The following is a 57671-nucleotide window of genomic DNA, read 5'->3' as shown; positions in this document are numbered from 1 at the left end:
AGGAACTGACGTGTCTCGCCGCGACGGGGGCCGTCGAGCACCACGGCGAACAGGCCGTCGTTGGAGTCGAGGGCATTACCGTCGGTCGAGACCCACAGGTTGCCCTTCGAGTCGAAGGCGAGGTTGTCGGGGCACGAGATGGGGCTGACCTGACTCTTGTCGAATCCGCCGAAGTACGTGTCGGCCTCGTTCGGATCACCGCAGACCAACAACAGGTTCCACGTGAACGACGTCCCGGCGTGGTCGTCGTCGAGTTCGAGTACCTGCCCGTTCTTGTTCTTGTTGCGGGGATTGGCCTCGTCGGCCGCCGCTTTGCCCTCGGTGCCGCGGTTGGAGTTGTTGGTCAGTGCTACATACACCTTGCCGGTCACCGGGTTCGGCTCGAAGTCTTCGGGGCGGTCCATCTTGGTTGCGCCCACGGAGTCACCCGCCTGACGGGTGAACACGGCCACCTCCTCGGCCGACATACCGTCGACGAGAGACTTGCCGCGGCCGTCCTCGCCGGTTTCGAGCAAGGGAATCCACGTTCCGCTGCCACGGAATTCACCGTTGGAGGGCAGCGTGCCCGAGCCGTCGATTTCGTCGGGCGTATCGCCGGTGAGGCTGGCGACGTACAGCGTGCCGGCGTCGAGCAAGGTCAGGTTGTTGCGCATCGCGGCCTGGCCGGTGCCGGGCATCATCTTTCGGCTCGAGACGAACTTGTACATGTAGTCGAAGCGCTCGTCGTCGCCGCTGTACGCCACCACCGTGCCGTCGTCGGTGACGTGGATGGTCGCAGCCTCGTGCTTGAACCGGCCGAGAGCGGTGTGCTTGATCGGTGCCGACTGCGGATCCCACGGATTCACCTCGACGATGTACCCGAATCGATTGACCTCGTTGGGTTCTTGCGCCAGATCGAATCGCTTGTCGAAGCGCTCCCACTTACGTTCGCTGGCGGCGCCTTCGACGCCGTAGCGCGACAGGCGCTTGGCCACAGTCGCATCCGTGACGCTTTCGGCATTGGCGAAATACTGGTTGAAGTTCTCCTCGCCGGAGAGCACCGTTCCCCACGGGGTGAGGCCGCCCGAGCAGTTGTTGAACGTGCCGAACACCTTGGTGCCGGTGGGGTCCACGCTGGTCTTGAGGAAGTCGCTGCCTGCGGCGGGGCCGGTGATCAGGAACTCGGTGGTGCCGGTGATGCGCCGGTTGTACTGGCCCATAGCGGGGGTGAGCTTGCCGGTGCCCGATTCGCCCTGCACCTGAACCACGGAAAGGCCGTGTGCCGCAAGGGCTACGTCGAACTGCTCTCGGGTGGGGTTCTCTGCGTCGTACCCCTTGAACATTGCCGGTTCGGTGCTGTACTCGTGGTTGACCACCAGCAGATGGGCGTTGGGTGTGCCCTCGATCGGCAGCAGGCCGGCGAAGTCGTTGTTGAAACCGAACTGCATCTCCTGCGCGGCACCGGTCTGTTTGTCGAAGTCGAAGGCCGGTGCCCCCGCGACGACGGCGTCGCCCCAACGAATGACGATGCCCTGCTCGTAGCCGTCGGGAACGACGACGGCGTCCTCGGTGTTCGGTTCCACTGCAACGAAATCCACGCCGTCGACCGGCGGAGTATCGGTTCCCGACGTACCCGTGGTTGCGCTACCGGTCGCGGCCGGCTCGTCGGTCGAACATGCGGCCAGTGCGCTACCGGCACCGACGGCGAGCACTGCCATGGCCCCGCCCTTGATGACGCCGCGCCGCGACATCGCGGTCTTGACGATGTCGCCGAAGTACTGGCCCTTCGACGTATTGGGAATCTCGTGGAAACAGGCATCGCCGCACTTGTACTTGCAGGTCAACGATGATCGTTTGGAGCTTCCGTCGTGAACGGCGAACAGGGGCAGTGGCTTCATGTCACGGCACGCTGTCACCCAAAAGCGAAAGTAAAGGAACGTTCAGGTGAAGTTGGGGAGAACGAGGTTGCCCTAACGTCCGATCGTCTGCCACAGCGGATCCGACGGTCCGATGTCGTAGGTGCAGTCCGTAGGCCGCGGATCCGGTACGAAAGCCCACAACAGCGCCCCTGCTGTACCAGCGGCACGCTGGCCGTCGATCTTCGCGGCAATACCGGTTGCTCGAGAATCGACATCGCCGCACGAGCCGGCGAGTTGACCGATCTCCCCGACCAGCAGGGGTTTGCCCACCGCGGCGCTCTGAGTGATCCGCCGCTGTAACCCGTTCCACTGATCTCCGGGCAGCGGCACGCCGTCGGCACCGTAATCGTGGTACTGCAACACATCGACGAAGGGCGACTGGGCGAGGTACTCGTACTCGTCACCCTGGCTTCCGCACTGGCCGCCGCCGGTGAGGCCCGCTGTGATCACAGTGCGAGGATCGACGGAGCGGAGCTGTTGTCCTGCAGTGTCGAAGAACGAGCGAAGCACCTCTGCAGCACCGGCCGTACACGTTCGGCTGGACCAGGAGCACGAGGTATCCGTGCACGAACTCGTCTCCGGTTCACCGACGAGCTCCCACGCAGCCAACGCCGATGAGTCCTTCCATCGATTCGCAGCGGTGAGCATCCATTGCTCGAAGCTGATCTTCGCGGTCGAGGTGGGCGTGCCGGGGGCCGTCGTCCAGCCGTCGACGTACCACTGCCTGTCTTTGAAGACGTTTCCCTCGCACGCCCCGTCCTGGGGTGACAGCACCGGTACGAGGAGTTGATCGTGAGCCTCGGCGGCGGCGAAGACCGCATCCATCGGCCCGAAGTCGAGGGCACCGGTGAATCGGTTGATCGCCAATGCCTGAAAGGCGTCGAACCGGGTCAGCGAATGTGGAGGAAGCGCCTCGAAGTAACTGTCCAGGTCCACCATCGCCCCGCATCCGGCATTGACCGACCAATCGGTGGCGAGTTGGTAGGCGTTGAACCCGGTCGGCCACCACGGTCGACCGTCGAGTGCGAGACCATCAGTGCTCGCGGAGACACGAGCGCCGGCAACAGGTGCCGCCGTGGCGGTCTCGGCCATGCCCGGTACGACCGTCGACATCAGGACAGCACCGAGAACGCACTGAAGGACTTTCGACGCGATGCGCATCGCCGTAATGGTAGACGCGGATGCGGAGATTCCGAAGCCGTCGATGACGAACGGCTTCACCGAATTCGACTTCGTGCCAGAGGAAATTGTCGGCTGTTGATCGACGGAATCGACAAAGAGCGAACTGAATCGCCGTTACAGTCGGAGAAACCGAATTCATGGGCGGGTTCCGGCGCTGTTTACGTGCTGTGAGTATTGTGATCGGCACTCCGAAAGTCCTGCGCGTCAACGAGTCGCGCTATTCTCTTGACTCTCCGTTCATTTCGAAGACTGGACATTTCTCATGCGAATCGTTCGCGCTGCGTCTCTGACAGCTCTCGCCGTGGTCCCGATATTGCTTCCGGTGACCACAGCGTCGGCGCAACCCGGCGATCAGGACCAACCCACTGCTGCAAGCGCAGACGAGCTCTCTCGTTTCACTTTTCCCGAGTTGGGCTTGGGGCAGTCCACCACGGTCGACCTGACAGGACCGCGTACGAGGGTGACGGTGCCATCTCCTGCAGGGGCCGTTCCGTCGACCCTGAACGCGGTGCTGACCACGCCCGCTTGGCTCGATCGCGGGTGGGTCGACGTCGAATCGGACGGGCGTCCGATCACTCGTATCGCCCTCGACGGCGCTGCCCCGACCACTCCGGTGTCGATTCCGCTGGCCGCTACGCGAACGGTCGACGGAGTGATTCCACTCGATCTGATCCCTTCCGTCATTCCCGACGATCGTTACTGCCCCGATCCCGATTCGGACGCGGTCCGATTGATCGATGCGACCGTCGACTACTCGGGAGCGCCGGCCGTCCCGAGGACCATCGCGGATTTCCTACCGGTGCTGCTGCGCAAGTTGACGCTGTTCGTGCCCGCCGCGCCTGACCGCGAAACAATCACCGCAGCAACAACTGTGGCCACATCCGTGGTACACCACTACGGTGCGCAGCCGGTCCAGGTAGAAGTGCGCCCGGACAGCGAGCTTCAGGGGGCGGTACCCGACGGCTCGTTCGAGAGATCGATCGTGCTCACGAAGAACTCCGACGCCGGCGCCGAGTTGATCTACCCCGTCGAGCAGGCTCCCCCACGGTTGTACCTCGCAGGTACGGGATCGGATCTCACCGATCAAGCCCGGTTGATCACCAGTGATCTCTCCCAGATCGCAATCGGCACCTCGGCATTGGCCGGACCGGGGGCACCCCAGGCTCGACTCGCACCCGATTCGATCACCCTCGACGACCTCGGAATCGGAACCGTTTCCGGCACAGGAGGTTCCACGGCAACCGCATCTGTCGACATCGATCAGACGCGACTCGGACGATCGGCCGGGAGCGTGTCCGTGCACCTGATCGGCAGCTACACCCCGGGTGCCGGATCTGTGCGAGCCTCGGTCGACGGATCGCCACTCGAAGTCTGGGAGGCCGACGACACCGGCCGTCTCGATCGATGGATCGACATCCCGGATACCGCACTCTCTCGCGTGGGGACTCTCGATGTTTCCGTCGACCATCCGTCGGCCTCTTCCGGCAGCTCCTGCGCTGCCGCCGCCGAAACGACTGTCACCGTGGCCGGATCGACGCTCGTGCGATCCACCGATTCGTCGTCACCGGTGCCGCTGGGGTGGCGGTCGATGCCGCAGGCCTTGATGCCGCAGTTCGACATAGCTCTCGCCGACGAGTCCTACGCCGGAGTTGTCCGGGCTGTCACCCTCGCGACCGGCTTGCAGCGGTTGTCGAGCCTGCCGCTCGATCCCGAGGTCGTATCGATGGAACAGGCGCTCGACGGTAGCGCACCAGCCGTCGTGATTTCGCCCGTCGCAGAGCTTCCGGACTCGGTGACGCTGCCGCTGTCCTCGGTCGACGAGACGACCTTCCGAATCACGGACCCCGAGGCCGCGGGCGGTGCCACCGAGCTCACGGTGGATATCGCCGAGCCCTTGGCGACGATGCAGGTCACGTCGGTGCGCAGCAACGCCGTCCTCGTGGCGTCGTGGAATTCGGCACCGGACGAACTCGACGGCATGTTGTCCTGGCTCGGTGCCGATCCGGCGCGGTGGTTTGCGCTGGACGGCGATATCCTGTTCGCCGCGCAGAACACGGAGCCGATGTCGTTGTCCAGCAGTGCATTGTCCGGAGCAGACGGCGCGGCGGCGGCCACCGACGACGGGACCTCCGATCGGATGGTGGTGGTCGTCGTCGGAGTCGGCCTGGCGGTACTTGCACTCGGCGGCGTCGCGGCACTCGTGTTCACCGTCCGATCACGTCGTTCGGCGCGCGATCCGGGTCGAGACAGCGGCTTGCAATGAGCGTCGCCGGGCAGCTGCCGCGGTCTTTCACGCGGTTCAGGTTGTCTCGCGGCCCAATCGCCGTTCTGGTATTTCGGTGGTCCGTTCTGGTCAGCTGCGTGGTGGTGGCTTTCTTCTCCACCTGGGTGCGGCTTGCACAGGAGGCAGCCGACGGTGCCATCACCGCATATGTTTTCGTGCTGCCGCTGCTGGCAGTGGTTGCGGCTCAGGGGGTGGCGCGGCGACGAGCCGACGAATTGCCCATCCACGACCGCCAGACCGACAACATAGTCGGCGGCATCGCGTTGTTGGTTTCCATCGCGGTCAAAGCGCTGTGGCTACCCCGGTACGCAGACCAGTACGAACTCGCCCACTTGGATGTGTTGGCGGCGCTTGCCTTCTTCTTCGGCGGGGCGATTCTCATGTTCGGCCTGCGGCCCGTCGGACGATTCTGGTCTGTGTGGCTGTTGCTGTTGGCGTTGAGTCCGCTGGGCTATCGGTTGGTCGCCATCGGACTCAGTGGCAGCAGGTTTGCGTATGCGGCTGTGATGGTGCTGTTGGCCGGCATCGCAGGTGCCGTTGCCGTCGGCCGAACCGCACGTCGGGGTTGGCTGGGCTTCGGGTGCACGGTGTCGACCGGATTCGCCGTTGCCGCAGTCATGTTGGCCCTGTGGCCGCAGGTCGACATCGTCTGGTTGCAGCTCGTCCCGACCGTCGGCGCAGCCGCGGTCACGGGAGGTGCCTTCTATGTCGTGGCCCGTCGCGGTCGGTTCGACGCCCGGCAGCCGCGCCGGGTCGGGTCGCTCACGGCGAAGTGGTCGCCGAGCTCGAAGGCCGTTGCGATCGTTGCTGCGGTAGTTCTGTTCTTCGTTCCGCTGCCCGGTCGAATGGAGTTGTCGACGGTTGCGGGACCACCGGGACCGGTATCCGAGCCACTCATGCCACCCGTTGGCTTCACCCGAACGGACCTGCAGGAATTCGACTGGGTGAGGGCATTTTTCGGGCAATCGTCTTCGTTGGTTCGACAAACCATGCGAGCAGACGTCGGAAATCCCGCATGGGATGTTCGTGGGCGGCCACGGACGGTGGTGGTCGACGTGTTGTCCACTGCGAATCGGGCCAGTCTTGCTGTGTACCCGGAGAGCACGCTCTATCGGCTCTCCAACACCCGTACGAGCCATCCGCTGCGCATCGATCTCGGTCGTGGAGTGACGGGCTCCTTGTACACCTCCGTCAGTGACGCTCTGTTGCTCACTTGGACGAAGCTCGTATTCGATTGGGAACGAGGCGATGTGACGCAGCGTGTGACCATCATCAGCGTCGACAACCACGATGCCGATGCCGAGTTCCCACAACCGACGCCCTCGATGGCGTCGAATCTCGGAACTGCCATCGGGACGTTTCTGCGTGGGAATGCGGTGTCCATCGACGACGATCCGGAGTACAAGGATCTTGAACTGCTGACCACCTTCGGGACCGGGTTGCTTCGCCAGCAGTGGCGCTCCGGGGACGGTTCGGCGAGATGAACGATCCCCGGAGTACGCGGCCGTCGCCGCCCCGCGTCGGTACGGAAACGGCAGAGTTCAAAGCGGCGGCGCTCGACGATGCCATCAACAGGCTCGCCGTCCGAAATCCGTTGGCTTCGGCTGCGATTGCTTTCGTGCCATGGCAGAAGTACACGGCGATCGTGGCTGCGGTGCTCCTCGTTGCCTGTGTGGTATTCGCCCCGATCGGGACCCTGCTCGCGGTCACGGTTCTCTGCACCATCGGATATCTCCTGGCGATGATCGACCGGCTCCTGCTGTTCTCCCGCGGTCTCGACGCTGCCGCAATCGTCACCGTGACCGACGAGCAGGCCCGAGCGATTCCCGACGAGCGATTGCCGATGTACACGATTCTGGTTCCGGCGTACGACGAGCCCGAGGTGGTGGGTGACCTCATCGCGGCGATGACGGGTCTGGACTATCCAGCCGAGAAGCTGCAGGTCCTGTTGCTGCTCGAAGAGGACGACGACGTCACCATCGAGGCGGCCGCGCGCAGCGGCGTCAGCGATCTCGTCGACGTCGTGCTGGTACCCGCCGGTGATCCCCGCACCAAGCCGAAAGCCTGCAACTACGGATTGCACTTCGCGACCGGTTCGATCGTGACGATTTTCGATGCCGAGGATCTGCCCGAGCAATTGCAACTGCGTCGCGTCGTGGCTGCATTCGAGAGGCTGCCCGACACCGTGGCCTGTGTGCAAGCAAAATTGGCTTTTCACAACGGTTCTCAGAATTTGCTCACCGGATGGTTCACCGCCGACTACGCACTGTGGTTCGGGTATCTACTGCCGGGCCTGATGGCCAGTACCTCGCCGATACCCCTGGGAGGGACGTCGAATCATCTTCGGCGCGATGTCATCGACGAGGTCGGTGCCTGGGACGGGTTCAATGTCACCGAGGATGCCGACCTGGGCGTTCGAATCGCGGCCTCGGGCTACTCCACGGCGGTGCTGGACTCGACCACTCTCGAAGAGGCGAACAGCGATCCGATCAACTGGGTACGCCAGCGGTCCCGTTGGTACAAGGGCTATCTGCAGACCTGGCTGGTGCACATGCGCAGGCCGCTCGCGACCGTTCGCGTGCTGGGACCGGTGGGCACCTACAGATTCACCCTGCTACTCGCGGGAACGCCGATCACCGCGTGCATCAACATGGTTTTCTGGTTCACCACGGTAGCGTGGATCCTCGGCCAGCCGACGCTGATTGCGCAACTCTTTCCGCCGTACATCTACTACTTCTCGTTGTTGTCTCTGGTGGTGGGCAACATCGCCACGGTCTACATGTACTTGATCGCGAGCAGGGAGAGCGACAACGCCTACTTGTTGGTTCCGAGCCTTACGATGCCCCTGTACTGGGTGATGATGAGCGTGGCGTCCATCAAGGGCTGTTGGCAGTTGGTGCGTAATCCGTCCTACTGGGAGAAAACTTTTCACGGCCTGTCCGGACCCGCGCCGGAGACCGGCCCCAGCGAGGAGCAGACCCCATGACGTCGCGGACCCCAGCGGTCGTGTTCGGTACCGCTCTGGCGGGCTACCTGGCGGTGGGACTGACTCTGAGCATGCGGTTCGGCTACATGCTGGGGGATGCGCTGTCACGAACCTCGGCCGCGCAGGCGGTGTTGCTCAGCCGGGATCCGCACGTCTCTGCCATCGGGTTCATCTTCACGCCGTTGACCGCGCTGGCACAATTGCCGATTGTCGCCTTCGCATCCTGGTGGCCGGGTATCACCCGGTGGAACATCTCGGGTATCGCCGTGTCGGCTGTGTTCATGGCCGGTGCAGTGGTGATGATCCACGGAATCTGCCGAGACCGTGGACTTCCCGGTCGTTACTGCCTACTGGTCACGGCGTTGTTCGCGGTCAACCCGATGATCGTCTTCTACGGAGCCAACGGCATGAGCGAGGCCGGGTTCCTGTTCTGTATGTGCTGGGCGGTGCGGCGATTGATTCGATGGGTCGGCACCGACGATGTGCACGATCTCGTTCTGGTCGGCATCGCTCTGGCTCTCGCCTTCCTCACCCGCTACGAGGGTGTGGTCCCCATAGCGCTCACCGCGGTGCTCGTGGCGGCCGTCACGGTACTCCGCCGGGGTCGAGTGCATTGGAAAGCGATGCGGCGCAGAGCAATTCTCGATGCTGTACTCGTCGCCGGCCCCGGTGCGGCAGCGTTCCTGGTCTGGATCACCACCAGCTGGTTGATCACCGGTGAGGCGCTTGCGCAGCTGTCCTCCAGCTACGGCAACGCCGCGATTCTGGCGCAGTCCGGTGGGTCCAGTGGCGACGTGCTGAGCACCGGCCTGTTCTCCTTTGCTGCAGTGATTTCCTTGGGGCCGACGTTGGCGGTGTCTCTACCGCTCGCGACGGTACTTGCGATACGTCGCCGGGATCTCGAATTCTCGGTGGCCCCCGTGCTTCTGGGCGGGGTGCTCGCATTTCAGGCCGCGAGCTACATCACCGGCTCTACGTTCGGCTTCCTGAGATTCTTCGTGTGCGCCATACCTCTGGCCGCTGTGGTTGCGGTGCAGCTGTTTCCGGCCGGTCCAGACCTGGCCACGCGACGCGCGGGTGCGTACCGAAGGCACCGCCCGGCCTTGCCTGCCCTGCGTTCTGTTGCCGCGGCCGGAGTCGTCCTCCTCTCTGCACTCGGTCTTCCGGTCACCGGGTGGGCGATGTTGCAGCCGTCGTTGTCGAGTCAGCAGTACGCACTCGGGGCGCTGTTCGACCGACATCCCTCGGCCGACGACCCTCGGGCTGTGGAAGCGCGGCGAATCATCGACTCGTTCTCCACCGAACGCCGACTCGCCTCTTTTCTCGACAGCCAGGATCTACCCGAGGGCTCGATCCTGGTCGACACCGTCTACGGGTTTGCCGTCGTGGCGGCGTCGGATCACCCGACCCGGTTCGTGATTCCGTCCGACCTCGACTTCACCAAAATTCTCAACGACCCGGCAAGCGGAGGCGTGCGATATCTGCTGACCGTGCCGAACGAGGGCCGCGGGGTGTCCGATGCGATCAACCGGCGGTACCCCACCATCTACGACAACGGCGCAGAACTGTATCCACTCGTTCTCGAGGTACCGAACGACGGTGCTGATCAACCGGATTGGCGCCTGTATCAGGTGCCCGGCTGACCGGTCGCTGTTACAGCACCTGAGAGAGGAACGTCTTCAGTCGATCGGTGTGCGGATCGTCGAAGAGTTGCTCCGGGGTACCGGTTTCGACGGCACTGCCGTGATCCATGAACAGGACCTTGTTCGATACCGATCGAGCGAAGCCCATTTCGTGGGTCACCACGACCATCGTCATGCCGCCCTTGGCGAGGTCGGCCATCAATGCCAGCACTCCCTTGACCAATTCCGGGTCCAGTGCAGAGGTGGCCTCGTCGAAGAACATCACCTCGGGCTTCATTGCGAGTGCCCGTGCGATGGCGACGCGTTGCTGTTGGCCACCCGAGAGGTTGCCGGGACGCGAGTCGGCCTTGTTGGCCAGGCCCACCAGTTCGAGCTGTTCCATCGCGGCCGCGCGCGCCGCATCCTTGTTGAGCCCGAGCAGCTTCTGTGGCCCGAGTGCGATGTTGTCTGCGACCGTCTTGTGCGGGAACAGGTTGAAGTGCTGGAACACCATGCCGATCCGCTGACGAAGTTCGTCGGGATTGTCTTTCAGCACCGACTTACCGTCGAGCAGGATGTCGCCCTGCTCGGGCTCGTGCAGGCGATTGAGGGCTCGCAGCAGCGTGGACTTACCCGAGCCCGAGGGCCCGATGACGGTGGTGGTCTTACCGGCGTCGACATGCAGGCTCACCCCACGCAGAACCTTGTTGGTGCCGAACGACAGGTGAATGTCCTTGCCGGTCAGAGAAACTGAAGTCACGTCGGCTACCTCTCCACCACGATGGATGTTTCGACGGGTCCGAGGGTGCCCGAGGTGTCGGCCTTGCCGGATCGCAGGCGTCGGTCGATGTAGTTGACCAGGTGTGTCAGAGGAATGGTCAGGATGAGATAGAACAATCCGGCGGCCAGCAGCGGCGAGAGATTGCCGGTCTGGGCGGCGGTGTCCTGGCCGACGCGGAACAATTCTCGTTGCGAGGCAAGCAGACCCAGGAAGTAGATCAGCGAGCTGTCCTTGATCAACGAGATGAACTGGTTGACGATTGCGGGCAGCACGCGCCGAATGCCCTGCGGCACGACCACCAGGTTCATGGACCGGCGGTAGCTGAAGCCCAGTGCGCGAGAGGCTTCGAGCTGTCCGGAGTCGACGCTCTGGATGCCGGAGCGGAAGATCTCACCGAAGTAGGCCGCTGCCATCAACGACAGTGCGAGGATGCCCAACGGGAACGGGCTTCTGCTGCCGGTGAATTGGGTGAGCGTCGGGCCGAACCCGAGGCCGATGAGCAGGATGACCACGGCGGCGGGTAGTCCACGAAAGATGTCCGTGTACACCCGCGCCGGCCACCGGAGCCAGCGGGTGCGGGAGATACCCGCCACCGCCAGCCCGAGTCCGATCACGGTACCGATCACTCCCGACGAGACCGCCAGAATGAGGGTGTTCGGCAATCCGACCGTGACCAGTTTGGGAATGGTCTCGCCGATCAGTTCCCAATCGAAGAACGTGTCGTACAGATTCGACAGAGTGCTCATGAGGTACGAGTGCCTTACGACGCCGGGAGAACGGACGCCTTGCTGCCCGGCTTCCAGTCGGCGGGGACCTCACGGTCCGGGTACCACTGCTTCTCCAGCGTGCTCCAGGTGCCGTCGTCCACCACAGCGTCGAGGCCGGCGTTCAGCGCGTCGATCAGCGGCTGGTTGTCCTTGGCGACGGCGTACGCGGTGAAGTTGGTGGTGTTGATGGTCTTCTCCAGGATGGAGACACCGTCCTCGGTCTTGACCTGACCGGTTGCCTGCTGCGACGGCGCGACCCAGGCGTCGACCTGACCGGACTTCACGTTCGCGTACGCGGTGTTGTAATCCGGGAACCGTACCGGCTCGATGCCGAGGGTGTTGGTGACGTAGTCGTCCTGCACTGTGCCCTGCACGACGGCGATGCGCTGATCGGCGTTCAACTCGGCGATCGTCTTGATCGAGTAGTCGTTCTTCGCGACCAGTGCCATCTCACCGAAGTCGTAACCGTTGGTGAAGCCGACGGTCTGGCGACGCGCATCCGTGGTCGAGATGGACGAGGAACCGGCGTCGTAGACCTTGTTGTTGACCGCTGCGAGCAGGCCCGAGAACTCGGTCGCCGAGAATTCGACGGTGAGGTTCAGCTTGGCCGCGACGGCCTTGAGCAGCTCGTTGTCGAAGCCGGTGAAGTTGCCTGCATCGTCGATGAAGATGTTCGGCGGTGCGTCGGACAGAGTGCCGACGTACAACGTCCCCGGCTTGATCAGACCGAGGTTCGCGGTGTCGATCTGATCGAGCGCGGTGACGCTGTCGGTCGTGTACTTGTCCAGCGAGGCCTGGTCGGAACCGGCCAGAGCGTTCTCACCGGTGCCACCCGAGCTTCCATCGGAACACGCGACGGCTCCGAGCGTGAGTGCGAGCGTCGCAGCAACGGCTGCGATGGCACGGCCTCGTAAACGACGTGTGTTCAAGATGGAGCTCCTAGGTGCAATCGGGAGGGACGAACGAGGCTATCGTGCCGATGGAGGCACACGACAATCACATTGCAGTTGTATGAAGCATCCCGCGTGTTCCCGAAATTCCCGCAGCCCAATCGCGTCTAGCGGTGTGCGTCCCGCCACGCGATGGCCTCGCCCAGTTCGGTGAGGTCGTAATCCGGTCCCCCGGTACCGACGGTGAACAGCGTGGCACCGGCATCGACGAAGTCCTGTGCGGTGTCCGCGCCCGGCCACGAGACCGAGCGGGTGATGCCCGAGGTGTCCCGCCCGACGGTGGTGCCGTGCTCGGCGAGGATCTCGGATTTACGCTTCAGCGCATCGAGGTCGGCGAAGCTGTGCCAGATGTGGGCGTACTCGGCGACGAGCTTGAGGGTCTTCTTCTCGCCGCCGCCGCCGATGAGGATCGGGATGTCTCGCGTCGGGGCCGGGTTACCGACGTCGAGGCGGTGCCGGATCCTGCCGAGGCTCTCCTTGAGCAGCGCCAGACGTGAACCGGCCGTACCGAATTCGTAGCCGAAGTTGTCGTAGTCCTTCTCGTTCCATCCGGCACCGATGCCGAGTATCAGTCGCCCGCCGCTGATGTGGTCGACGGTGCGCGCCATGTCCGCCAGCAGGTCGGGGTTGCGGTAGCCACCTCCGGTAACCAGCGCGCCGATCTCGACGTTCGACGTCTGTTCGGCCCAGGCACCGAGCATCGTCCAGCACTCGAAGTGTGCACCGTCGAGGTCGCCGTACAGCGGATAGAAGTGGTCCCAGTTGAAGACGATGTCGACTCCCGCGTCTTCGGACCGCAACACCGCGTCGCGGATCAGCTGATAGTCGGGTGCGTGCTGGGGCTGAAGCTGAACACCGATCTTGACGGTCATGTACGTCTCCTCGTCGTGTGGGCTGTCTCACCCATGATGCACCTCGTTCGGCGTGATGCACGTCGACCGAGATCAGCCGACTCGTACTCCGCTCTCGGCCATCATCGCTCGGAGGACGAACCCGGCCTCGGAGCCGACGATGTCGCCGACCAACGTGATGTAGCGATCGACGAACGCTCCGCCGTGCTGTTGCTCGTCCTCGTCACCGAAGTGGTGAGCCAGTTCGTGCAGCACCACCAGTTCGCGCAATGCCCAGGCCCGATTGCCCTGATGCAGGGGTACCGCGATGGTGGCGGCGTCGCGTTCGTAATGGGCTGCACCCGATCCGGATCTGGCGCGTACGGTCACCGTCCGGCCGGCGTCGGGCCAGGTAGTCGCGATCCAGTCCAGTGCCAACACCGCATCGACGTAGGACTGCACGGATTTCAACGAGGCGAACTTCCGCTCGATCGGCAGCGTGATCTGTGAGCCCAAGACCGTCACGACGCGGTTGTCGCGCTCCTCGGCTCGATCGAACATGATCCGCACCATCTGCTCGGCGTCGTACACCGCCGACCGCTGCGCATCCCTCGGTCTGCTCACTCGAACAGCTTAGGCGCGGAAATTTGTGCGGATCGTCCGACTCGCCTATGGTTTTATCGACAACGATTGTCGAAGTCATTCCCACGTCCAGCCTCAGGAGAGTGCCGTGCTCGTCGTCGAGAACCTCCGCATCGACGCCGGACGCACCCGCATCGTCGACGGCGTCTCGTTCGAGATAACCGCGGGTCGACGCCTCGGCCTGCTCGGCGCCTCGGGTTCGGGCAAGTCCTCCATCGCCTCGGCTCTGGTCGGATACCTTCCGCCGGGCATCACGTGTTCCGGTCGTGTCGTCGTCGACGGCCACGACGTCGCCGGTGTCCCGACTCCGCAGCGGCCGCGCAACGCGCGTCCGGCGATGGTCTTCCAGGACTCCGCGACGGCGCTCAACCCGATGGTCACCGTCGGTGGGCAACTGCGCACGCCCGACGCCGCCGCGCTGCTCGCGCGAGTGGGTCTGCACGACACCGCGCGCGTCCTGGCCTCGCACCCACTCGAACTCTCGGGTGGTCAGCGTCAACGAGTCTGCATCGCAGTGGCATTGGCGCGCGAGAGCTCGCTGGTGATCGCCGACGAACCGACGACGGCATTGGACGTCCTGAGTCAGGCGCGCGTTCTCGACGCTCTGCGGCAGGTGCCGTCGTTGCTGTTGATCACCCACGACATCGCCGTCGCCGCGCAGTTGTGCGACCACCTGCTGGTTCTGGATTCCGGCCGAATCATCGAATCCGGTTCCACCGCAGAGGTACTGAAGAGCCCTCGCTCGGATCGAACCCGACAGATGATCGACGTGGCCCGGGCGGCTGATCCGTTCCGGCAGCTGGTTGCGTTGTGAGCCTGGAACAGCCGGCCGGTTTGGTGGCCACGGCACTCACGCGACAGTACGACCGGCACGGCACGTCGCACACCGCGTTGGATGCCGTCACGTTCGCGGTGCCCCCGACTGGCCGGATTGCCGTCGTCGGTGAATCCGGTTCCGGAAAAACGACATTGCTGCGCCTGTTGCTGGCTGTCGATGCGCCCAGCGGCGGCAAGATCTCGCTCGACGGGCGAGTCGTCCGACCCGGATCGGCCGGATCGATGCGGTGGTTCCGTCGCCGCGTGCAGTACATTCCGCAGGATCCGGCGACCAGTCTCGACCCGCGCCACAGCGTCCTCGACCTCGTCGCTACTCCGCTACGCCTGCTCGGTATCGAGGGTGATCACCGAGCCAGGGCCACCGGCGCATTATCTGCCGTCGGACTCGATGCGCACTTCCTGGCTCGCCGTTCGGCCGAGCTGTCCGGCGGACAGCAACAGCGAGTTGCCATCGCCCGAGCCGTGGCCTGCGCGCCGCACTATCTGTTGGCGGACGAGCCGGTCAGTGGACTCGATCCCGACCTGCGAGAGCAGGTGCTCTCCGTCCTTGCCGGACTACCCGGTGCGCTGCTGATCGTCAGCCACGACCTGTCGGCCGTGGCTCGGCTCTGCAGCGACGTGTCGGTAATGCACGAGGGTCGGATCGTCGAATCCGGTTCTGTCCGAGACGTTCTCACCCGGCCCCAGCACGAGCACACCCGAGATCTGATCGATGCCGTTCCCCGGCTCACGTAAGAACAACAGGAGTTACATTGACCAGCAACATCTTCCGCATCGGCGCGCTCGCAGCAGTGGGTACGCTGACACTCACCGGATGCTTTTCCTCCAGTTCTGGCTCCTCCGACGACGAGAACCGCGTCCACGTCGCGATGCTGCAACCACCCCGTTCGGGCTTGTCCCAGTTCAGTGACGACGCCTTCAAGCTGTCGCGCTGGTCCACGGCCGAGACGTTGATCGTCCTCGACGATCTCGGTGAGGCCGAGCCGGGCCTGGCCACCGCGTGGAACCGCGTCGACGACCGCACCTGGAACTTCGACATCCGGCCGGACGTCACGTTCCACAACGGGGCCCCGCTCGACGCAGCAGCCGTCGTCACCGCACTGACCGCAGCCACGCAGTCGGCACCCAAGCCGCGCATCCTCGACGGCGTCGACATGACGGTGACCGCAACCGACGCCGACAGCGTTGCCGTGACCACTTCCGATGTGGATCCATTGGTACCGCAACGACTGTCGAGCCCGCAGCTGGCCATCCTGGCACCCGAGGCGTACTCGACGGGCAGCAGCAACCCGATCGGCACCGGCACCGGGCCCTTCGTCTTGAAGGCCGTGAACGGCACGTCGACAGCCACTCTCGACCGCAACGAGAACTACTGGGGAGAGCCGGCGAAGATCTCCGGCATCGACGTCGACTTCGTGCCCGACGGCACGGCCCGCGCCGCAGCGCTACGTAACGGCACAGCCGATGTGGTGGAGGCGATTCCGGTGTCGCAGGCCGTCAACGTCGACCGAGCGCTCGTGCACGAGGTGCCGATGCCGCGCACCAACACGCTGTACCTCAACACCGCGTCCGGGGTCTTCGCCGACCCGGCCATGCGCGCCGCGGCACGCGAGTCGGTCGATCGCGGCCGACTGGTCGACCAGGTGTACGAGGGCCGCGCCGACGCAGCGAACGGACTGCTCGGCCCGGCTCTGCCGTGGGCCGCCGACCGCCCGGCGCGTAAGCAGACCCCGGCCGGCGACGCCGCAGGCAAGAAGATCACCCTCGCCACGTTCACCGACCGAGCCGAACTCCCCGAGGTTGCGGTGCTGCTGCAGCAGGAGCTCGAAGCCAAGGGCTTCGTCGTCGAACAGGTCGTGCGTGAATACCAGTTCATCGAAACCGATGCTCTCGCCGGTGCTTTCGACGCGTTCATCCTCTCCCGCGCCACCGTGCTCGACTCCGGAGACCCAGCGGCGTACATGTACTCCGACTTCGCCTGCGACGGATCGTTCAACATCTCGCAGTTCTGTGACCCCCAGGTCGATGCGGCATTGGCCGACGCCGCTGCTACCGAACCCGGCGACGAGCGCCGCACCGCGATCCTCGAGGCCGAAAAACTGATCCTCGAAAAGGATGCGGTGGTGCCGCTGCTGCACGAACGCGTCATCCAAGGAGAATCCGAGAACGTGACCGGCGTAGCCCGTGATCCACGCGAGCGCACCTTGATCACCAACCAGACCGCCTTCGAGTAGTCGGTGAGAACGACTGTCTCACGGCTGCTCTCGGTGGCGGGCGTCGTACTGCTCGTCGGTATGCTGCCGTGGTTGTCCGACCGAGACCCCGCACTGAGCATTCTGCGGGCACGCTCTGCCGAGCAAGAAGCGACGCCCGAGGCCCTCGCGGCCATCCGCAACGACCTAGGTCTCGACGCCGGGCCGCTACGAACCTTCTGGAACTGGCTCACCGGCCTCGCGTCGGGCAACCCCGGAACATCCTGGAACACCGGCAAACCTGTACTCCCCGGTGCACTCGAGGCACTGTCCGTCTCGCTGACGCTGATGGGTTTCGCGATGGTCGTCGCGCTCGTCACGGCCGCTCTCGTCGTCGCGCCCAGCATGCGGGCCGGGCTGCGCGGCACGCCGAAACGAACCGGCGGAAGCGTCGCCGCCGCGCTGACGTCCCTGCCCGAGTTCCTGCTCGCCTCGGTACTGGTGGTCGTCGGAGCGGTGTGGTTCTCGTTTCCGGCGTACGGGTGGAACGGGCCGGAATATGCGGTGCTTCCCGCATTGGCACTGGGGCTTCCGGCCGGTGGTTTGATCGGCCGCCTGCTCGCCGACGCGGTGGCCGTCACCTTCACCGAGGGCTGGGTCACCACATGGACGGTCGCCGGATTCTCCCGGTCGCAGATCGCCGTCGCCGTGTTGCGCCGCGCCGTCCCTGGACTCGCCTCGCAGGTCGGCTTGATCATGGTCGCCATTACGGGTGGTGCAGTGGCCGTCGAAAAGGTATTCGCCATACCGGGATTGGGGCGCTCGACACTCGGTGACGCGCAGTCGCAGGACTTACCGGCGCTGCAGATCGACATCCTCCTGCTGCTGGGCGTCAGTGCCGCCCTCGGCATCGCGGCGGAACTGTTACGTCGTCTTCTGCTCGGCAGTGCATTGCACGAGAAGGCCATGCCGATCCCCGCGGGAGTGTTCCACCCGTCACCGCGTCGGTGGATCGTCCCGAGTGCAGCCGCATCGATGCTCGCGGTCATCGTCCTGGTGGGGCTGCCACGAGACGGCCAGATCACCACCCGTGAGAAGTTCGCTCGACCATCGTCGGAGTTCCCGTTCGGAACCGACGCGTCCGGCCGCGACCTGCTCGCCCGAGTGGCGGACGGGGCCGTGCGATCGATCGGCCTGTCGCTGGCGGTCACGCTGGCAGCGTTGTGCGTCGGGGTGCTGCTGGGGCTGATTCCCCGAGCGTCCCGGGGCCTGGTGGAGGTCACCAATGCCGCTCCGCCCGTCGTGACCGGCATCCTCATCGCCGCGATCTGGGGTCCGAGCGCCGGCGGGGCGGCTGTCGCAGTCCTGATCGTGACGTGGGCTCCACTCGCCGCGCACACCGCGGCACTCGTCGACGAGGCGCGAGCACAGCCCTACATCTCGATCCTGCCGACACTCGGAGCCGGCAACGGTCGAATCCTGTTCGGCTCCATCGTTCCCGGTGTGCTGCCGGCCGTATTTCGGCACGCCATGATCCGGCTACCCGGTGTCGCTCTGGCGCTCGCCGCCCTCGGATTTCTGGGCCTCGGTCCGCAACCGCCGACCGCGGATTGGGGACTGATCCTGTCCGACGGGGTGGCCGCCGTCGAGCGTGCACCATGGGTCGCGGCAGCTCCGCTGGCGTCGTTGATCGCACTGGCCGTCCTCGCCGTCTCCGTCGCCAGTGCGACGTCGGGGCGGGTGAGAACGACCGGTAGCGTTGACGGGAAAGTCGATGCAGGAGGGCGCGTTACATGAGTTCGAGGACCGACAAGTCGCCGACGCGGTGGCGGTGGTCGTTTCTCGTCGACCTCGGGCGTGCCACGCCCACGGTGCGATTGCTGGTTCTCACCCAGATGACGTTCAACATCGGCTTTTTCATGGTGTTGCCGTATCTGTCGGTGCATCTGACGTCCGATCTGGGACTCGGAGCGGCACTCGTCGGTGTCGTCCTCGGTATCCGAACGTTCTCGCAGCAGGGCCTGTTCTTCGTGGGCGGCACCCTCGCCGATCGGTGGGGCATCAAGCCGGTGGTCCTCGTCGGCTGTGTCCTGCGAGTCCTGGGGTTCCTGGGCCTGGCCGCGTTCGATTCTCTCGCCGGTGTCGTCGCCGCGACGGTACTGGTCGGGTTCGCAGCCGCATTGTTCTCTCCCGCAGTCGAATCCGCGATCGCCATCGAAGCAGGCAAAAGCGAACGCACCGGCGGCGCCACCCGGGTTCAGACCTTCGCGCTGTTGTCGGTGTGCAATCAGATCGGATCGTTCACCGGCCCGCTCATCGGATCTCTGCTGTTGCTGGCCGACTTTCGGATCGCATGCCTCACGGCCGCAGTCATTTTCGTCCTCGTCATCGCCGCGCACATCGAATGGCTACCGCGCGAGCCCGGCGAACACCGCGACGATCCGTGGCTCTCGGGCTGGACCGACGTGATCCGCAACCGCACCTTCGTGCTGTTCGCCGTCGCCATGAGCGCGCAGCTGGTGGCCTACAACCAGCTGTATCTGCTGCTCCCCCTCGAGGTCGAACGGGCCTGGGGCTCGCAGACGGTACTCGGCTGGTTCTTCGCAATCTCTGCCGTACTCGTCGTCACGACGCAGTTGCCCATCACCCGACGCGTAGCGACGGTCTCGCCGCGCATCACGCTGCCGATCGGATTTGCCGTCATGGCACTCTCTTTCGCGCTGGTGGCGATCCTGAGTCCACTGGAGCTGACGGGGCTCGTCGGCCTGATTCCGGCCGCCCTGTTCGTGTTGCTGCTGGCACTGGGGCAGATGATCGCGATGCCGCAGGCGCGCGACCTCGTCCCCAAGATGGCCGCCGAACGCCGACTCGGCTCGTACTACGGATTCATGGCCTCCCTCGGCGGCATCGGGGTACTCCTCGGGTCGATCGCCGTGGGAGCGGTGATCGACGCCTCGCCCGACACCGGCTGGGGAACAGCAATCCCATGGCTGGTCGCTGCCCTGTTCCCCATCGCCAGCGTCGTGGGACTGCGAATCGTGTTGGCTCGCCTGGATTGAGTTGGTTCTGGTGTCGCCGGCTTCTGTCGGCCGCCCGCATTTCCCCGCCCCCATCCCGCCGTCGTCCCCATCCCGCCGCCCCCCATTTCCCGCAAACGCGCGCGCGTTTGTCATACGCGAGTGGATTCGCCTCGGATTCGGGGCTATTCCGCGCGCACCTGGCGAACGCGCGCGCGTTTGCGGCGGCCTCGGCTACATCCGGCGTCACCCCTCCCCCGGGAGAGTCGACTCTCCCCCAGGGGGAGGGGCCAGAATGTGGGCATGAACGGATTGCTGACGATCGGCGAGTTCTCCCGGATCACCCATCTGTCGGTGAAGACTCTGCGTCGCTATCACGAGTCGGGCCTGCTCGAACCTGCGACGGTCGACGAGTACTCCGGATACCGGTATTACGCCACCGATCAGGTCGGGGTGGCGCAGATCATCGGTCGATTCCGGAAGATGCAGATGCCCGAGCGGGAGGTGAGGGCGATCGTGCAGACACCCGATCCCGATGCCCGCGGTCGCCTGATCACCGAACATCTCACTCGACTCGAGCGTCAGTTGGACGACACCCGATCGGCGGTGACGGCGCTGCGCCGATTGCTCGATCCCACTCCACCCGCGATCGATGTCCGACGCATTCTCGCCGAACACTGTTCTGTCGCAGCAATTTCCGAGGTGGTCGACGCGTCCGACGTATTGGGCTGGTACTCCGACGCGATGGCCGAGATCGACGCGGCCGTATCGGACACCACCGGGCCACCGGGCGGGCTGTACGACAACGAACTCTTCACCGACGGACGGGGCGTGATGACCGTCTACGTCCCCACAGACGATGCGCCACCCGTCGGCAGAGTTCGGCCGATGACGCTGCCTCCCGTCGAACTCGCGGTGACGGTTCATCACGGACCCCACGACGACATCGACGTCACGTACGGCGCGCTCGGGGTGCACGTGGAGACCAACGGCCTCGCCATTGCGGGGCCGGTTCACGAGGTCTACGTCGTCGGGCCGCGGGATACCGACAACTCGGCGCTGTGGCGTACCGACATCGGGTGGCCGGTGTTCACGGCATCACCGGCGCAGTAGAAGTCAGCGTCCCAGCTGCCGGCTTGCTCCGCCGATTTCTGCGTGTGCACCGATCTTCGCGTTTCTACCTGCTCGATCGCCGGCCTTGCGTGCGCCCTCCGAGTACCCGGCGTTCGCGCTCTGGCCTCGCCAGTGCCCGCGTGCAGTGGACGTCTGCCGGTAGTAGTCGCGGAGCTCGATCTCTTTGTCTCGCAGCACCAGAGCGGTTCCGGCACCGGAGGTCTCCTGTGCGATGGCCTTGGCCTCGGTGTCCTTCTTGACCTCCGCGAGCCGTTGACCGATGCGCGACGCGAATGCCGTCTGGAAGTTCAGTCGTGCCGTCACAGCAGCGACGGGCACTTCTTCGCGCCGGGTGTAGCGTCGACGATTCTTGATCTCGGTGACGGTACGGATGGCCGTCTCGGATTTGTAGGCACCGGACTTGATGTACGCGTCGGACGCTCGGACCATCTGAATCAACAGGGACGAGTACAGGGCCTCGGTGGTCTCGATGTCCGAGTCGAAACCGTAGGCGAACACCTGCGTCGACGATCTGGCGACATCGCACTGGACATCGTTTGCATGAGCGATGGCGACGAACAGCTGAACGTAGGTCTTGAGTCCACGCTTGCCCGGTTCACCGATGGGGATGACCTTCTGAGTCGGCGTCGCCTGCCGTTCGCGGGATGCGCTGTGCGAACGCGCCACCGCCAGGTCCACCGACGCCGACGTGGCCAAACGCTGCGCGGCCTCCATGAAGGCCTCGGCCTCGTGGGGGTTGTCGGTGGACTCCGCCTGACGCAGCAACCCGCCGATTCGCGTCAGCATCTTGTCCGAACTCATGAGCGAAAGGGTACCGGGCACCTCCGACACGTCCGGGTTGACCGATTCAGGAACTCGATAATGACCCCTACGCGGTGAGTTGTGTGCCACAGTACCCATCGACATATGTGTCGGGGGAGCATCAAAGCACGATTCTGCGTGCCCATCTCCGGGCGCATACCACCGCGTAGAAGTAAGTGGAGAAAACAATGGCGTCTTTGATCACGAAGGTGGCAGTGGTTGCGACAGCAGCCACGCTGCTGACGCTCACCGGATGTTCGAGCGACAGCGGTTCGAGCGGCGATTCGGGTGCTGCATCCGAAAATGCCGACGGCCGTGGACCTATCACCTATGTAGAAGGCCAGGACACCACCGAGACCGGTGTCGTCCAGCAGATCATCTCGGAGTGGAACGCCGCCAACCCTGATCAGCAGGTCACCTTCAAGGAGCAGTCCGCCGACGCCGATCAGGCCCACGACGACTTCGTTCAGCAGCTCCAGGCGCAGCAGAGCGACTACGACGTCATGGCACTCGACGTCGTGTGGACCGCCGAGTTCGCGGCCAAGGGCTGGCTCGTGCCGCTCGAGGGCGAATTCGCACTCGACAACGCAGGCGTTCTGCCCGCGACCGTCGCGAGCGCTACATACAACGGCAAGCAGTACGCCGCACCGAAGAACACCAACGGTGGATTGCTCTACTACCGCAGTGATCTGCTCCCCGAAGCGCCCACCACCTGGGCCGAGCTCACCGAGGACTGCCAGGTCGCCCGCGACAACAACATCGACTGCTACGCAGGGCAATTCGCCCCCTACGAGGGTCTGACAGCCAACGCGTCGGAGATCATCAACGCGCACGGCGGATCGATCGTCGGCGAAGACGGCAAGACCCCCACCGTCAACAGCCCGGAAGCCAAGGCCGGACTGCAGACTCTGGTCACCGCGTTCGAGACCGGCGTCATCCCGGCCCAGGACACCACGTTCAAGGAGTCCGACAGCCAGCAGGCGTTCCAGGACGGAAAGACACTGTTCCTGCGCAACTGGCCGTACGTCTACGGCACCGCCGCAGAAGAAGGTTCGGCTGTGGTCGGCAAGTACGCGGTCGCACCCCTTCCCGGAGTCACCGGCGTGGGCACCTCGACGCTCGGCGGATACAACGCCGCGATCAGCGCGTACTCCGAGAACAAGGCCACTGCTGCCGACTTCCTGCGCTTCATGCAGGGCGAGAAGGCACAGCGCATCATTGCCGAGGGTGCTTTGCCGCCCGTGCTCTCGTCGCTGTACGACGATCCCGCACTGATCGCCGCGATGCCGTACCTTCCCGCTTTGAAGGCATCCATCGAGAACGCCGTTCCGCGTCCCGTCACCCCGTTCTACCCGGCCGTCTCGAAGGCTGTGCAGGACAACGTCTCTGCCGCCATCAAGGGTGAGAAGAGCGTCGACCAGGCGATCACGGACATGCAGGCCGGTATCGAAACCGCCGGCGCCAACTGATTTCGGGAGAACCAATGGCTGTACCTGCTGGTGTGACCAGTGGGGCCGCCGCAACCACCGCGGCCGGGGGCTCGTCCCCCGGCCGCGGTCGGCATGTGCGGTCCAAGAACAAGCGGTTCGGCCTGACGCAGGGTCGGGCCTGGCTGTTGATCGCACCGACGATGGTGATCCTCGCGATCGTCATCGTCTACCCGGTGATCCGTGCCCTGGTGATGTCCTTCTCCAAGGATCCCGGTCTCGATCCCGCCACCGGCATGTTCGTCACCGGTGGATCTGCCGGCTTCGACAACTACACGCACTGGATCCTGCAGCAATGCACCTCGGCGTCGGGCACATCGGTGCCCTGCCCGCCGGGAACGCTGGGGTCTCAGTTCTGGGGCGCGGTCGGAAACACGGCGTTCTTCACGGTCGTCACGGTGTCCATCGAGGTGGTCATCGGCTTCGGGATGGCCGTCATCATGGGCAAGACCTTCGCCGGACGCGCCCTGTTGCGCGCGGCAATCCTGATCCCCTGGGCGATCCCGACGGCGGTCACGGCCAAGCTCTGGTACTTCATCTTCGCGTACGACGGCATCGCCAATCGCATTCTGGGAACGAACATTCTGTGGACCGGTGACGCGTGGCCCGCTCGTTTCGCCGTCATCATCGCCGACGTGTGGAAGACGACGCCGTTCATGGCGCTGTTGATCCTGGCCGGGTTGCAGATGATTCCCGCCGATGTCTACGAGGCGGCCCGCGTCGACGGGGCGTCGGCGTGGCAGCGGTTCACCAAGATCACACTGCCGTTGGTCAAGCCCGCGTTGATGGTGGCAATTCTGTTCCGCACCATGGACGCACTGCGTATGTACGACTTGCCGGCCATCCTCACCGAGGGCAATCCCGCGACGCGGACCATCTCGATTCTGGTGGTGGACCAGATTCGGCAGGGATTCAACAGCGCGGCGTCGTTGTCGACCATCTCGTTCATTTTCATATTCGTCGTGGCGTTCATCCTGGTGAAGTTCCTCGGTGCCAATGCCGTTGCCACTCAGGACAATCAGCGTAAGGGGCCCGGCCGATGAAGCAGGCTCGCATCTATCTCGGTGTCGTCGTCATTCTCGTCTGGGGACTGGCACCGTTCTATTGGATGGTCGTCACCGCATTCCGCGACCCGCGCTACACCTTCGACACGACGCCGTGGCCGACGCACGTCACGTGGGAGAACTTCCAGAACGCGTTGTCGACGGCGAACGGCAACAACTTCCTGCGTGCGGTGGGCAACAGTCTGATCGTGGGCGGCGCGACCACGCTGATCGCGTTGGTCATCGGCATCTTCACGGCATACGCGCTCTCCCGCATCGACTTTCGCTTCAAGTACGTGGTGACGGGCATCATCCTGGGTGCGTCGATGTTCCCCGTCGTCGCATTGGTGACCCCGCTGTTCCAGTTCTTCACCAACATCGGTTGGATCGGCAGTTATCAGGCGATGGTCATTCCCAACATCTCGTTCGTCCTACCGCTGACGATCTATACGTTGGCGGCGTTCTTCGCCGAATTGCCCTGGGAACTCGAAGAAGCCGCGCGGATCGACGGCGCCGGGCGATTCCAGGCATTCCGCCTGGTGATGCTTCCGCTCGCCGCGCCTGCCTTGTTCACCACCGCGATTCTCGCGTTCATCGCTGCAGTGAACGAGTACCTGCTGGCCAGTCAGCTCTCGAGTGACAAGACCGAACCGGTGACCGTGGCCATCGCTCGGTTCACCGGTAACGATCCGCTGGTGGTGCCGTATGCCGCGATCATGGCTGCGGGCACCATCGTGGCGATTCCACTGGTGATCATGGTGCTGCTGTTCCAGCGCCGCATCATCTCCGGACTGACGGCGGGCGGCGTCAAGTCGTGACGGCGCAGGACCACCTGCAGTTGTTGGCAGGCATTCTCGGGTTCTTCGCGCTGGTAGCTCTCGGTTTCGCCGTAGCCGGGATCATCGGAGGTGATCCCGGCGTGGTTCCGTCCGTAGCGCTGCTCGGCTTGCTGGTCGCACTGTGGTTCACCGTCAAGAAGATTCGCTGAAACTCGTCGTCGCGATAGCCACCAGTTCGGCCAGTGCCGGACTCATCGCGCTGCGCCACACCAGGGCCAACAGGGCGGCGGTGTGCGAGTCCGTGAGCTCGATCGCGACGAGCCGATCGTAGTAGAACTCGGCCATCGATCGGCTGAGAATGCCGACCCCCAAACCGCGAGCAGCGAGATCGGCGACTGCGTCGGGAGCGCTCGCCTGCAACATGATCGACGGTGACAGTCCTACACCGGCGCAGTCCCGGTCGAACACGGCTCGGATCCCGGTGCCGGGCGGAAGGGCGATGATCGGGTGTGCGCACACATCGGCGAGGGTCGCGTCCTTCTGCGCCGCCAGTGGATGCTTCGTCGGAACGGCTGCGACGATCCGCTCGTCGATCACCACCATCGATTCGAGTCCGCCCGGAGCACGGGCGGCGACGCCCACGAGCGCGAGATCCAGTTCTCCGGATCGAACATCCGCGACGAGTTGATCCGAATTACCCTCCCGCAGAGCGAGTTCGACGCCAGGATGAACAGAGTGGAAGCGCGCCAACGCGTCGAACAGTTGTGGGACGGTGCAGGCGGTCACCATACCGATGCTCAGGGAGCCGCGCAGTAGCCCGGTTACGTCGTCGACGGACTGTTTGACGGATCCTGCGGCGGCCAGCGTGGCGCGCGCCTGCGTCAGCGCGGCCTGACCCGCTGTGGTCAAAGTGGCTGTGCCACCGGATCTGTCGATCAACTCGGCACCGAGTTCTCGTTCGAGCGCTCTGATCTGCGCGCTGACCCCCGATTGGCTGATGTGAACGCGGGCGGCGGCTCGCGTGAAGTTCGCTTCCTCTGCGACGGCCACGAAGTATTCGAGCTGTCTCAGTTCCATCGCTGCACTCCCAGATCGGGACCTTCGCCGGCGTCGAGTCGGACTATCGCGCGCTTCGGTGCGGTGACCCGATAGCTGCAGTCGATCAGTTCGGCGGCTTCGGCCCAGACATCGCTGTCGGCCTTGTCTTTGCGGTCACGGCTCAGGTCGAACCCCACCCAGCCTGCGGGTCCGAGGTAGGCGGGATGGAAGTAGCGCGGCTCGAGCTCACAGGCCCGCTGCTCCTCGGCGCTTTCGCACTTGACGAGGATCGACAGGTCGAACAGATCGCCGCCTTTGACGCCGCCGCCGAAGTAGACGAACACCGAGGTCGTGCGGAAGGTCGGCCTGCCGTGCGAAATCTTCTCGGTCACGTCGGGATACGCGAACGCCAGAGCGCGAACGCGTTCGAGAATCGGATGCTTCGAGGTGGGATCGATGGCCACGCGAGAACGATAGCGCGTGATGTCTAGCTGCGGCTATGAGTAAAAGTTCTCGTGATGATCGGAACCAACTGTTGGACTTCTGGCTCCGTCGGTTCGAGACTCGAATCCATGACACAGACACCCGCACAAATTGCAGCGACCTACTTCGAGGCCTGGAAGGCGAAGGACTTCGACACTCTGGCGTCGATCCTGCACGAAGACGCCACGTTTCGGGGGCCACTGGGCACCGCCGACAGCGGCGAGGAATGCGTCGCCGGGTTGAAGGGAATGTCGCAGATCGTCACCGACATCGACATCGCGCACGTCTTCGTCGATGGCCCGAACGTGCTGACGTGGTTCGACCTGCACACGTCGATCGCACCCCCGGCCCCCACCGCGAACTGGCAACGAATCGAAGACGGCAAGATCACCGAAATCAGGGTGACCTTCGACCCTCGCGCCATCGTCGAGGCGGGATAGACGAACGCCCGCCGGTACTCAATGTGACGTTTAGTGGCCTTTTGGGGGGTCAATGTCACGTTGAGTGGACCGGCGGGCGTCGGTGCCGCGGAGAATTACGCGTCGATGATGAATGCTTCGAGTTGTTCGCGAGCGACGTCGTCGGCCAACTGCTTCGGCGGGCTCTTCATCAGGTAGGCGGAAGCCGGGATGACCGGTCCACCGATGCCGCGGTCCTTGGCGATTTTCGCGGCGCGGACTGCGTCGATGATGACGCCGGCGGAGTTGGGCGAGTCCCAGACCTCGAGCTTGTATTCGAGGCTCAGGGGAACGTCACCGAAGGCGCGGCCTTCGAGGCGGACGTAGGCCCACTTGCGGTCGTCGAGCCAGCCGACGTGGTCGGACGGTCCGATGTGGACGTCCTTGGCGTTGAATTCCTTCTGCAGGTTCGACGTGACGGCCTGGGTCTTGGAGATCTTCTTCGACTCGAGGCGGGTGCGCTCGAGCATGTTGAGGAAGTCCATGTTGCCGCCGACGTTGAGCTGCATGGTGCGGTCGAGCTGCACGCCGCGGTCCTCGAACAGCTTCGCCATGACGCGGTGGGTGATGGTGGCACCGACCTGGCTCTTGATGTCGTCGCCGACGATGGGGACGCCTGCGTCCTCGAACTTCTTGGCCCAGACGGGGTCGCTGGCGATGAAGACGGGGAGGGCGTTGACGAAGGCGACGCCTGCGTCGATGGCGGCCTGTGCGTAGAACTTGTCGGCTTCTTCGGATCCGACGGGGAGGTAGGACACGAGGACGTCGACCTTGGCGTCACGCAGTGCCTGTGCGACGTCGACTGCTTCGCCGTCGGCCTCGGTGATGGTTTCGCGGTAGTACTTTCCGAGGCCATCGAGGGTCGGTCCGCGCAGGACGTGGACGTCCTTCGGGGGCACGTCGGCGATCTTGATGGTGTTGTTCTCGCTGGAGAAGATGGCCTCGGAGAGGTCGAAGCCGACCTTCTTGGCGTCGACGTCGAACGCGGCGACGAACTCGACGTCGCGGACGTGGTACTTGCCGAACATGACGTGCATCAGGCCGGGAACGGTGGCGTTCTCGTCTGCGTCCTTGTAGTACTCGACACCCTGGACCAGGGATGAGGCGCAGTTGCCCACACCCACAATGGCCACGCGGATTGCGTTGTTGTTCTCACCCATGGTCGGGTTCTCCTTCTGTCTTGACTGTCCTGTTTGGTGCTGTGTGGGACGGTGCTGGGTTGGGGGCGGCTTGCTCGGCTGCGATGACTTCGTTGAGCCAGCGCACCTCGCGTTCGCTCGATTCGAGACCGAGCTGGTGGAGTTGCCGGGTGTAGCGGTCGAGTGTTCCGTTCGCCTTGGCCACAGCGTCGCGGAGGCCTTCTCGGCGCTCCTCGACCTGGCGTCGTCTGCCTTCGAGAATGCGGACCCGAGCTTCTGCGGGGGTTCGACTGAAGAAAGCCAGATGTACGCCGAATCCGTCGTCGGTGTAGTTCTGCGGTCCGGTGTCGGCCACCAGTTCGGCAAATCGTTCCCTGCCGAGGGGGGTGAGCACGTACACCCGTTTTGCTCGTCTTTTCACGAGCAGTTCGGGACCGGCGTCCTCGGCGATGAGCCCGTCGGTTTGTAGTCGACGGAGCGCCGGGTACAGCGATCCGTACGAAAACGCGCGAAATGCTCCGAGCAGGCCGGTCAGCCGCTTGCGAAGCTCGTAACCGTGCATGGGTGATTCGAGAAGCAGTCCGAGAATTGCGAGCTCGAGCATGCAACTCCCCCTTCTCGAATCCAACGATCACATCCTGGCGATGCGATTGACTGCACTATCGAAGAATGTATCGCGCCGATACATGAAGTGACAAACCAATGGCCGGTTACATCGCGCGAACCGGCATTCGCGGCCGGTCGGCGTCGTCGTGGCTGCAGTGTTGGTGACCCTTCTTGTTCGTCGCCTACGTACGAGAAAGGTGTTTCGATGAGTGCAGTAGCGAAGGCGTTCCACACACCGATGTCGTCAGCGACGAATGTGCTCGGCGGGCTCGCGGCAGCTGTCCACGGTGCGGTGTTCGGCGTCGTCAAGGCCGCAGTCGACCGGGCAGGGGCAACCGGTTACCGAGCAATCACGCACGAGAGCCCGAAGTAGCTGACACGCAACATAATTCGCAACGTCCTATCGGCTGACCGAGACGATGTTGCCCGCGAAGTCCGCTTCGACGCGGCCACCCTGATCGTCGTCGTTCTCTGCGGTGATCGAGATGCGCTGCTCGCCCCGGGAATCGGTGATCGTGACGTACTCGACGGCGGCGTCCGGGACCCCGACGGCCTCGGGCGTTCCCGCGACGAGGCCTGCCAGAACCGCGGAATCGATTGTGGCCCAGTCGAAGAGAGCCTCTTGTGCGTCTGGCGCGTCGGTCTCGTGATACACCTCGAACCCCCCGGAGACGAACACGCGCTCTCGTCGGCCCTCTGCCGTCGGGCGATAGACGTCGGCACGGTTGCCGTCCATCTGAATGAACACCTCGAGAACCTGCGAACTGCCGAAACGTTGCACGTAGCGTTCTCGGAAATCGTCGAGTCCGGCGGCGGTGTCGAAAACGAACGGGCGAGCGACTATCGGGGTGACGTCGACCGGCAGGTCCATCGGCACGGTGGGGGTCACGCTGCGCGTCGTCGTGGACCCGACGACGGCAGCAGTCGGAACCGGTTCTTCGCCGGTCCTGGTCGACAGAAACACCACCAGCCCTACAGTCACGATGACGACCGAGCCGAGTGCCAGCAGTAGCCGGTTCTTCGGTTCGGATGTTCGCGGTGGTGGTTCCGGAAGGTCGACGTCGCTTTGTAGGTCTGAGACCAGGCGTCGTAGGTCGCGCAGGGTGATGGCTACCCGCGCACGTTCGCTGCGTAGGCGGTGCTCGTCGAAGGTGAGCTGGCCGTCGGCGTATGCGGAATCCAGAACGGTGGCGGTCAGCGCGCGGTCGATGTCACGGGCGCGAAAATCGGGTCGTTGTGCCATCCTGCGGCCTCCTTTCCGGACACATCAGCCGAACGAAAACGGCGTGACACGCAGGAAGTTGCCTGCGGGATCGAATAGGAGAGTTCCGCTTTCCTGGTCGGTGTTGTCGGCGGAGACGGATATTTGCGGACCGTTGTCGCTGCCGTGGAAGCTCACGTTGTAGCTGTCGATGCGACTCATGTTCAAGCTCTCGCGGGCACCGGCGATGATCCCCGCTGCCTTCGTCAGATCGACCGTCGCCAGGTCGATCTGAGGTTCGTCGAAGTCGCGGGTGCTCGAGAAGTTGTCGTCGTAGTCGTCGATCACGCCGTTGCGATAGGTGTAGCTGACCTGCTTCTGTGGTACCCCTGGTGCAGGTGCCGAAATGACGGCGTGGTCCTCGTACAGCCCGAGTCTGTCGACCACCGACGTGCCGATCTTCTGTTGCAGTGCATCGACGATGTCCACGACGACTGCGGGATTCTTGTACCCGGCCGACCCGAGACCCGATTCGGGGTCATTGGTGTTCGAGCACGCGCGAATGCCGAAGGTGAGCGCCACGAGTGCGGCAACGGCAGGGACCGCGACGGCCATGAAGCCCAGGCGTGAGCCCTTTGCCGTCGTGATCGGATGCGCGAACTCGATCGGGTCGGCCATCGGCGGCAGATCGGTGTCGTTCTGAAGGTCCTCGATGAGGGCGTGCAGATCGGCGATCGTTTCGGCTTCCTTCGCCAGATCGATCCTTGCGGCGTGCTCGAAATCGGACAGCTGGCCGTCGGCGAGTGCCTCGTCCAACGTGGCGCAAGTATCGGTGCGATCCACATCACGCGCTCGCGTACTGGGTGACAGTCGCGTCGGCACAGGTGGAGCATAGTTTCTCGGCCCAGGAATGTGGGTCGATCGTCGTCCAGGCGGGGATCGCAGGTCTCCATCGACACTGCCGCACGTACTCTGGTTCTCGTGCGACTTCAGCGACAGGTGGTGGACTACGCCCTTCAGCGTCGGTCGCTGCTGGCCGAGGTCTACTCCGGTAGGACGGGCGTGGCAGCGGTCTGCGACGCAGATCCCTATCTTCTACGTGCCGCCAAGTTCCATGGACGCGGCAGCGACGTGGTGTGCCCGATCTGCCGGAAGGAGCAGCTCACGCTGGTGTCGTGGGTGTTCGGCGAGAAGCTCGGACCCCTGTCCGGCTCGGCGAGAACGGCCGACGAACTCGGTCGGCTGGCTGCCACCCAAGAGGAATTCTCGGTCCATGTGGTCGAGGTCTGCCGCTCGTGCAGCTGGAATCACCTCGTCCAGTCCTACGTCCTCGGGGCCGTGCCCGCACCCAAGCAACCCCGTCGCCCACGATCGGGATCCCGTCAACCCAACCGTCGAACTGCGAGTGAATGACACAATCGCTTCGCTGAACCCAGCCACCGAGAATTCGATGCGGCCGCCGAGATTACTGGAGATTCGTACGTGAGTTCCCCCTACGACAACAACCCGGGTAACAACGAACCTGGCCGTAGCGACTCCGGACGGCGACCCGACGTGCCCGGACCGCCGCGCGGCAGCCGCCATTCCGATCCGCCCGGACGTCGTCCGGTACCCCCACCGGGCCAGCGTCCGGTGCCACCTCCGGGTCAGCGCCCCGGACCGCCTCCCGGGCAGCGTCCGATGCCACCGCAGGGTCGACCGCCGATGCCTCCTCCGGGGCAGCGTCCGGGACCGCCTCCCGGCCAGCGCCCCGGGCCCCCTCCCGGGCAGCGTCCGATGCCACCGCAGGGTCGACCGCCGATGCCTCCCGTCGGCCAACGACCGGGTCCGCCTCCCGGGCAACGTCCGATGCCACCGCAGGGCCGCCCGTCCGGTGACGGTCGTTACGCCGCGGCCGGTGTCACCCGATCGGGATCCGTCCCGCCGCCACACGAACCGAACGATCCATCAGCTAGCTCCTCGGGCAACGAACCGCCCGAGCCCCCCGAAAGAGGTTCCGCCGCGAAAACGAAGAAGAAGTCCAAGTGGCGGGTTGTTCGACGCACCATTTACGCGTTGATCGCCTTGGGCCTGATAGTGCCGATTCTGCTGTTCATGGTGGCGTACACGCTGGTGGACGTCCCGCGTCCCGGCGATCTCAGGACCAATCAGGTCGCGACGATCTACGCCTCCGACGGGTCGAGCGTGCTCGGAAAGGTGGTGCCGCCCGAGGGCAACCGGACCGACGTGACGATCGACCAGATCCCGGAGCACGTTCGTAACGCCGTGCTCTCGGCGGAGGATCGCGACTTCTATTCCAATCCCGGGTTCTCGGTGACCGGCTTCGGCCGTGCTCTGCGCGACAACGTGCTCGGACGCGACAGTGCGGGCGGTGGTTCCACGATCACCCAGCAGTACGTCAAGAACGCTGTGGTCGGCTCCGAGCGGACGCTGACACGAAAGATGCGGGAGCTGGTCATCTCGTCGAAGATGGCCCGCCAATGGTCCAAGGACGACATTCTTGCGGCCTATCTGAACACCATCTACTTCGGTCGAGGTGCCTACGGCATCGCTGCCGCATCGACGGCGTACTTCGGCAAATCCGTCGATCAGCTCTCGGTCGAGGAAGGTGCCGTGCTGGCCGCGACCATTCAGCAGCCATCCGGACTCGATCCGGAAGTCAACCCAACCGGTGCCCAGTCGCGGTGGAACTACGTGCTCGATGGCATGGTCTCCCAGGGCAATCTGGATCAGACTCAACGTGCGGCGATGCAGTATCCACAGTGGGTCCCCATCTCCCAGGTCGACTCCGGTGATGCCGCCGACGCCGGTCCCAACGGTCTGATCAAGGCGCAGGTGCTGCGTGAATTGTCGGCCGTCGGGGTCAGTGATCAGGACCTGAACACCGAGGGCCTGCAGATCACGACCACGATCGACCCGAACGCGCAGGCGGCTGCGGTCGAGGCCGTGGACAAGAACCTGCAGGGTGAGCCGTCGGAGCTGCGCACGGCGTCGGTGTCGATCGATCCGCGCAGTGGTGCGGTCCGCTCGTACTACGGCGGCGCGGACGGTCGCGGATTCGATTTCGCGCAGTCCGGATTGCAGACCGGATCGTCGTTCAAGGTGTTCGGCCTCGCTGCCGCGTTGGACCAGGGCATTCCGCTCTCGAAGATGTACGACAGTTCCTCGCTCGACGTCAACGGCATCCAGATCAGCAACGTCGAGGGCGAATCCTGCGGCACGTGCACCATCGCCGAAGCCCTCAAGCGGTCACTGAACACGAGCTTCTACCGCATGATGCTCGGCATGGACAACGGCCCGCAGGCAATCGCGGACATGGCTCACAAGCTCGGAATTCCGCAGGAAATCGAAGGCGTCGGCCCCACGTTGACCGAGCCCGACAACGCGGGCCCGAACTACGGAATCGTGCTCGGCCAGTACCAGTCACGGGTGATCGACATGGCCTCGGCCTACGCCACACTCGCAGCATCCGGCGTCTATCACGCCCCGCATTTCGTGCAGAAGGTCGTCACGGCCGACGGCACCGTGTTGCTCGATCGTGCACCCGATGCCGGTCAGCAGGTCGTTTCGGCGGCGGTGGCCGACAACGTGACCTCGGCGATGCGTCCGATCGCCGGGTACTCCAACGGTCACAATCTCGCGGGTGGTCGTCAGTCGGCGGCCAAGACCGGTACCGCGCAGCTCGGTGACACCGGGCAGAACAAGGACGCGTGGATGGTCGGATACACCCCGTCACTGTCGACGGCGGTATGGGTCGGTACCGAGCAGGGCCTACCGCTCGAGAACAGTTACGGCGGTCCGATCTACGGATCGGGCATACCGTCGGACATCTGGAAGGCGACGATGGACGGCACGCTCGAGGGCACCTCGAACGAGACGTTCCCGACGCCCGAGGCCATTGCCGGTCAGGCAGGTGTCCCGCAGTACTCGGCACCGGCCGCCCCGGCCACGACGGTGGCACCGTCCGCGCCGCCGCCCGTGACTCTGCCGATTCCGACGGAGATTTCGCCGCCGGTGGTCATCACGCCGCGTCAGGTCGAGATTCTGCCGGGCGTCACCATTCCGCTGCCGGGCCTGGCACCGGCTCAGCCCGCACAGCCACCGGCAGCGCCAGAGCCGGCAGCCCCCGAACCGGCGTCTCCCGGCCGGTAGCACCGACCGGTGACGACCGAACCCGAGCGCAAGGGCAGAGCCCTTGCAAGTCCTGGCCGTCCGGACACGGCGAGTGCAACGGACCGCGACGTACCGAGCCGTACCGATCCGATGACCGAGGAGCTTTCCTCGGTCATCGGCGGGCCGGTCGGCACGCACGCTCTGGTCGGTCGGCAACGGTGGTTCACTGCGCTGCGGGTCATCCTGTTGCTCGCGGTGGTCTTTCTCTGTTTCGGTTGGTTCGCCAAGGCAGCGTGCATTCAACAGGCACCGGTGGGTCCGAACGGTGAACTCGGGCTCGACTGGAGTGGCAGTCGCCAGTACGTGGCGATGTGCTACTCGGACACCGTGCCGCTCTACGGTGCCGAGCGGCTCGACCAAGGCGCGTTTCCGTACAAGAAGTCCTGGGAAGAAACCAAGGCGGACGGGTCCAGTCAGATCCGGTACATGGAGTACCCGGTTATTGCCGGCCTGTACCAGTACGGCTCGATGGTCGTCGGAAAGGCATGGAACTCACTGAGCTTCCTGCCGCAAGCCCTGCCTGTGGTCGTCTACTTCAACGTCGTCGCTCTGGGATTGGCAGTCGCGTGGCTGGTCACCGTCTGGGCTACGGCCATCTCGGCAGGACGACGCATCTGGGATGCCGCCCTGGTAGCCGCCTCACCGTTGGTGATCGTGCATGGATTCACCAACTTCGACGCTCTCGCAACAGCATTCGCGCTCACCGGTCTGCTGGCCTGGGCCAAGAAGCGTCCCGTGCTGGCCGGCGTACTGCTGGGACTCGGCGGTGCCACCAAGCTCTACCCGTTGTTGTTCCTGGGACCACTGCTGGTGTTGTGCTGGCGGGCCGGCCGAATGCGCGAGTGGGGGCTGACCGCAGCGGCTGCCCTGGGTGCCTGGCTTGCGGTCAATCTCCCACTGGCCCTGCTGTATCCGACGGGGTGGTACGAGTTCTTCCGGCTCAACTCCGAGCGCGGAGCCGACCCCGACTCGCTGTACAACGTCGTCACCTCCTTCACCGGATGGACGGGCTTCGACGGCCCCCTCTATCCAGGGGACAAGCCGCTGGTTCTCAATGCAGTCACGCTGCTCTTGTTCGCCGGCGTGTGTGCGCTGATCGCATACATCGGGACGACGGCTCCGACCCGGCCGAGGCTGGCCCAGTTGGTGTTCCTGGTGGTGGCCGGGTTCCTGCTCACCAACAAGGTGTGGAGCCCCCAGTACTCGTTGTGGCTGGTGCCTCTGGCGGTGCTGGCTCTGCCGCATCGTCGAATTCTGTTGGCGTGGATGGCAATCGACGCGTTCGTCTGGTTCCCCCGGATGTACTACTACCTGGGAGTGGACAACAAGGGGTTGCCCGAACAGTGGTTCACCGCCACTGTGGTCGTGCGCGATATCGCAGTGATCGGATTGTGCGCGTTGATTGTTCGGCAGATCTACCGGCCGTCGGAGGATCTCATTCGAAACGGCAGCGCCGTCGACCCGCTCGCTGGGGTGCTCGACGGCGCTGCAGATCGACCGGGTCGGCGTGCGGTCACATATAGCGGCCGAGCTGCTTGACGGCTTCACCGGCGTGCTTGGCCTGGATGCCGTCGCCGATGGCCTGCAGCTTCCATTCGCTGCCCTGGCGATAGACCTTCGCCATCACCAAGCCGGTGAACGGCATGCCGCCCTGCAGGGTGAAGCGGGCGAGCTCGGTGTTGGTGGTGTTGTCGACCAGACGGCAGAACGCATTGGCGACCTGCTCGAACGTCTGGCCGCGGTAGGAGGTGACCGTGAAGACGATGCCGGTGACGTGCTGGGGTACGCGCGTCAGATCGACGACGATGACCTCGTCGTCGCCCTCACCCTCGCCGGTCAGGTTGTCTCCCTTGTGCGTGATCGACCCGTCCTTGGCGTTGAGCTGGCCGTAGTACACGACATCGTTGACGTTGCGATCTGCCAGCATGATCGCCGACGCGTCCAGGTCGATGTTCGCGGCACGGCCTCCGCCGCCGAACAGTCCACCCTTCTTCGGTGTCGTCACCGGATCCCAGCCGAGGCCCATGCGAATCACCGTCAGGGCCACGCCGCCGTCCTTGCGCAGCGTGACCTTCTGGCCCTTGGACAGACTGACGGGCTTGGACTTGGTGAGACTGACTTCCGGAGCCTCGGAGCGAACCGGGGCGGAAGGGGCTGCGGGTGGAGCGGGAGGCGCGACCGGGGCGGGTGGCGTCGGCGGTGCAGGGGGCGGGGTGGGTGCCGGAGCCGGCGCGTCGTCCACGGAGACACCGTGATCGGTCACCAACGCAGCGAAACCACCCGCGTAACCCTGCCCGACGGCACGAACTTTCCAGCTCCCCTGGCGGCGGTAGATCTCCAGTGCGATGACGATGGATTCGGAGCTCAACCCGTCGATCGTGTACTCGTACAGCACGTTTCCGGCTGTGTCGCTGACTCGCGCGACCGGGGGTGCCGATCGGCCGAAGTTGCTCGACGCGTCGTCGAGGGTGATGACCGCACGGATCTGCTCGATGTCGGACGGAACGGCGCCGAGTGAGACGGCGAGCCGCGCCGGCCCGCCCTGCCCGGGTTCGAGTCGGACACCGGGACCGGTCGGCTGATTGAAGAACACGAAATCGGCGTCCGTGCGCACCTTTCCGGCGTCGGTGACCAGTAGCGCAGACAGATCGGCGGGCACCGCCAGGGCGATGGACACGATGACGTCGCCGACGGTGAGGGGGCCGTTCTGACCCTTGGACAACGGTTGACCGGCCGGAGCAGACAATGTGGTGGACTCTCTCTCGAAGTGCTGGTTACCGTCATCCAATGTACTTGGTCGATTTGTCCGACTGGTGTGACCGCGAAGGCCTGTCGGTCAGATCTGGCGGAGAGTGAACAGGTCACCCGGGGTGCAGCCGAGCACCCGACATACGGCGGTCAGGGTGGAGAATCGGATGGCCTTGGCGCGGTCGTTCTTGAGTACCGACAGATTGACGACGCTGACCCCGGCCAGACGCGACAGCTCGGCGAGCGTCATGCCGCGGGCTTCGAGGATCTCGCCGAGATGACACACGACGAGATGGTCGACGAACTCCTCGGCCATCAGACCAGACCATCGGCGTCGCGAGCGAGCTTGGAGCCTTGGGCGATGGTGGCGTAGACGAATTGCAGGAACGTGGACACGAAGATTGCGATCCAGAGGCCGGTGGCCGGCCGAGCGGTGTCCACGGTCCCGCTCAGCTCGAGTGCGCCGACGACGCTGTTGGTGCCGAGCATGTTCATGAACCCAGTGATGATGGGGTACGCGAGAATGCACGCGCCGATCACCACGACGTCGGTGCGTGCAGCGTTCACGAAGGGATTGCCGGTGATCACGCGATTGCAGAAGCGATAGAAGAACAGCAGGCCCACCAGGATGATCACCAGTCCGACGGCGAGGGATCCGTAGCGCATCACGTCGATGAAGCCCAGCAGCCGCGCGATCTCGGCCTTCGGAACACTGAGCTCGACCGAGTTGCCCGGTTGCAATTGGCCCCCGAACAACTCGACGGGTGGGGTGTTCCACTCGGGTTCGACCGTGGCGCTGACGTAGTCCGAGGAGTGGTATTTCCACATCTTCCAACCGGTCCAGCCCACGGCCAGGACCGCGTAGAACACCATCGCCGACTTGTTGGTCTTCATGGAACCCAGTCCGTACGCCATCCCGCCGCCTCCATATCGATAGTCGATAACAACGAATATCGATAACCTATCGAAAATCGATACGGTGTCAAGGGGTGGGCTGCCTCATCGGCGTAAGGCCGACTCCAACTGTCGCCCGATTTCGGCGACGAATCGGGTGGAATCGGCGGGCACGACGTCGATCGACGCGTGAGAACGAACGAGGTAGCGGCCGTCCCCGTCGAAGTCCATCCAGAAGAACGAGACGGCATCGGTATCGCGGCGGTGGTCGTAGGTGGCTCCGCGCGCGACGATCACCTCGCCGACTGCCGATCGCGGTCGGGCGAAGAACGCCTCGAACCTCTCGTCCGCAGTTGCGTTTCGAGTGGCCGTGGACAGGATAGCTCCGCTCGATGTGGTTGCGGTGCAGGGACGTTCGAGCGTAGCGGCCGCACGTCGTCCGGCCTGCACGGCCGGTACGGAATCGGCGATCCGTGCGGGGGCAGATGCCGGGGTTACCGTTTCGATCGTGACCGAACACTCCGGCCCAGGTCGTTGGGTCAGAACGACTGCGAGTTCGTGGGTCACCGCAGCATGAGCGCGTACCGAGGATTGCCCGAGATCGACGGTGTCGCTTCGGCATTCGATGCGAACAGCGGGGTCGATCACCACTCCGATGGCTGTTTCGAGCCGCTCGTCCACCAGCGCGTCGATCCTCGTCGACGCTTCACGCCGCAGCTGTCGGAGCTGACCCTCGGTATCGACGTCGACGGTGACGGCGAGAGGGTAGGGCAGCCGATCCCGTCCGAATCGACTGCAGAGCATCGCGAAATCCATGCCGCGCAGGGTCCACTGAGTCACCGTCAGCCGCCGAGCACTGGGGGTGCGACGAGTGGCAGCTCACCGATCAGTTCGCTGCCGTTGCCCACGTCGATCAAGTAGCCGGGGGTGGTGTGTTCACCGTCCTTGTCGCCGGTGCCACGACCTCCCGCCGCGCCCATACCGCCCACTCCGGGCATACCGTGAGCTCCTGCTCGACCGGCCGCGGACGCACTCGCGCCGCCCTGGCCGCCGCTGGAACCGCCGGAACCGATCGGTGACCCGAGAACAGAGCCGCCGTAACCTGCACCGGAACCCATACCGCCACCGGATCCGCCGCCTGAGCCGTTGAAGCCGGAGCCGCCGTAGCCCGAACCGCTGTAGCCCGAGCCGCTGTGGCCGGCACCGAGGGAGCCTGTCCCCGAGGAACCGCCGGCACCCACACTGCTTCCGAGTCCGCCGGGAGCATTTCCGGTCCCCTGGCCACCTGCTGCGGCGGCCCGGGTTTCCCCGGACCGATCTGCAGGCGGCAGCGGTCCGGATGGACTCGAACCCGGTTGCCCGGGGCCCGATTGTCCAGGCGTCGCGGTGCCGGCATCGGTCCGGTGCGCAGCCGACTGCGCTGCGGGATCGACGGCTCCTGCCGAGCCTGCGCCCCCACCGGACGTCGCACCGCCGCTCCCACTGGCGGCCGGGAAGCTGCCTGCCGGGAAACCGCCTGCCCAGCCGCCGGTGGAACCACCGCCTCCGCCGTCGACGGGATTGTGCGCCGTCGGCAATACCGGAACGTTGGTGTCCGACAGCACCACACCCGGTACGTACACCGATCGCATGATGCGACGCGCTTCGTTCTGCTGCTCTTCCTGCACTGCCGTCGCCGTCTTGGTGGCGAACGGAATGGGGAGCAGGGAACCGATCAGGGTGCTGCTCTCGGACGCCACCACCGGCGGCATTCTCGACTTGGTCTGCTCGAATCCCGCGTGTGCTTCGAGCAGCTTGTTCCCGATCAGGCTCATCGACGTGGCCAGCGCGGACGCGGACGAGACGTAATCGCCTACGCCGCCGCGAACGGCGTCGGACGTCGGCCCGGACCAGCCCGACGCCATGGCCGCCTCGATTCCCGTTCGGAAGCCGTCGGATCCGGAGGTGGCGGCGGCCGAGAGGTCGTTCCAGTTCTTGGACGAGGTCGCGATGGGATCGATGGCCAGAGACCCGACCATGCCCGCGATGTCCTCGTGTGACATCACCTCGAACGGTTCGGTGATCGTTACCTCGTTCGGTTCGTAGTCACCGCGGTAGTCGAAGGCTCCGTTCGCTTTCTCGAACGCCGCCCCAAGCATGGTGCCGACCAGCTCGGGCCCCACCGGGGTCACGAATATGTTGGTGACTATCCCGTCGATCGTCGCTTCGAGTTCCTCGTACGGATTCGCCATGCCCACCCCTTGCCACGCGCCTGTCCCCCCGACGAACTGTTAGACGCGCTGCGCTGTGGTTCGGTTCCGCAGCCACTCGAGAATTTCCTCGCTGGCCCGCACGCCGGAGGAATCGGTGACGGTCAACCCGGGGCGGGTGAACCCCAGCAGTTCCAGCTCGCCGTGCCGCGGCCGAACGGCCTCGTCGGCGGCCATGAGCATCTCGGCGTCCAGCGCGCCGTCACCGGCCGCGAACACGCCGGCCTCGGGGTCCAGAGCGCCGTCGTGGATCAGCCTGGATCGGACCTCGGCGACCGCGGAGCTCTTGCACACCGCGTTGGGCATCGTGTAGATCTTGCGACCCTGCTGGGAGACGTTCCAGTCGCGTGCCGCGCACCACTGCGACCAGTCCGAGACGAAGTCCGGCGGGACGGCGGTGACGTCGACGACGAGGTAGCAGAACAGGCCGTCGGCCTCGCGGTACTTGAGTACCCAGTCCTCGGAGACTCTCGATCTCAACTCCGCCCCGATGCCTGCCAGGTCCAGATGGAAGCTGTTGCGCCAGGCCGTATCCGGCTCGCCGTCGACGAGAATGTTGCCGCCGTTGCTGGTGATGGCGTAGCGCCACGGGGCACCTGGCAGGTCGATACGCTGGAACTGCTCGATGGTCCGGGTCGTCGTCGGAACCACTGTGACGCTCTCGCTCAACCCGCGGAGCAACGACATCGACCGAGTGCTCATGTACGACAACGGTTTACCCTCGTACAGCTCCACGCACTCGAACGTCTCGTCCAGTGGCACACCGAGCGCACCCTCGGAGAAGATCATCGTTCGATCGAGGTCGACGGCGACGAGGGCGCTCACGAGGCATCCTCGGTGGAGACGTTCTTGATCAGACCCATGCACGAGTAGGCGAGGTCGGGTACCACGTCGACCGGTACTCCCCTGGCGTCGGCGAGCATCCGAATATGTTGATGCTCGGGAGCATTCGCGTCGCGTACCAACACGCGCCACGGTACTCGGCGTAGCAGCACCCGCGTGGTCTCGCCGACGCCGGGCTTGACGAAGTTGACGTGCGAGATGCCGTACTCCTGGCGGACCTTCTCCACCGATGCCCATCCCGACCAGGTGGGAGTTCTGTCGGATGCGAGCACCGACGACACCGTCTCCGCGACCTCGTCACGCACGTCGTCGAATCGAGCCGTCACCGCGTCGAGCAGATGCCGTGACACATCGTCGGGGGCGAGGTCGGCGTAGTACTTCGCGCCGTGGAAGTCACCCGGACGAATCAGGCTGTCGTTGAGCACTGTTCGCGAAACGAGACCAGAGACGGTCGAATTCAGGCAGGCCGACGCGATGAGAAAATCGTCTCGGGTTCCGTAGGTGCGAGCGCAGTGACCGGGATCGGCGAGCACGGCCAGATCGTCGTCGAACTCCGCCTCCGGGAAGTCGCGCAGCGCCGCCGTGAGTTCGCGTGCGATGGCACCTTTTCCGGTCCAGCCGTCCACGAACACCACCGAGCGTGAATCGTGGTGCTCGGCGAGGTAGTGCAGAGCGACGCTGTCGATACCCCGATCGCGCACTATCGAGACGGCGTAGTGCGGTATCTCGATGCCGTGGGCGGCCAAAGCCCAGCGCCTCATCAGAATTCCCACCGGAGTACCGGCCCGCGCCAGTGACGCGAGCACGATGTCGTGTCCGCGCTCGGCGAGCACCACTTCGGTGACGGTTCCGACGGCGACCGCGAGCCGCGCTGCACTCTCGTGCAGTACCTTCTCGAACAGTTCGCGATACGCAAGATCGGGTTGGTATTCCACCGGCAGCGATTCGGCGTAGTGCGCCGCGCCGGCCTGAATTGCCTTCTCGCGCTCTGCCGTTGCTGCTTCCAGCGAGATCCCCGACAGGTCTTTGAGTAGCCAGGTCACCTCGTCGGGCGCGTACGAGCCGAACTCGGGACCACGCAGCGGACGGGCGCGTCTGGCGATCTCGAGCGCCTGCGGATCGGCACCGGTCACGACCACGACCAGCACGTCGGTGCCCGCCGCCGCGAGTGTCTCCGCCGCGGCGGAGAGTGCGTCGGTATCCGCGGGGGCATCGGCGACGAACACCAGGGTCGAGCCGGCCGGCGCGTCGGAGTTGTAGAGGTAGCGCAGAGAAGATTCGTCCTCGGGCGCTGCGAATTCGAAGCCTCGGCGCAGCGGGTAGCCCGCCACGTCGAGTACGTAGGCGGGCGAGCGGGTGGTCGTCTGGAACAGTGCGCTGTGTCCGCGTCGTTGCAGCGCTGCCGCCAGGCGTAACGGCAGGTACATCAGCTCCTCGTGCCCGACGACCACGACGGCACCCGAGTCGGGGAGCGACGCGTCGACGGTGGCCGCGACTGCTTCGATCGCGTCGTCGAACCCGGCTGCATCCGACCGGAGAAAGCCGTGACGGCCGCCCTCGGGTAGAGCTGCGGGCCAGTGCGCGTCGATGCGGTGTACCGAACCGGGCTGTGCAGCAACCGGATTGAACGTCGGATCGGGCAGGCTAAGAACTCTCTCCACGAGCCCGGGGGCCAGCTCGACCGATCCTCGAGCGAGGCTGACGTTGTCGATCACGACGCCCAGTTCGGTGGCCGTCGCTGCGGTCGCGTCGAGATGCTCGGCGCTACGCATGTCCACCAGGGATGCGATGACGTAGTGGGAACGCGCAGCCGTGGAATGGATCTGGCGGAGCGCATCGAGTGCGGTGGCTCCGGTCGATATCTCGTCGTCGACCAGAACGAGGGGTAGTTCGCCGCCGAGCAGGTCCGCCGAGGTCGGCATCAGCAGATGGTCGGTGGCGTGCGAGTGTCCTTCCTCGAACTCTCCGTGCACCGTCATGCCCGGGACCGTGCGGCGAGTCGAGTGCACGTAGCAGCGAGCATCGAGGGCGGTCGCCACCGTATGACCCAATCCCGTTGCCGTCTCGGCAAATCCGAGGACATCCACGTCGGAGCCGCCGACCGCCGCAGCGACCAGGCCCGCCAATTCGTCTCCCGCACCGATGACGACGTCCGGATCCACGGGTATGTGTTTGCCGAGCACTGTGGACACCAACAGGTGCGCCCGTCGAGGGTTGCGGCGTAGGCCGGGACGTACCAGTTGTCGCGCCGTCCACGACGACGAGGAACCGGTGTCGGTCAGGACGATGCCGTCGGCCGGGTTGTCGGTCATCGCTGAGCCAACGCTGTCAGTAGGTCCACGAACGTGATCCCTTCGTTGGTGACTCCGAATGCCCGGGCGCGGACCATCGTCTGCTTCGCCCAATTACGATGTGGTCCAAGCTCGTTCATCTTGTTCCGGTAGCCGGAGGCCTGCGCGCCGCCCTGATCGGAGGCCAGAATGTCGAGGGCGTCGTGGTATTCCTCGTGCGTCACTGCCGACAGCGCGTGTACGGCAGGAACGTGGGATGGATGGATGACGGTCTTGCCCTGGATACCGTTGGCGCGGTCGAGGGCGACCTCACGCAGCAGTGCGTCCAGGTCGCTGCTGACCAGTTGTTGCCGGAAACGCACGGCCTCCTGGTCGACGAACGGCGTCTGACGCAGCAGTGGACGGAACATGCGTTCGTGGTCCGCGAAGTACTCCCACACCGGCCCGGTGATGACGAATCCCGATCCGTCGTTGCGGCCCAGGTGGTTGACGATCGCGCTGATGACGTCGGCCACGACGCGGACGTCGTAGATCGTCAGGTCGCGGTCGCGGCGGATGCCGAAGTTACCGCACATGTCGGTGGCTCCGATGCGGACGGCCAACACGATGTCTCGGTACCGTCCCAGAAGCTCTCGGATGGCAACGAGTTCGGTGTCGCGTGTTTCGCGGTGGACCACCTCGGCCGACTCGAGAACCGGCATGGCCAGTAAGCGGGTGTTGTGTGCAGTGGATGCGGCGAGGATTTCGTCGAGGTATTCGGCTCCGGTTGCCGAGGTGAACTTCGGCACGACGAATCCGGCGAGTCCTGCGGCCCCGGGAGCCAGGCCGTCGCAGACCGTCCGAATCTGTTGGGCCGTGCGGGCTCGGACGAATACCAGCGCCTCCGAACCCGAGAGTTCGTTCAGAGTTCGGATGGTGTTTTCCACCGCGTACTGCAGATCGTGATCTGCGACTGCATCTTCGAGATCGATCACAATCGATCGAACGCCCTCGTCGGTGCGCTTGTGCACCGTCGCGGTCAGGTCCGCGCGGGTCGCGGGAATGTACAGCGTCGCACCGAGTGCTGTTGCTACGACGTTGTTTCCGTCGCTGACCGCGATGTCCTCCGGTTGCAGGAAGAACACGCGTTCGCGGGTGCCGGCGTCGAGATGGCGAAAGTGTTGCACCTTGATCCTTCGTGTGAATGCGGTCGGTGCTAGCTGCGCATGCGTTCGATCACGCCTGCGATGAAGTCCGAAATGGTAGCCAGATCCTGCAGATATGACCAGTAGTCGGGATGGGTACCCGTCAGTGCGTTGCTCGCCCTGTCGATCCGGGCGAGCTGAGCATCCAACACCGAGCCCCATTCGGCAACCAGACCGCGATTGATCGCGAGTTGTTGAGCGTCACGAAGTTTGAACCGGACCTTGTTCTCGGTCTCGCTCGGATCGGCTTTGACTGCGCGCAGCAGACGAACACGATCGGTTACGGCATCGACCAGGTGCTCGGCATCGGTCAGGTGCGACCGGGCCTGGGCGACGAGATCCAAGGCCTGCTCGGGGTTGCCCGTGTCGAGCGCCGAACGTGCCGCTCGTAGATCCTCGTCGGCCTGCTCGATGTGGCGTGTGCTCGATCGTTCGTTGTGCGATAGATCTGCCGAGCTCTTGGCATTGAATTCGCGAAGCAGGCTCGAGAACGCCGGCGCGATTCCCTCGGATCTCGTTCGTACGGCTTCGATTCGGGTCCGCACCGAGACCAGTGCGGTTCGGGCCTCCTGCTGGCGTCCGGGAGCCGAGCGAACCGCCTCGCGCAACGCAGTGGACCTGTCACGGACGACGGCGGCCTGCTCTCGCGCTCGCAGCGGATCCCGTCGAACATTATGCAATTGTGTTGTGGCGGAGTCCAGTTCGTTCCAGGCCTGCCGTAGTGATGGATAGGCGGCGTACTGCTCGTCGACGGTGGACCGCGCAGCGTCCGCCTCGGCCAGTGCGTCCTGCACCAGGCGCGGTGTGGCCGCGAATTGTGCCGAGGCGTGCTCGAGAGCGCCACGATGTGCCTCGTAGAAACGATCGACGGCGACGCTGGCGTCGTGCAGCAACCGCGTCGCGTTGTCGAATGCCGACCTGGCGGTGGCCGTGGTGATTCCGTCGAACTGTTCGACGGCAGCGAGATACGCTGCTCCGGCGTCGAAGCACAGCTTTTCGGTGTCGACCCATCGGCGGGCGAGTCCGTCCTCCGGACGCAGCGCGGTGGATGCCTCGACGCCGGCGGACGCGATGGACTGTCGCTTGTCCATGTCGAGAAAGGCGGCGACAGCGGCGTCCTGGGAACGACGCGCGGCGGCGTCCGATTCGGAACCTCGGCGAAACACCCCAGGCCAGCGACTTGTCACCTGTTCGATACTACCGACGGGAACCTCCGCATCACCGCGCTCGTTGGTCGAGTACGTCCAGAAACCGGACATTCCCACTACGGTTGTACCCGTAACGGGAAACCAATTGCGAAAGGACCTCTCAATGGGCGTCAGCCTCAGCAAGGGTGGCAATGTCTCGCTCACCAAGGCAGCACCGAACCTGACCGCGGTCGTGGTCGGCCTCGGTTGGGACATCCGCACGACGACGGGCACCGACTTCGACCTCGATGCCAGCGCCATCGCATTGAACTCGACGAAGAAGGCCCTGAGCGACGGGCACTTCGTGTTCTTCAACAACTTGAAGTCTCCCGACGGCTCGATCGAGCACACCGGGGACAACACCACCGGTGAAGGCGACGGAGACGACGAGCAGATCAAGGTCGATCTCGCCGCTGTGCCGCCGGAGATCGAGACCATCACGTTCCCCGTGTCGATCTACGACGCGGACGCACGCTCGCAGTCGTTCGGTCAGGTGCGTAATGCGTTCATTCGCGTCATCAACCAGGCCGACAACTCCGAGCTCGCTCGCTACGACCTCAGCGAGGATGCCTCGACAGAGACCGCGATGGTCTTCGGCGAGCTGTACCGCAACGGCGCGGAGTGGAAGTTCCGTGCGGTCGGTCAGGGCTACGCGTCCGGACTCGCAGGCATCGCTCGAGACTTCGGAGTAAACGTCTAGTAAAGACACTCCCAAGATTGGGGATACCCCCGCCTCGTCATTCATGATGGGCGGGGGTTTTTCCGTTTTGTCCCCCAACTTGGTCGCGCCTGCGGGCTCTGCTCCTAGTCAGAAAGGCCACTGACGTGGTTATGAGAATCTTCGGCTGGTCGATTGCGGTCACCATCGTGTCCGTCATCGTGGCCTTCTTGTACGGCGGACTTGAGGCGATGATTCTCGTCCTCATCCTCGGTGTCCTCGAGGTGTCCCTGTCCTTCGACAACGCCGTCATCAACGCCACCGTGCTGCGACGAATGAGCGAGTTCTGGCAGAAGATCTTCCTCACCATCGGCATCGTCATCGCGGTGTTCGGCATGCGGTTGCTGTTCCCGCTGGTCATCGTCTGGGCTGCATCGGGCCTCGGTCCGGTGGCCGCCATCGACCTGGCGCTCAACCCGCCCGCCGACGGTGCCGCAACCTTCCCGGACGGGTCGCCGAGCTACGAAACTCTGCTGACCGACGCCCATCCGCAGATCGCGGCCTTCGGTGGCATGTTCCTGCTGATGCTGTTCCTCGGCTTCATCTTCGAAGATCGTGAGATCACGTGGCTGAGCTGGCTGGAGAAGCCTCTCGCCCGGATCGGTCGCCTCGACCAGCTGTCCGTTGTCGTTGCCGGCCTACTGCTGGTCCTGAGCGCTGAATTCCTCGCCGACGACGACAAGATTTCCACGGTCATGGTCTCCGGCGTGCTCGGCATGATCACCTACATTGCCGTCAACGGTCTCGGCGAGCTGTTCCACATCGAGGAAGAGGGCGAAGAATCGTCCAGCGGCCCGAGCGAACTGGCGAAGGCGACCGGCAAGGCCGGCTTCTTCCTGTTCCTCTACCTCGAGGTTCTCGACGCGTCCTTCTCGTTCGACGGTGTCATCGGAGCCTTCGCCATCACCGCGGACCCGATCATCATCGCGCTCGGCCTCGGCTTCATCGGTGCCATGTTCGTGCGCTCGATCACGGTCTTCCTCGTGCGCAAGGGCACGCTGTCGGACTACGTGTACCTCGAGCACGGCGCGCACTGGGCAATCGGTGCCTTGGCCCTGATCTTGCTCGTGTCGATCGGCGTCCACATCAACGAACTGATCACCGGCTTCGTCGGAATCCTCTTCATCGGTGCCGCACTGATCAGCAGCATCCGACGCAACAAGCGTCTCGAGAGCGAAGGCGTGGACACCGAAGTCCACGTCTGACCTACGGTCTCGAACCACAACAGCTCGAAGACTTACAGCTCCGAGATGTCGACGAGTCCGTCCTGCAGGGCCCGGGCCACCAGCGCAGCTTTGGTCGGGGCGGACCGTCCGACGGACGTGTATTTCGCGCGGATACGCGTCAGGTGGGTGTTGACGGTTCCCAGCGACAGAAACAGTGCCTTGGCGACCTCGGTCTTGGAGTCGAGGCGAATCCAGCAGAGCAGTACCTCGATTTCACGATCGGTCAGGCCGGGCCGCGTCAGGAACGGGCCCGTCTGCTCAGCGGGGGGTACCAGGCTGATCAGTCCGCGAGCGAGCGGTGCGGCAGAGATGGAGTCGCTGTGTTCCGAGGGCATGGGATCGAGCAGTGCGGACATCAGTTCTCCCGAGGGCCGAGGCAGGTTGAGACGGTCTAAACCTGAGTCGACTTATTCTCACAGGTCGATCACAGACTCGCTGCCCTGATTTCTATGGGCATTTGAACCGTCAACTCCGAGGATGAGTCATGAATCGCGCTCGAACCGGTCATCAGTCCTGCGAGGGGAGCTCGGGCATCGGGAGCCACCCGTCTTCGACCGCGCGTTTGTACAGGTCGGTTTTGGTCGGAGCCGGACGCCCCGCCTCGGCGTATTTGTTGCGGATGCGCACGAGGTAGTCGTTCACGGTCTGTTCCGACAGTCCGGCCAGGCGGGCGACGCGTCCTGCCTTCTCGCCCGACGCGTAGAGAGCAAGCACCTCGCGTTGACGTGGGCTCAGACCGACGTCGGGCAGTTGCGGATCGCCGTCGATCGCCGCGGCCCAGTCCGTGGTGACCACTTGCCCGCCGCTCGCGGCTCGCCGGATCGCAGACACGATGGCCGATGCGGGCGCGGACTTGCGCACCACACCGAGCACTCCCGCGCGTGCAGCGGACCGAACCAGGAATGCGTTCTCGGCACCGGTGTACATCAGCACTCGTGATCCCGCGGCGTGCAACTGTTCCACGTTCGAGCGCGGAGACGATCCGTCGCCGAGGCGCAGATCGAGTACCACCAGGTCGAGCTGCTCTCGGTGGGCGAGCAATTCGTCCACGGTGGAGGCCATGATCACGAGATCGAGATCGGGTTCGTCCGCCAGCATGGCCTTGAGGCCGAGCGCGACGGATTCGTGGTCCTCGATCAAACCGATGCGACGTACCGCGGCAGTGCCGTCCTCGGTACTTCCCTGAGATTGCGACACCTGTGCCATGTCCCCGCCCCGCTCTGCGCCCTTGTTTCCCCAGCGCCCTGTTTCCCGAAGCTCTAGTGCCCCGGTGATGCCGTCACAGATGTCGTCGACGGACGGGGCGACGTTACCGACTCCGAGTCGGTTTCGCCCGGTTGGGCGAACCGCAGGCGAGCGCGGGCGAACATCACGAACAGCACCACCAGCAGCAGCGCTCGCCCCCAGACTCCGACGAGTACGAAGAATTCCTCGTCGTTGGCGTCGACGCCGGAGGCCAGTGCAGCGAAGTACTTGAACACTCCGATCCCCATCGACAGATCGACCATCAAGTACGCGGCGACGATCCCCCAGGGGATCCGAAGCAACACGAGGAATGGGAGCAGCCACAGCGTGTACTGGGGTGAGTGCACCTTGTGCAGCAGCATGAAGCCGCACAGCATCGACCCGCTCACGGCGACCCAGGGATAGGTGCCGATCACGTTCGCGCGCCGGAAGCCGAGCCACAGCGCGATCGCGAACGCGACGAACACCAGTAGCGGCGAGGCCACGTCGACGACCTTCTGGAACGACGCTTCGGCGTCGTTGTACGCGTCGGGCGTCATGCGGTCGTTGACGTAGAGGTGGCGCAGCCCCCAGTACCAGATGGAGTTGGTCGTCAGGTCCGCCTGGCGCAGCGACTGGAAGGTGAAGGACGCGCGCCAGCCCTCGTAACCAGTGACGGCGAACGGCAGGTTGACAGCGACGACGGTGGCGATCGCGGCTCCCGCGACCTGCAGCCCGCCGCGTATGTCGTAGCGGCCACGGACGGTCTCCGGTTTTTCTCGACCGTTCGTTCCGCCGGTGACGACATAGGCAATGAGCGGGAGCACGAACGCGCCCGGATAGATCTTGAGGCAGAAGCCGATCGCCAGCAGCACCGAAGCCACGATTGCCTTGCGCCGCAATGCAATCGGCAATGTCATGACGAAGATCGCACCTACCGCAGAGGCGACGACCGGTAGCTCCCAGTTGTGGAAGGCATACATCACCAGGGGTGGGGAGATGGACCACAGCAGCGCCGGCCAGCCGGCCATCCGCCCGAGCATCCAGGCGGTGAGAAGCCCGAACGGCGCCAGGATCAGTGCCGAGGTCAACAGGAACTGCGCGTCGGTGTGGGCCGGGATCGCGCCGAGCCACATCAGCAGACCGCTCAGAACCGGATACTCGACCGTCCCTCCGGTGAGGATTCCGTCGCTCGTGATGGCCCCGTGGATGTAGGGAAATATGTGATTGTCGATATCGCGGCCCAGCCACAGGAACTGGATGTCGGAGTAGCAGACGGACGAGTCCTTGATGACGTCGAACACCGTGCTGCGTCCGGACTCGTCGAACGGTGCGACGGCGCAGCGGGCCTTGTTCAGATATCCCAGAATCAACCCGATTGCTGCCATCGCGACGACCACGACAACCGTCGTCGGACTGGCGCGGACCCCGGATCGCATGGTGCAAGAGTATGACGAGCGAATGCCCGACTGTGCGCCCAGAGGGAATTAGCAGGTCAGGGCCCTGTCGTGTATCTTCGAGGGGTTGCTGACGCAACGACCCTCCTGCCACGGATAGTCCGTGGCCGTTTTCACTAGTCCACAGGAGGTGATGAGGTCTTATGCGTCATTACGAATTGATGGTCATTCTCGACCCCAATCTGGACGAGCGCACTGTCGCTCCGTCGCTCGATACGTTCCTCAACGTCGTTCGCAAGGATGGCGGCACCGTCGACAAGGTCGATGTATGGGGCAAGCGTCGTCTGGCTTACGAGATCCTCAAGCATGCCGAGGGCATCTACGCCGTTGTGAACCTCAACGCCGAGCCTGCCACCGTCAGCGAGCTGGATCGTCAGCTCGGACTCAACGAGTCCGTGTTGCGTACGAAGGTCCTGCGACAGGGCAAGTAATTGTCGGTGTCCGGCCCTAGGCTGGCACTCACAACGCTTACTACTGAAAGAGGAACCATGGCAGGCGAGACCGTCATCACCGTCATCGGAAACTTGACGGCTGATCCAGAACTTCGATTCACCCCCGCCGGTGCGGCAGTTGCCAACTTCACGGTTGCATCCACCCCGCGCACATTCGATCGTCAGACGAACGAATGGAAAGACGGCGACGCGCTCTTCATGCGCTGCAACATTTGGCGCGAGGCAGCGGAGAACGTTGCCGAGAGCCTGACCCGAGGCTCACGAGTGATCGTGAGCGGACGGCTGCGGCAGCGTTCGTACGAGACGCGCGAGGGTGAGAAGCGGACAGTCGTCGAGCTCGAAGTCGACGAGATCGGACCTTCACTTCGCTACGCCACCGCAAAGGTCAACAAGGCCAATCGCGGTGGAGGTGGCGGCGGAGGCGGCTTCAACTCCGGCTCGGGTTCCTCCGGCGGATCGGGCGGCGGCCGCTCGAACTCCTCGTCCAACTCCGGTTCCGGTGGAGACGACCCCTGGGGCAGTGCCCCGGCGGCGTCGGGCTCCTTCGGCGGACGTGGCGGAGACGAAGAGCCACCGTTCTAGATCCTTCGATCGAGAACAACCAGATGTAACGGAGAAAGACCCATGCCCAAACCGCCATTGCGCGACAAGGTGCTCAAGAAGAAGGCGTGTTCCTTCTGCAAGGAAAAGAACACGGCGATCGATTACAAGGACACGACGTTGCTGCGTAAGTACGTCAGCGATCGCGGAAAGATCCGTGCTCGCCGTGTCACCGGCAACTGCGTCCAGCATCAGCGTGACGTGGCCGTTGCCGTGAAGAACTCGCGTGAGGTAGCACTGCTGCCTTACGCCGCGACGGCTCGATAGAAAGGGGCGATTGGTATGAAACTGATCCTCACCGCTGATGTGGACAACCTCGGTGCGCCTGGCGACACCGTAGAGGTCAAGGACGGCTACGGCCGTAACTTCCTGCTGCCCCGCGGATTGGCCATCCAGGCCACCCGTGGAGCTCAGAAGCAGGTCGACGGCATTCGCCGCGCTCAGGAAGCTCGGGCCGTTCGCGGCCTCGAGCACGCCAACGAGCTCAAGCAGGCCATCGAGGGCCTCGAGTCCGTCACGCTGTCTGTCAAGACTGCCGGCGACTCGGGCAAGCTGTTCGGCTCGGTCACCGCGTCGGACGTCGCTTCTGCACTCAAGGCTGCCGGTGGACCGGTTGTCGACAAGCGCAGCATCGATCTGCCGAAGGCTCACGTCAAGAGCACGGGCAAGCACGACATCGTCGTGAACCTGCATCCCGACGTGACCGCCAAGTTCAAGCTGGAGGTCGTCGGAAGCTGATTTTCAGCTTTCGGCCCGAAACGGCTGCAAGAAACCCCACGAACTTCGGTTCGTGGGGTTTTTTCGTGCCATCTCACAAAATTCAACTGTCACAACGGTTTCCAAATTGTGAAGGATCTCTCTCGGTTCCACCTTCGGCCGAGGTTTGCGTACCCTTTACTTGGGGGCGACATTCCAAGCCGGAACACGATCGACCGACCTGACGCCTAGACGCCCGGAGGAACTGCCGTGACAACGACAGCAGAGCACGATTCAGAACCCAGTCCGAAGACCCGATCCGAGCCGCCGTCTCGGGTCGGGTCGATAATCAAGTACGACCTACCAGCCTCGCTGGTCGTTTTCCTTGTGGCAGTGCCACTTTCGATCGGTATCGCTGTCGCCTCCGGCGCTCCCATCATGGCCGGCCTCATCGCAGCTGTGGTCGGCGGCATTCTCGCCGGTATTCTCGGCGGATCGCCGTTGCAGGTCAGTGGTCCGGCTGCGGGTCTGACTGTGGTGGTCGCCGAGTTGGTCAATCAATTCGGTTGGGCCACAACATGTGCCATCACGGTGTTGGCCGGCCTCGTCCAGGTCCTGCTGGGTATGAGCCGCATTGCTCGTAGTGCACTTGCCATTTCGCCGGTGGTCGTTCACGCGATGCTCGCCGGCATCGGTATAACCATTGCGTTGCAACAGATTCACGTGCTGCTCGGCGGTGAATCCGAGAGCTCCGCGGTACAGAACCTGCTCGCCATTCCGCGTTCCGTGGCCGACGGCCAATGGCCGTCCATCGTCGTCGGCGGCATCGTCGTCGTGCTGATGTTCGCGTGGCCTCGACTGGCCGGCGTGTCCAGTGTGATGGCCAAGGTCTCGAAAGTGCCTGCGGCACTGGTTGCAGTGGTCACAGCCACCGCGGTCTCGATCTTCTTCTCGCTGGACGTAGAGCGAATCGAGTTGCCGGGCAACCTTATCCAGTCTCTGAGCTTCCCGATCATGCCCGACGGTCAGTGGGGCGCATTCGCCACCGGTGTCATCACCATCGCGCTGATCGCCAGCGTCGAAAGCCTGCTGTCCGCTGTCGCCGTCGACAAGATGCACAGCGGCGAGCGCACCAACTTCGACCGCGAATTGATGGCGCAGGGTGCGGGCAACATGGCCTCCGGTGCCATCGGTGGGCTGCCGATCACCGGCGTCATCGTGCGTAGTGCGACCAACGTCAAGGTCGGTGCCAAGTCTCGCGCGTCGGCGATTCTGCACGGCGTGTGGATTCTGATCTTCTCGGTGCTGTTCATCTCGATCGTCGAGCTCGTGCCGTTCGCGGCGCTCGCCGGTTTGCTCGTGATGATCGGTGTGCAGCTCATCAAACTGGCCGACATCAAGATCGCGAACAAGACCGGTGATATCGCTGTCTATGCAGTCACGGTGCTGGGTGTCGTGGCGCTCAACCTGCTCGAGGGAGTGCTGATCGGCCTGGCGCTCTCGATCATCCTGGTTCTGCGACGCGTGGTGTCGGCGAAGATCCGGGCCGAGGAAACGGTCGACGGAACCTGGCGGGTGACGATGGAGGGCTCGCTGAGCTTCCTCGCGCTGCCACGACTGACTCGGGTGTTGGCCACGGTGCCCGCAGGCACGTCCGTCACCGTCCATCTCGGAGTCGATTTCCTCGACCATGCAGTCCACGACGCGTTGAACGAGTGGGTTCGCCAACACGAAGCGACCGGTGGTTCCGTGCGGGTCGAGGAGGTGGGCACGGCATCGATGGCTGCGGCCACCGAAGGGCCACCGCGGCGTGGATCTGCCACCGTGCGCAGCTCGTTGGCACCGTGGCGGGCGTGGCAGCTCAAGAGCGACGACACGCAGGAGGATTCGCCCGCCGCTCTGCGTCCGGTGTTGAGCGGAGTGGCCGAATATCACCGCACTCATGCCCCCAACATTCGTCCGCACCTGGAAGGTCTGACCGAGTCTCAGGACCCGGACACGCTGTTCCTCTGCTGCGTCGACTCTCGCGTCATGCCGAACACCATCACCAGCAGCGGCCCGGGTGATCTGTTCACCGTGCGCAACGTCGGCAACATGATCCCCACCCAAGGTCAGGATTGCTCGGTGGAGGCAGCTCTTGCCTTCGGCGTCGACGAAGTGGGTACGTCGTCGGTCGTGGTGTGCGGCCATTCCGGCTGCGGTGCCATGAAAGCGATTCTCGGCGGGGCGGAGAACGCCGCCGATCCGTCGGTGGTGGAGTGGCTCGGGCACGGGCGGGCCAGCCTGGACGCGTTCCGCAGTGGGCACGCGGTGGGCCGTCAAGCGGCGGAGCTGGGCTTCGGGGAAGCCGATCAGCTGGCGATGGTCAATGTCGCGGTGCAGCTGCAGACGTTGACCCGTCACCGGGTGGTGGGACGGGCGAACGCGGAGGGTCGTCTGCGGATCACCGGCCTCTTCTTCGACATTCCGTCGGCCCGGGTGCTGCAGATCGGTACGAAGGAAATCACGGTTCTCGACCCGGCTCTGTGCCCGCAGAAGGCCGATCTCTGACGGCCTGTTCGAGCGAAGTACGAGGGCCCGATTCCCGACGGGGATCGGGCCCCTCGGCTCGAAAACCGGCATTAAGACTTTTTCGGTGTGAATTTCCAGCCGGTGTGACGTACTTCACCATGGAGTTCACTCGGCATTTACTCAACACGCCCGAGTTGTCAATTCGGCCGACACGCCGCCCCCAGAACGATGCACAGGCAAAAAACTTTATGTACACGCCTTGACGTGGAGGAATGGCACAAACTCCAAAAGTTATACCCAGGTTATCCCCAGACGGTCAACACCGTTGTTCAACATGATCCACATTTCATCCACAGATCCATCCACAGGCTGTGTTGTGACTCCTGGCGATACCGCTTAACGTCCCTCCAGCGTCTCTCTCGATGCCGTCGAACGGTGCCGGGCAGCGCGGATCCGGTACCGAACAGGACCTGTCGGTGCCCGGGGGTAGAACTTGCTTGACCGCACGTCCGGGTGTTATCCGGGCCGTGCTCGGACTATGGGGAGAGGACGGCCGGTTCGCGTGGCAGTTGTGGACGATCGAGGACAGTCCGACTACTCCGGCTCCTCCTCCAGTGAAGGTCCGGGCGAAGACTTCGGGCGACAGCCGCCACAGGACATGGCCGCCGAACAGTCCGTGTTGGGCGGCATGCTGCTGAGCAAGGATGCCATCGCCGACGTGCTCGAGGTGCTCCGTCCAGGCGACTTCTACCGGCCGGCACACCAGAACGTCTACGACGCCATTCTCGATCTCTACAGCCGCGGTGAGCCTGCCGACCCGGTGACTGTCTCGGCCGAGCTGGATCGCCGCGGCGAGCTCAAGCGCATCGGCGGTCCGCCGTACCTGATCACGCTGACTCAGACGACGCCCACCGCCGCCAACGCCGGGTACTACGCCGAGATCGTGGCGGAGAAGTCCATTCTCCGGCGGCTCGTGCAAGCCGGTACTCGCATCGTGCAGTTCGGTTACGCCGGAGCCGACGGTCAGGACGTCGCCGAGGTCGTCGACCGCGCGCAGGCAGAGGTGTACGAGGTCACCGAGCGCCGCACCTCCGAGGACTTCCTCCCCCTCGAAGAGCTGCTGCAGCCCACGATGGACGAAATCGACTCCATCGCCAGCCGTGGCGGTATCTCCCTCGGTGTGCCGACCGGATTCGCCGAACTCGACGAAATCACCAACGGTCTTCACCCTGGTCAGATGATCATCGTGGCGGCTCGACCTGGCGTAGGTAAGTCGACCCTAAGTATGGATTTCATGCGTTCGTGCTCCATCAAGCACGGTATGCCCAGTGTGATCTTCTCTCTGGAGATGAGTCGCACCGAGATCGTCATGCGTCTGCTGTCCGCAGAGGCGAAGATCAAGCTCGGTGACATGCGTTCCGGAAAGATGACCGACGACGACTGGACCAAGCTGGCCCGTCGAATGAGCGAGATCAGCGAAGCACCGCTCTTCGTCGACGATTCGCCCAACCTGACGATGATGGAGATTCGAGCCAAGGCGCGACGCCTCAAGCAGCGCAACGGTCTGAAACTCATTGTGGTGGACTACCTTCAGCTGATGTCGTCCGGCAAGAAGGTCGAGTCACGTCAGCAGGAGGTCTCGGACTTCTCCCGTCAGCTCAAGCTGTTGGCCAAGGAACTCGAATGCCCGGTGGTCGCGGTCTGCCAGCTCAACCGTGGTCCCGAGCAGCGAACCGACAAGAAGCCGATGGTCTCGGACCTCCGTGAGTCCGGCTCACTGGAGCAGGACGCCGACATGGTGATTCTGCTGCACCGCCCCGACGCCATCGAGCGCGACGACCCCCGCGGCGGCGAGGCCGACCTGATCCTCGGCAAGCACCGTAACGGTCCGACCGCGACAATCACTGTGGCACACCAGCTGCACCTGTCCAGATTCGTGGACATGGCGCGAGGCTAGGGACAGCGACGCTGGTCCAACGCTAGGTCGCGTATTCTTCATGGGGTTCAGACCCCATCACCCAACCCAATACATCGACGAAAGTAATCATGCCCGAGGACCAGAACGCAGACGTTCCACCGAATCATCTCTCGATCGATCCGAGCAGCCGCTTCTACAGCGAAGAGGTTCTTCGCCGTGACGTGGGCATCCGCTTCAACGGAGTCGAGAAGACGAGCATTCGCGAATACAACGTGTCCGAGGGTTGGGTGCGTGTCGAGGTCCCGACCGCGAAGGATCGCTACGGAAACCCCATGCTCGTCAAGCTCAAGGGCACGGTCGAACCGTACTTCCGCGACGCGAAGTAGCGGAGTAGGTACCGAACACCTCGCCCTGGCGTTCGGTACCTACTGATCAAAGTCGATAACGGATCAGTCGCGAACTGTTGCCGACCACCGCGACGGACGAGGCGTTGTGCAGGATTGCCGCCAGCACTGGTGACAGCGCACCACCGGCGCTGACCGCCAAGCCGAGAGCGTTGACGGCGATGGACATTCCGTAGTTCTGACGGATGACCGATACCGAGTGCCGGCCGAGGTCACGTACGTCGAGCAGACGCGACAAGTCGTCGCTTGCCAGTGCCACGTCCGCGGTCTCGACGGCAACGTCGGTGCCCGCCAATCCCATTGCGATTCCGATATCGGCGACGGCGAGAGCAGGGGCATCGTTCGTACCGTCACCGACCATCGCCACGATGTAGCCCGCGTCTTGCAGTTCGCGGACTGCTTCGAGCTTTTCGTCGGGCATCACTTCGGCACGCCACTCGGTGATGCCGAGTTCCGCGGCGACCGCCGCCGCTGTCTTCGGGTGGTCGCCGGTGAGCATGATGATGCGTTCGACACCGTCGGCTCGAAGCGCGTTCAGAACGGCGGATGCGTTGGTACGGACCTCGTCGCGCAGACTGATCAAGCCGACGAGTACGCCGTCGACGGCCAGCAGCAGCGGAGTCTCGGCCTCGTCCTGTAGCCGCGAAACCCATTGCTGCGCATCCTCGGACACCGCGACGTTCTCGCTGCGCAGTAGAGATGGACTGCCCAGGAGCAGTGTCCGTCCGTCTGCGACCGT

General features: G+C 64.3%; 53 protein-coding genes and 1 pseudogene (1 of these 54 running past the window's edge). 28 read left to right on the top strand and 26 right to left on the bottom strand.

The annotated features are described in order from the left end of the window. Positions 1 to 1877, bottom strand: the 5' portion of a protein-coding gene (locus E4P29_RS12355; protein WP_135045028.1) for a PhoX family phosphatase. 181 nt of this gene lie to the left of the window's left edge; only the first 1877 of its 2058 coding nucleotides appear in the window; the start codon lies at positions 1875 to 1877; its stop codon lies beyond the left edge, outside the window. Between the two features lie 72 nt (positions 1878 to 1949). Further along, positions 1950 to 3011 carry a cellulase family glycosylhydrolase gene (locus tag E4P29_RS12350; RefSeq protein WP_135045441.1) on the bottom strand — a complete coding sequence of 354 codons (1062 nt, stop codon included), beginning with the start codon at positions 3009 to 3011 and terminating at the stop codon, positions 1950 to 1952. 331 nt (positions 3012 to 3342) lie between these two features. Here E4P29_RS12350 and E4P29_RS12345 point away from each other — a divergent pair, with 331 nt between their 5' ends. From E4P29_RS12345 to E4P29_RS12330, 4 genes are all read left to right on the top strand, one after another. Next, the gene (locus tag E4P29_RS12345) at positions 3343 to 5343 is read left to right on the top strand and encodes a hypothetical protein (protein WP_135045026.1); all 2001 of its coding nucleotides are present in this window, start codon (positions 3343 to 3345) and stop codon (positions 5341 to 5343) included. 98 nt (positions 5344 to 5441) lie between these two features. Continuing rightward, entirely contained in the window at positions 5442 to 6848 is a 1407-nt protein-coding gene (locus E4P29_RS12340) for a hypothetical protein (protein WP_135045024.1), read from the top strand. After that, complete coding sequence (locus tag E4P29_RS12335; RefSeq protein WP_135045022.1) at positions 6845 to 8350, top strand: glycosyltransferase; 1506 nt, start codon at positions 6845 to 6847, stop codon at positions 8348 to 8350. Before E4P29_RS12340 ends, E4P29_RS12335 begins: the two co-directional genes overlap by 4 nt. After that, entirely contained in the window at positions 8347 to 9993 is a 1647-nt protein-coding gene (locus E4P29_RS12330) for a glycosyltransferase family 39 protein (RefSeq protein WP_135045020.1), read from the top strand. The genes E4P29_RS12335 and E4P29_RS12330 overlap by 4 nt, the downstream gene beginning before the upstream one ends. Before the next feature lie 10 nt (positions 9994 to 10003). On the opposite strand, the gene E4P29_RS12325 is transcribed toward E4P29_RS12330, so the two are convergent. The 4 genes and pseudogenes from E4P29_RS12325 to E4P29_RS12305 all read right to left on the bottom strand — a co-directional run bounded on the left by E4P29_RS12325 (position 10004) and on the right by E4P29_RS12305 (position 13924). Then, positions 10004 to 10732 (bottom strand): amino acid ABC transporter ATP-binding protein, encoded by a 729-nt coding sequence (locus E4P29_RS12325; RefSeq protein WP_174557188.1) that lies wholly within the window; start codon positions 10730 to 10732, stop codon positions 10004 to 10006. A gap of 5 nt (positions 10733 to 10737) precedes the next feature. After that, positions 10738 to 12452 (bottom strand): annotated as a pseudogene (locus E4P29_RS26310) (ABC transporter substrate-binding protein/permease). Between the two features lie 125 nt (positions 12453 to 12577). Beyond that, positions 12578 to 13342 carry an LLM class F420-dependent oxidoreductase gene (locus E4P29_RS12310; RefSeq protein ID WP_032367654.1) on the bottom strand — a complete coding sequence of 255 codons (765 nt, stop codon included), beginning with the start codon at positions 13340 to 13342 and terminating at the stop codon, positions 12578 to 12580. 72 nt (positions 13343 to 13414) lie between these two features. Then, a complete protein-coding gene (locus E4P29_RS12305) occupies positions 13415 to 13924 on the bottom strand; it encodes a TIGR04338 family metallohydrolase (RefSeq protein ID WP_027495044.1) in 510 nt (169 codons plus the stop codon). Positions 13925 to 14030: 106 nt separating this feature from the next. Between E4P29_RS12305 and E4P29_RS12300 the strand changes: the two genes are divergently transcribed. From E4P29_RS12300 to E4P29_RS12275, 6 genes are all read left to right on the top strand, one after another. Next, positions 14031 to 14756: an ABC transporter ATP-binding protein gene (locus E4P29_RS12300; RefSeq protein ID WP_167735467.1), complete on the top strand. Its 726-nt coding sequence runs from the start codon at positions 14031 to 14033 to the stop codon at positions 14754 to 14756. Then, positions 14753 to 15514 carry an ABC transporter ATP-binding protein gene (locus E4P29_RS12295; protein ID WP_209205392.1) on the top strand — a complete coding sequence of 254 codons (762 nt, stop codon included), beginning with the start codon at positions 14753 to 14755 and terminating at the stop codon, positions 15512 to 15514. The genes E4P29_RS12300 and E4P29_RS12295 overlap by 4 nt, the downstream gene beginning before the upstream one ends. Positions 15515 to 15531: 17 nt before the next feature. Beyond that, positions 15532 to 17013 carry an ABC transporter substrate-binding protein gene (locus E4P29_RS12290; RefSeq protein WP_245154285.1) on the top strand — a complete coding sequence of 494 codons (1482 nt, stop codon included), beginning with the start codon at positions 15532 to 15534 and terminating at the stop codon, positions 17011 to 17013. Positions 17014 to 17016: 3 nt separating this feature from the next. Beyond that, positions 17017 to 18768: an ABC transporter permease subunit gene (locus E4P29_RS12285; protein WP_209205391.1), complete on the top strand. Its 1752-nt coding sequence runs from the start codon at positions 17017 to 17019 to the stop codon at positions 18766 to 18768. After that, positions 18765 to 20030 (top strand): MFS transporter, encoded by a 1266-nt coding sequence (locus E4P29_RS12280; protein ID WP_135045016.1) that lies wholly within the window; start codon positions 18765 to 18767, stop codon positions 20028 to 20030. Before E4P29_RS12285 ends, E4P29_RS12280 begins: the two co-directional genes overlap by 4 nt. 261 nt (positions 20031 to 20291) lie before the next feature. Continuing rightward, positions 20292 to 21101 carry a MerR family transcriptional regulator gene (locus E4P29_RS12275; RefSeq protein ID WP_135045014.1) on the top strand — a complete coding sequence of 270 codons (810 nt, stop codon included), beginning with the start codon at positions 20292 to 20294 and terminating at the stop codon, positions 21099 to 21101. Positions 21102 to 21104: 3 nt separating this feature from the next. Here the strand turns inward: E4P29_RS12275 and E4P29_RS12270 are convergent, their stop codons facing one another. Then, entirely contained in the window at positions 21105 to 21923 is an 819-nt protein-coding gene (locus tag E4P29_RS12270) for a DUF2786 domain-containing protein (protein WP_135045012.1), read from the bottom strand. Between the two features lie 188 nt (positions 21924 to 22111). Here E4P29_RS12270 and E4P29_RS12265 point away from each other — a divergent pair, with 188 nt between their 5' ends. The 4 genes from E4P29_RS12265 to E4P29_RS25935 are packed head-to-tail and all read left to right on the top strand — an operon-like array spanning position 22112 to position 25441. Then, positions 22112 to 23392: an ABC transporter substrate-binding protein gene (locus tag E4P29_RS12265; RefSeq protein ID WP_032370043.1), complete on the top strand. Its 1281-nt coding sequence runs from the start codon at positions 22112 to 22114 to the stop codon at positions 23390 to 23392. A gap of 14 nt (positions 23393 to 23406) precedes the next feature. After that, a complete protein-coding gene (locus E4P29_RS12260; protein ID WP_209205390.1) occupies positions 23407 to 24453 on the top strand; it encodes a sugar ABC transporter permease in 1047 nt (348 codons plus the stop codon). Further along, on the top strand, positions 24450 to 25271 hold the full coding sequence (locus E4P29_RS12255) for a carbohydrate ABC transporter permease (protein WP_135045010.1): 822 nt from the start codon (positions 24450 to 24452) through the stop codon (positions 25269 to 25271). Before E4P29_RS12260 ends, E4P29_RS12255 begins: the two co-directional genes overlap by 4 nt. Next, the gene (locus tag E4P29_RS25935; protein WP_167735466.1) at positions 25268 to 25441 is read left to right on the top strand and encodes a hypothetical protein; all 174 of its coding nucleotides are present in this window, start codon (positions 25268 to 25270) and stop codon (positions 25439 to 25441) included. The genes E4P29_RS12255 and E4P29_RS25935 overlap by 4 nt, the downstream gene beginning before the upstream one ends. On the opposite strand, the gene E4P29_RS12250 is transcribed toward E4P29_RS25935, so the two are convergent. Both E4P29_RS12250 and E4P29_RS12245 read right to left on the bottom strand, forming a co-directional pair. Continuing rightward, a complete protein-coding gene (locus E4P29_RS12250; RefSeq protein WP_135045008.1) occupies positions 25425 to 26309 on the bottom strand; it encodes a LysR family transcriptional regulator in 885 nt (294 codons plus the stop codon). The two genes, E4P29_RS25935 and E4P29_RS12250, sit on opposite strands and share 17 nt — an antisense overlap. Then, the gene (locus E4P29_RS12245; RefSeq protein ID WP_135045006.1) at positions 26300 to 26734 is read right to left on the bottom strand and encodes an MmcQ/YjbR family DNA-binding protein; all 435 of its coding nucleotides are present in this window, start codon (positions 26732 to 26734) and stop codon (positions 26300 to 26302) included. Before E4P29_RS12245 ends, E4P29_RS12250 begins: the two co-directional genes overlap by 10 nt. 108 nt (positions 26735 to 26842) lie before the next feature. On the opposite strand from E4P29_RS12245, the gene E4P29_RS12240 reads away from it, so the two are divergent. Beyond that, on the top strand, positions 26843 to 27193 hold the full coding sequence (locus tag E4P29_RS12240; RefSeq protein ID WP_135045004.1) for a nuclear transport factor 2 family protein: 351 nt from the start codon (positions 26843 to 26845) through the stop codon (positions 27191 to 27193). Between the two features lie 95 nt (positions 27194 to 27288). Here E4P29_RS12240 and E4P29_RS12235 read toward each other — a convergent pair whose 3' ends face one another. Further along, positions 27289 to 28371: an inositol-3-phosphate synthase gene (locus E4P29_RS12235; RefSeq protein ID WP_027495057.1), complete on the bottom strand. Its 1083-nt coding sequence runs from the start codon at positions 28369 to 28371 to the stop codon at positions 27289 to 27291. Next, positions 28364 to 28954, bottom strand: coding sequence for a PadR family transcriptional regulator (locus tag E4P29_RS12230; protein ID WP_027495058.1), 591 nt, complete (start codon positions 28952 to 28954; stop codon positions 28364 to 28366). The genes E4P29_RS12235 and E4P29_RS12230 overlap by 8 nt, the downstream gene beginning before the upstream one ends. 207 nt (positions 28955 to 29161) lie before the next feature. On the opposite strand from E4P29_RS12230, the gene E4P29_RS12225 reads away from it, so the two are divergent. Next, a complete protein-coding gene (locus tag E4P29_RS12225) occupies positions 29162 to 29329 on the top strand; it encodes a DUF4235 domain-containing protein (RefSeq protein ID WP_135045002.1) in 168 nt (55 codons plus the stop codon). Between the two features lie 27 nt (positions 29330 to 29356). Here E4P29_RS12225 and E4P29_RS12220 read toward each other — a convergent pair whose 3' ends face one another. Beyond that, complete coding sequence (locus E4P29_RS12220; RefSeq protein WP_135045000.1) at positions 29357 to 30199, bottom strand: DUF1707 domain-containing protein; 843 nt, start codon at positions 30197 to 30199, stop codon at positions 29357 to 29359. Positions 30200 to 30223: 24 nt separating this feature from the next. Further along, a complete protein-coding gene (locus E4P29_RS12215; protein ID WP_245154284.1) occupies positions 30224 to 31039 on the bottom strand; it encodes a DUF1707 domain-containing protein in 816 nt (271 codons plus the stop codon). 99 nt (positions 31040 to 31138) lie between these two features. Between E4P29_RS12215 and E4P29_RS12210 the strand changes: the two genes are divergently transcribed. From E4P29_RS12210 to E4P29_RS12200, 3 genes are all read left to right on the top strand, one after another. Then, complete coding sequence (locus tag E4P29_RS12210) at positions 31139 to 31570, top strand: DUF5318 domain-containing protein (RefSeq protein WP_027495064.1); 432 nt, start codon at positions 31139 to 31141, stop codon at positions 31568 to 31570. Between the two features lie 435 nt (positions 31571 to 32005). Then, positions 32006 to 34309 (top strand): transglycosylase domain-containing protein, encoded by a 2304-nt coding sequence (locus E4P29_RS12205; RefSeq protein WP_167735465.1) that lies wholly within the window; start codon positions 32006 to 32008, stop codon positions 34307 to 34309. A 111-nt stretch (positions 34310 to 34420) separates the two neighbouring features. After that, positions 34421 to 35869, top strand: a complete 1449-nt coding sequence (locus tag E4P29_RS12200; protein ID WP_135045427.1) for a glycosyltransferase 87 family protein — start codon at positions 34421 to 34423, stop codon at positions 35867 to 35869. On the opposite strand, the gene E4P29_RS12195 is transcribed toward E4P29_RS12200, so the two are convergent. The 9 genes from E4P29_RS12195 to E4P29_RS12155 all read right to left on the bottom strand — a co-directional run bounded on the left by E4P29_RS12195 (position 35844) and on the right by E4P29_RS12155 (position 45630). Beyond that, positions 35844 to 37076, bottom strand: coding sequence for a TerD family protein (locus tag E4P29_RS12195; RefSeq protein WP_245154283.1), 1233 nt, complete (start codon positions 37074 to 37076; stop codon positions 35844 to 35846). The genes E4P29_RS12200 and E4P29_RS12195 overlap by 26 nt on opposite strands. A 90-nt stretch (positions 37077 to 37166) precedes the next feature. Then, positions 37167 to 37394 (bottom strand): helix-turn-helix transcriptional regulator, encoded by a 228-nt coding sequence (locus E4P29_RS12190; RefSeq protein ID WP_027495068.1) that lies wholly within the window; start codon positions 37392 to 37394, stop codon positions 37167 to 37169. Continuing rightward, a complete protein-coding gene (locus tag E4P29_RS12185) occupies positions 37394 to 37993 on the bottom strand; it encodes a hypothetical protein (protein WP_245154282.1) in 600 nt (199 codons plus the stop codon). Before E4P29_RS12185 ends, E4P29_RS12190 begins: the two co-directional genes overlap by 1 nt. Positions 37994 to 38077: 84 nt before the next feature. Then, positions 38078 to 38812 (bottom strand): ESX secretion-associated protein EspG, encoded by a 735-nt coding sequence (locus tag E4P29_RS12180; RefSeq protein WP_135044998.1) that lies wholly within the window; start codon positions 38810 to 38812, stop codon positions 38078 to 38080. A gap of 2 nt (positions 38813 to 38814) precedes the next feature. After that, on the bottom strand, positions 38815 to 40203 hold the full coding sequence (locus E4P29_RS25930) for a PPE domain-containing protein (protein WP_167735464.1): 1389 nt from the start codon (positions 40201 to 40203) through the stop codon (positions 38815 to 38817). Positions 40204 to 40242: 39 nt separating this feature from the next. Then, positions 40243 to 41046, bottom strand: a complete 804-nt coding sequence (locus tag E4P29_RS12170; RefSeq protein WP_167735463.1) for an HAD family hydrolase — start codon at positions 41044 to 41046, stop codon at positions 40243 to 40245. After that, positions 41043 to 43376 carry a phosphoribosyltransferase gene (locus E4P29_RS12165; RefSeq protein ID WP_135044996.1) on the bottom strand — a complete coding sequence of 778 codons (2334 nt, stop codon included), beginning with the start codon at positions 43374 to 43376 and terminating at the stop codon, positions 41043 to 41045. Before E4P29_RS12165 ends, E4P29_RS12170 begins: the two co-directional genes overlap by 4 nt. Next, complete coding sequence (locus E4P29_RS12160; RefSeq protein WP_135044995.1) at positions 43373 to 44521, bottom strand: HpcH/HpaI aldolase/citrate lyase family protein; 1149 nt, start codon at positions 44519 to 44521, stop codon at positions 43373 to 43375. The genes E4P29_RS12165 and E4P29_RS12160 overlap by 4 nt, the downstream gene beginning before the upstream one ends. Positions 44522 to 44550: 29 nt before the next feature. Continuing rightward, positions 44551 to 45630 carry a hypothetical protein gene (locus tag E4P29_RS12155; protein WP_135045419.1) on the bottom strand — a complete coding sequence of 360 codons (1080 nt, stop codon included), beginning with the start codon at positions 45628 to 45630 and terminating at the stop codon, positions 44551 to 44553. A 220-nt stretch (positions 45631 to 45850) separates the two neighbouring features. Between E4P29_RS12155 and E4P29_RS12150 the strand changes: the two genes are divergently transcribed. Next, on the top strand, positions 45851 to 46426 hold the full coding sequence (locus E4P29_RS12150; RefSeq protein WP_027495074.1) for a TerD family protein: 576 nt from the start codon (positions 45851 to 45853) through the stop codon (positions 46424 to 46426). Between the two features lie 125 nt (positions 46427 to 46551). Beyond that, a complete protein-coding gene (locus E4P29_RS12145; protein ID WP_135044993.1) occupies positions 46552 to 47649 on the top strand; it encodes a DUF475 domain-containing protein in 1098 nt (365 codons plus the stop codon). 32 nt (positions 47650 to 47681) lie between these two features. Here E4P29_RS12145 and E4P29_RS12140 read toward each other — a convergent pair whose 3' ends face one another. The 3 genes from E4P29_RS12140 to E4P29_RS12130 form a co-directional block, all read right to left on the bottom strand. Then, positions 47682 to 48026 (bottom strand): LuxR C-terminal-related transcriptional regulator, encoded by a 345-nt coding sequence (locus E4P29_RS12140; protein ID WP_135044991.1) that lies wholly within the window; start codon positions 48024 to 48026, stop codon positions 47682 to 47684. 151 nt (positions 48027 to 48177) lie between these two features. Beyond that, the gene (locus E4P29_RS12135; protein WP_135044989.1) at positions 48178 to 48876 is read right to left on the bottom strand and encodes a response regulator transcription factor; all 699 of its coding nucleotides are present in this window, start codon (positions 48874 to 48876) and stop codon (positions 48178 to 48180) included. 53 nt (positions 48877 to 48929) lie between these two features. After that, a complete protein-coding gene (locus E4P29_RS12130; protein ID WP_135044987.1) occupies positions 48930 to 50333 on the bottom strand; it encodes a hypothetical protein in 1404 nt (467 codons plus the stop codon). 161 nt (positions 50334 to 50494) lie between these two features. Here E4P29_RS12130 and rpsF point away from each other — a divergent pair, with 161 nt between their 5' ends. The 7 genes from rpsF (at position 50495) to E4P29_RS12090 (ending at position 56914) form a co-directional block, all read left to right on the top strand. Then, positions 50495 to 50782: a 30S ribosomal protein S6 gene (rpsF, locus tag E4P29_RS12120; protein WP_008711385.1), complete on the top strand. Its 288-nt coding sequence runs from the start codon at positions 50495 to 50497 to the stop codon at positions 50780 to 50782. A 57-nt stretch (positions 50783 to 50839) separates the two neighbouring features. Further along, on the top strand, positions 50840 to 51385 hold the full coding sequence (locus tag E4P29_RS12115) for a single-stranded DNA-binding protein (RefSeq protein WP_027495079.1): 546 nt from the start codon (positions 50840 to 50842) through the stop codon (positions 51383 to 51385). A 42-nt stretch (positions 51386 to 51427) separates the two neighbouring features. After that, positions 51428 to 51670 carry a 30S ribosomal protein S18 gene (gene rpsR, locus E4P29_RS12110; RefSeq protein ID WP_027495080.1) on the top strand — a complete coding sequence of 81 codons (243 nt, stop codon included), beginning with the start codon at positions 51428 to 51430 and terminating at the stop codon, positions 51668 to 51670. A 15-nt stretch (positions 51671 to 51685) separates the two neighbouring features. Continuing rightward, positions 51686 to 52141 carry a 50S ribosomal protein L9 gene (gene rplI, locus E4P29_RS12105; protein WP_027495081.1) on the top strand — a complete coding sequence of 152 codons (456 nt, stop codon included), beginning with the start codon at positions 51686 to 51688 and terminating at the stop codon, positions 52139 to 52141. A gap of 303 nt (positions 52142 to 52444) precedes the next feature. Continuing rightward, positions 52445 to 54649 carry a bifunctional SulP family inorganic anion transporter/carbonic anhydrase gene (locus E4P29_RS12100; protein WP_245154313.1) on the top strand — a complete coding sequence of 735 codons (2205 nt, stop codon included), beginning with the start codon at positions 52445 to 52447 and terminating at the stop codon, positions 54647 to 54649. Between the two features lie 523 nt (positions 54650 to 55172). After that, positions 55173 to 56567 (top strand): replicative DNA helicase, encoded by a 1395-nt coding sequence (dnaB, locus tag E4P29_RS12095; protein ID WP_027495083.1) that lies wholly within the window; start codon positions 55173 to 55175, stop codon positions 56565 to 56567. 89 nt (positions 56568 to 56656) lie between these two features. Then, a complete protein-coding gene (locus E4P29_RS12090; RefSeq protein ID WP_135044983.1) occupies positions 56657 to 56914 on the top strand; it encodes a DUF3297 family protein in 258 nt (85 codons plus the stop codon). A 46-nt stretch (positions 56915 to 56960) separates the two neighbouring features. Here E4P29_RS12090 and E4P29_RS12085 read toward each other — a convergent pair. Beyond that, the coding region (locus E4P29_RS12085; protein WP_135044981.1) for an HAD-IC family P-type ATPase at positions 56961 to 57671 on the bottom strand (711 nt) is incomplete at its 5' end.

Source organism: Rhodococcus sp. 1R11 (assembly GCF_004563845.1).
GTDB lineage: Bacteria > Actinomycetota > Actinomycetes > Mycobacteriales > Mycobacteriaceae > Rhodococcoides.
Note: the sequence above shows the minus strand (reverse complement) of the source record. Positions and strands in the feature narration are given on the sequence as shown.

What these genes read in the sequence shown, in the direction of transcription:
- E4P29_RS12350 (WP_135045441.1), bottom strand. Translation starts at nt 3,011, where the DNA reads ATGTCGACGGTCGTACCGGGCATGGCCGAGACCGCCACGGCGGCACCT.
- E4P29_RS12345 (WP_135045026.1), top strand. Translation starts at nt 3,343, where the DNA reads ATGCGAATCGTTCGCGCTGCGTCTCTGACAGCTCTCGCCGTGGTCCCG.
- E4P29_RS12335 (WP_135045022.1), top strand. Translation starts at nt 6,845, where the DNA reads ATGAACGATCCCCGGAGTACGCGGCCGTCGCCGCCCCGCGTCGGTACG.
- E4P29_RS12330 (WP_135045020.1), top strand. Translation starts at nt 8,347, where the DNA reads ATGACGTCGCGGACCCCAGCGGTCGTGTTCGGTACCGCTCTGGCGGGC.
- E4P29_RS12310 (WP_032367654.1), bottom strand. Translation starts at nt 13,342, where the DNA reads ATGACCGTCAAGATCGGTGTTCAGCTTCAGCCCCAGCACGCACCCGAC.
- E4P29_RS12280 (WP_135045016.1), top strand. Translation starts at nt 18,765, where the DNA reads ATGAGTTCGAGGACCGACAAGTCGCCGACGCGGTGGCGGTGGTCGTTT.
- E4P29_RS12275 (WP_135045014.1), top strand. Translation starts at nt 20,292, where the DNA reads ATGAACGGATTGCTGACGATCGGCGAGTTCTCCCGGATCACCCATCTG.
- E4P29_RS12270 (WP_135045012.1), bottom strand. Translation starts at nt 21,923, where the DNA reads ATGAGTTCGGACAAGATGCTGACGCGAATCGGCGGGTTGCTGCGTCAG.
- E4P29_RS12265 (WP_032370043.1), top strand. Translation starts at nt 22,112, where the DNA reads ATGGCGTCTTTGATCACGAAGGTGGCAGTGGTTGCGACAGCAGCCACG.
- E4P29_RS12260 (WP_209205390.1), top strand. Translation starts at nt 23,407, where the DNA reads ATGGCTGTACCTGCTGGTGTGACCAGTGGGGCCGCCGCAACCACCGCG.
- E4P29_RS12255 (WP_135045010.1), top strand. Translation starts at nt 24,450, where the DNA reads ATGAAGCAGGCTCGCATCTATCTCGGTGTCGTCGTCATTCTCGTCTGG.
- E4P29_RS12250 (WP_135045008.1), bottom strand. Translation starts at nt 26,309, where the DNA reads ATGGAACTGAGACAGCTCGAATACTTCGTGGCCGTCGCAGAGGAAGCG.
- E4P29_RS12240 (WP_135045004.1), top strand. Translation starts at nt 26,843, where the DNA reads ATGACACAGACACCCGCACAAATTGCAGCGACCTACTTCGAGGCCTGG.
- E4P29_RS12235 (WP_027495057.1), bottom strand. Translation starts at nt 28,371, where the DNA reads ATGGGTGAGAACAACAACGCAATCCGCGTGGCCATTGTGGGTGTGGGC.
- E4P29_RS12230 (WP_027495058.1), bottom strand. Translation starts at nt 28,954, where the DNA reads ATGCTCGAGCTCGCAATTCTCGGACTGCTTCTCGAATCACCCATGCAC.
- E4P29_RS12225 (WP_135045002.1), top strand. Translation starts at nt 29,162, where the DNA reads ATGAGTGCAGTAGCGAAGGCGTTCCACACACCGATGTCGTCAGCGACG.
- E4P29_RS12220 (WP_135045000.1), bottom strand. Translation starts at nt 30,199, where the DNA reads ATGGCACAACGACCCGATTTTCGCGCCCGTGACATCGACCGCGCGCTG.
- E4P29_RS12205 (WP_167735465.1), top strand. Translation starts at nt 32,006, where the DNA reads ATGCCACCGCAGGGCCGCCCGTCCGGTGACGGTCGTTACGCCGCGGCC.
- E4P29_RS12200 (WP_135045427.1), top strand. Translation starts at nt 34,421, where the DNA reads ATGACCGAGGAGCTTTCCTCGGTCATCGGCGGGCCGGTCGGCACGCAC.
- E4P29_RS12190 (WP_027495068.1), bottom strand. Translation starts at nt 37,394, where the DNA reads ATGGCCGAGGAGTTCGTCGACCATCTCGTCGTGTGTCATCTCGGCGAG.
- E4P29_RS12185 (WP_245154282.1), bottom strand. Translation starts at nt 37,993, where the DNA reads ATGGCGTACGGACTGGGTTCCATGAAGACCAACAAGTCGGCGATGGTG.
- E4P29_RS25930 (WP_167735464.1), bottom strand. Translation starts at nt 40,203, where the DNA reads ATGGCGAATCCGTACGAGGAACTCGAAGCGACGATCGACGGGATAGTC.
- E4P29_RS12165 (WP_135044996.1), bottom strand. Translation starts at nt 43,376, where the DNA reads ATGACCGACAACCCGGCCGACGGCATCGTCCTGACCGACACCGGTTCC.
- E4P29_RS12155 (WP_135045419.1), bottom strand. Translation starts at nt 45,630, where the DNA reads ATGGACAAGCGACAGTCCATCGCGTCCGCCGGCGTCGAGGCATCCACC.
- E4P29_RS12150 (WP_027495074.1), top strand. Translation starts at nt 45,851, where the DNA reads ATGGGCGTCAGCCTCAGCAAGGGTGGCAATGTCTCGCTCACCAAGGCA.
- E4P29_RS12140 (WP_135044991.1), bottom strand. Translation starts at nt 48,026, where the DNA reads ATGTCCGCACTGCTCGATCCCATGCCCTCGGAACACAGCGACTCCATC.
- E4P29_RS12135 (WP_135044989.1), bottom strand. Translation starts at nt 48,876, where the DNA reads ATGGCACAGGTGTCGCAATCTCAGGGAAGTACCGAGGACGGCACTGCC.
- E4P29_RS12130 (WP_135044987.1), bottom strand. Translation starts at nt 50,333, where the DNA reads ATGCGATCCGGGGTCCGCGCCAGTCCGACGACGGTTGTCGTGGTCGTC.
- rpsF (WP_008711385.1), top strand. Translation starts at nt 50,495, where the DNA reads ATGCGTCATTACGAATTGATGGTCATTCTCGACCCCAATCTGGACGAG.
- E4P29_RS12115 (WP_027495079.1), top strand. Translation starts at nt 50,840, where the DNA reads ATGGCAGGCGAGACCGTCATCACCGTCATCGGAAACTTGACGGCTGAT.
- rpsR (WP_027495080.1), top strand. Translation starts at nt 51,428, where the DNA reads ATGCCCAAACCGCCATTGCGCGACAAGGTGCTCAAGAAGAAGGCGTGT.
- rplI (WP_027495081.1), top strand. Translation starts at nt 51,686, where the DNA reads ATGAAACTGATCCTCACCGCTGATGTGGACAACCTCGGTGCGCCTGGC.
- E4P29_RS12090 (WP_135044983.1), top strand. Translation starts at nt 56,657, where the DNA reads ATGCCCGAGGACCAGAACGCAGACGTTCCACCGAATCATCTCTCGATC.